The sequence below is a fragment of the Oryzihumus sp. JJN4-3R genome, from assembly GCF_057747915.1.
Window position 1 is genome coordinate 1755662 of sequence record NZ_CM173229.1, and the last position, 57671, is coordinate 1813332.

Below are 57671 nucleotides of genomic sequence, written 5' to 3' on the forward strand. Positions count from 1 at the left end.
GTCGATGGCCAGGCACAGGCGGCGCGGCAACGGATCGAGGAAGCCCTCGCCGGGGCCGGGGCCATGGACAAACATCAGCACCGACGCTTCGCACGGAAGTGCGGCCGGATAGAGGACAAGCGCGCCGGATAGCGGACGTATGTCACCGGCCAGGAACGAATGTCCGTAACCGCTTACAGAGGCGCCCGCTTGACCGATTTCGCCCCTGTGACGAGACGCGAGGCGCCGGAGGCTCAAGGGCACGAGTCGTGCCGTGACGTCATGGAGGATCTGATGGTGGTGATGAGCAGGCGAGACATGTCCGGGGCGTATTTGCAGGTGTTAACCCCGCCCGAGGTGCGGCAACTGGCTCGGGTCACCCGAGCCTGTTCATTGGCCTGCTGCTGAAGGCCAGCTTCGTCTGGACGCCACCGGCTGGGCCAGCGCCTCAATCTGACCGGTGTGCTCCGCCTCAGGTGCGGTCGTAGGCCAAGGCCTGACCCGCCTCCCATGGGCAGAGAAACGGCAGGGATGTTCAGGGATCCGTCAGGCGCCGCCGGCCCCACGGGGTGATCATCAGCCTGTGAAGGTTGAACTGCTGATCGTGCGTGAATGCGCTCATGCCGAAGCGGCCGGAGTGGTCTTGGCGCACGCGCTCGCGGCGGAAGGGCTGCCTCCTCACTTCGACGTCGTCCTTGTGGATACACCCGAGGACGCACGGGCTCGGGGCTTTCTGGGGTCTCCAGCGTTTCTGGTCGACGGCCGCGATCTGTTCGCTACCGAAGACGCGGCTCCGGGGCTGGCGTGCCGGATCTACACGACCGAGCGCGGGTCATCGGGTGTTCCGGATGAGCTGGAACTGCGGCGTCTGTTGAGGTCGATGACGAGATAGACCGAACCCCGGCCGCAGACATCGGCATAAACCCCGTCGTCAGATTTTCCACAGGGATCTCCGCTTCGATGGCGGCATGACGACCACACAAGTAACTGGCCGCCAACAAATTCCTGCACAGATGCTCAACAAGGTTCCAGAGGTAACGGTGTACTTCTGGATCATCAAGATCCTGTGCACCACAGTGGGGGAAAGCTTCGCGGACTACATCAACGAGACGCTTGGATTCGGCCTGACCAATACGACTCTGGTCTTCTCGGCGGCGCTCGTCTTGGCACTGCTCGCGCAGTTCCGCATGCGCCGTTACGTGCCCGCCATCTACTGGCTCGTTGTTGTCCTGATCAGCGTGGTCGGCACCCTGTTGACGGACAACCTCACCGACGGTCAGCATGTCCCGCTGTGGCTGAGCACTGGGGCCTTCACCGTGCTTCTGACCGTCGTATTCGGCGTCTGGTATGCACGAGAGCGGACCCTTTCGATCCACACGATCGTCACCACCCCGCGCGAGGCCTTCTACTGGGTGACGGTTCTGGTGACCTTTGCGCTTGGCACCGCAGCCGGCGACTGGACTCTGGACCTGACAGGGTGGCCTCCCGCCACGTCGGTGTTGTTGCCGCTGGGCCTGATCTTGGCCGTCCTCGCCGCCTGGAGGCTCGGCGCAGGCCCGGTGCTGTGTTTCTGGCTCGCGTACATCCTCACCCGGCCTCTTGGCGCCAACCTGGGCGACCTCCTAGGCTCCGGCCCCGACGAGGGGGGTTTGGGCTTCGGGACCCTCGGCACCAGTGTTCTCTTCCTCGGGACCATCTTGGTCGTGGTGGTCTACCTCACGATGACGAAGAAGGACCGATCCGAACTGGAGCGCCACACGAGCGCCTGAGCGCGCCCACGAACAACCGCGGTCCTGCCCTCCTGACGGGGCGGGGCCGCGGTTGTTCAGCACACTGCGAGGCCTGATTGCAGTTTGCATCGAACGACACGTCCCCGCTCAACCAACAGGGGGGTTGTCGGGAGCGGGGCCGTGCTATTCAAACCCTAGGCTCCGTCGCGGGCCCCTCCAAGGGACATTGGTCCGTCGGGCCGCCCTTCGGCCAATCAGCATGATCAGAGGCTCCGTGTTCCGCCAAGACGCCCCTGCGTCCGTAGTTGCCGGAGCTCGGAGGCGCTCAGGACCGAGCCGGAGGGGGACCATGGGGGCCATGAGCGCACTAGAAGACGCACTCGACAGCAGAATCGCCGCTAACCCGTGCTGGTGCTGCGGCAACGACTTCCCCGAGCGCCAGTTGGTACGCCTCAGCGCCCATCCCGAGGCGGCCCTTTGCCTCCGATGTGCCCGGTTCCTACTACGTCTGGCGAGAACGCGTGCTGACGAAGACGACCCGGTGGCAGGAGCACGGTTGCGCAGCGCCGTGCGCTCAATCCGCAAAGTGATTGTCGGACGCCGGTGGCACGAGCGACCGGTCGTGGGTCCGGTACTTAGATGGATCGACAAGCATTTGCCCTAGGGCTGGCTCGGTTCCGGATTACGACGCAGGACTTCGGCTCACCCGCAGCAACACGATCGGATCGTGAGGCTGCCATCAGGCGGTTCGGATGATGGATCAACCGAGCAGCTGCTGGCACGATGCGACAGCCAGAGCCTTGAGACACGTTCAGGAGGTCCTCATGCTTCACGCGCAACGGTCGGTCGTCATCGACCGTCCGATCAATGACGTGTTCGCTTTCTTCACCGACCCCGCAAACGACCTGAGGTGGCGTCCCAGCGTCAAGCACATCGATGCCCAGGAGCCAGTCGGTGTGGGTTCTCGTATCCACCAAGTCGTTGCCGGTCCGGGTGGGCGGCAGATCCCAGCCGACATCGAGGTCACGGCATACGAACCGGACAGTCTCTACGCGTTCAAGGTGACCACCGGACCGGTACGTCCCTCTGGCGAATACCGCTTCGCGCCGCTCGACACGGGTACCGAGGTGACGTTCTCCCTCGTCGCTGATCTGGGAGGCCTCAAGCGGCTCATTATGTCTGGTGCCGTCCAGAAGTCGATGGACAGCGAGATGAAGGCCCTCGACACCGCCAAGCGACTCCTTCAGATTGCCTAACCTTCCCCAGTCCTGTGAACAATCTGAATCGAGCTCAGGGGGAGATGTCTCGGCCGTATCCTCGCCCCCTGGAGCGGCCCGTGCAGTGGATGACCTCGGACGAGCTTCGGCTTGAACTCCTCAAAACTCAGGCGGCCTGGGATCACACGTGCGCAACGTCGACGCACTCCTGGAGACTGGCGTGTCCCCACCGGAGCCGGAAGGTGCCCGCCGCCATCGGATGGCGGCTGCTGAGTTGGCGCGCCGCGCAACCACGCGGGGATAGCTGCGCTTCCGTGGCCCCGTCCAGGTCGAGCTGGTTTTCAGGGCCCTGCATCGCCCCGGACGGAGATCGCGACTTTGGGCACAAGTGCACGCATGACGGCATGCACTCTCAGTCAGTGGTGGAGCCCGTCGCGGGAATCTCGATCGGCGCCTGTTGAGACCACCTCCGGGCCTCACGGAACAGCGCGGACACATCCGTGACGTTGCACCGGTCCGCCCCCTCTGCCAGAGCGAGCAACAGAGTGCTTAGCCCTCGAACGGACGCTGTCCACTTGAGCCATACTCCTGCGGGCAGGCACTCCCGCATCACGCGAACCTGGCGCAACGGCAGTCGATCGCCGTCCAGCCAGGTGCCTCCTTGAATCATGCCGGCTCCAGCCTCGACGCAGCGGCGGCAAATCTCTGCCAGCCCCTCGTCATCGAGATTCGCTGTGCTGACGAGTACCCGAGCCAATCCACCCACTGACTGCGTGGCGGTCTGAAGCACCCCGATGCGCTGGTCCCATGCCGAGTCCCCGTTCTGCCTACTCTCACCTGAGATCACCAAACCGAGGTCTGTGGCCCCCAGATCCACCAAACGCTGCGCCTCCTCCCGGAAGGCATCAAGTGAACCGGTAAGCGCCGAGTCGTGAAAGTTCACGGCCGTCCCAATAGGCACTCCTGAACCGCGAAGCGCCTCAGCAACGTCGGCCACCTGATCGGGCGAGCACAAGGCCGCGGCGCATCCCCAAGCGCCGGCTACCTCGCATCGCGCCCGCACCTGCTCTTGCGTTAGGCCGGGAGCATGCAAGCTGACTTCGACATGCCGTGCAAGGTCAAGCAGGCTGAGCGTCCGTCCCACCGTTCCCTCCCTCACCACCTTGGCGCATCCGATCCTCCCGCAGGCCTAAATCGATTGCCTCGCGGGGAGAACCCTGGACCGGAAATCCTCCCACCCTATGCGAAACCGAGTCGCGGATTTGCCTGATATGGGTTGTTTTGTCATCGACCTTTCGGACAGTTTCAAGTCTTGAGAATCTTGAGACGATACGGGATGCGTAACCCCCATATCTTGGCCGCGTTACTCGACTATCGGAGCGACCACGGGGCGCGCCACAGATCGTTTGGGGAGCTGGCTATGCATCGCGTTCGCATCTCGAGGCCTAAGCACGACCAACTAGTGCGTCGTGCCGCCCATGGGCTGCTCGATGAGACCCTTCGCCTCAGTGACATCGACGGGCGAACCGACCGCGAGGTCGACCGCCTGCTGCGTCGTACCGGCACAGTCGCCGACACTTGCGCCCCCTCCTCCCCTGCGCCGGTATGACCACGCCTGCGGATGCGTTTTCCGTGCGGACGCGCATCGCCAACGCCATTCGGACCGGCCGTGCAGATGAGTTGCGGCTCCTCAGGCCACTCATCCACGCCATCGCCCAGGAGCAGATCCGGCCGGCCCAACTGGACGGGATGACCCTCGAACAGGCGCTTGACGCAGTGCGGGGGATGAAGCTCCGCTGAGAACCGGCCTGACGGGTGCGTCCCTGGCCATCAGCCACAACCCAGCTCAACCGTCGTGGGACCGCGGCCACAGAGAACGCAGGCTCCCGCACGCAGCAGTTCCCCAATGCCTCACGTCCCGAGGGTGGTCCACGTGCCAACCATGCTCACCGCTGACCCCCGTGCCACACAGCAGCGTCCGAAAGTGCGGCGGTTACCTCAGGATCCTTGCTGAGCATCTGCCGTCGGTGCGTTCTGCCGTCATGCCCGCAACCCTGCTCGACTCACCCTTGATCAAACCTGAACGCGCTGCGACGCCGTGCTCGTCTGGTAGCCAACGGCGTTGGTGCTGAAGCAATCGAGAACAGACCGAGCCCGAACACGATCCCTTGGTGTGTCGCATCGAGAACTACTCGGGCCGTACGTCTTCCCGCACGTCGCGATGGGTCCTCGCCGCGGCCCGCAACTCATCGTCCGGTGCCGCCTCGAGCGTGATCATCGATTTGTCCGCCCCTGGCAATGACCGAAGGATCTCGTCGAGCTTTCGCTGAGTCGCGGCCTGCTCGCGAGACTGGGTGTGCTGGATGACGAACACCATCGCCAACGTCACGGCCGCCACCATCGTCTGGAACACCGACTCCAACCGGGTCGGGAACTCGAAGCGAGCGGAGAAGGCAACCCAGACCAGATCCAGGGCCACCACCGTCACTGCTATCGAAGGACGGGCAGCCATCCAGTCCATCGCATGAAGGACCCTCGAAGCGGGGTGTCGCGACCATCGAGGACGGAATCTCACGAATGACCACATGCCAGCCATGCTCGCCGACGACCCTGTGCCAACACATCGTCAGCCGAAAAGTGGCCACCACACGCCCACGTGACGGCGCCGGCGTCCCAGGACGGCCCACGAGAACTGACGGTCCGAGCTGGAGGCGTCCAAGACCGCGGTTATCCCCCGGGTCGCCATCGTCAGCCGAATCCCGTGAGCACTCCTGGACCACGAGCCGGGCAAGCCCAACCACAAGATGGGGCCATGAGACGCCCAAACGCCCCGCCGCCGGGAGGGCGAGCGGGGCGCTTGTGTCGGGCGCTTGAGACGATCCCCGACACAGGGAGTGTCTCCGACGGTTCCCGGACTCAACCCAAGTCCGGGTGTCCACGGACCGACTCAGGAGTGACGAATCCGTTCACGGGCCCGACGAGCAGGTGGGCGCATGACCATCTGGACCGGGCATCGGGCAGCCTGCCTCTGCGCTCGAGGAACTCACGCAGAGGGAGGCGGGTCCTGGCGGACCCGCCTCCCTGCGTTCGACCAGGCGGCCTGACCGAAAGGGTCCGGCCAGCCCGCGTGGAGTCGCTATCTGCCGGTCAGGATCACTGACCGTCTGAGCTGGGGATGTAGCCGCCGGGAACCTGCGACGGGGTGTAGATCTTCGGGTCTCCCGGGTACGGGGTGGCCCAGTTGTGTGCCTGATACCAGGTAAACCGGTTCATCAGCTCCGGACTCGAGCTGTCGGGCGTGGGGTTGTGGCTGGCGAAGCCCTGCTTGACGCGCCAGGCCTCCCACTGCGCCGCCACGGCCTTCTCGGACGCCGGGACGTTGCTCGACGTCGTCGGCGCCGCGCTGGTGCTGGCTGCGGTGTCAGGACCGCAGGAGGGGGCCGGGTTCACCTGCTCGGTGAGCGGGATCTGGTTCGGCACGGCCTTGAACGGGGTCAGGTCCGGCGTGGCGCGGAACGCGTCGTACATCGGCGTGGCCGCGGCGACCTTTTGGTTGAGCGGCTGCGCGCCGAGGATCTGCTCGATCGTGCGGACCATGTTGATCTGCGAGTAGTACCGGTCGACGACCTTGCCGTGGACGGCCCAGGGGCTGATCACCTGGATCGGGGCGCGGTGGCCGTCGACGTGGTCGGCGCCGTCCTGGCTGTCGTCCTCGACCACGAAGATGGCCGAGTCCTTCCAGTACTTGCTGTGCGAGATCTCGTCGACCACCTGGCCGACGGCGAGGTCACCGTCAGCGACCTGAGCCCGCGCATCGGGTGCACCACCGGTGTGGTCGCTGGAGAGCCAGAGCATGTTGAAGTTCGCCGGGCCCTCCTTCTCGAAGTGCTGCTTCCAGAGCTGGTATCGGTAGATGTCGGGGACGTTGACGTCGAACTTCGGGTAGTCGTGCGCCGTGATCGCGTTGAGTGACGGGATCGGCGACTCGGTGTCGGACTTGACCGAAGGGTCGGTCAGCGCACTCGGGTCACCCCCAGCTGCCACCTGCTTGGCCGTGCAGTAGTACTTCTGCCACGTGGCGCCCGCAGGCTTGGTGAGGAACTGCGTGAACTCGCCGTAGTTGCGGGCGCTCTTCCCAGCTGCCTGGACGGCGGTCCAGATGAACCCCGAGCGCTGGTGCCCAAGGGCGTCGTCCTCGGTGTCGTAGCTGCGGACGTACTCACCGGCGGAGGACTCGGTGTACTCCGGGTTGTCGCCCTGCATGAGCCAGTTGTGGCCTTCGGCCGAGTTCGTGCCGATGTCGTACGTGTTGTCGTACAGGCCGAACTGCTTGGCCAGCGCGTGCTGATTCGGCGTGACCTGCTTGCCGAACTGCACGAGCGAGGGGTCGCCGTTGCCGCGCGCGTCATCGCCATACACCTGGTCGTAGGTGCGGTTCTCCTTGACGATCATGAAGACGTGCTTGATCGTCGACGGGTCGCCGACGCGGGTCGGCACGGCCACCGGGGCCGCCTTGCTGCCCTCGGCCTGCTCGACGTCATGGTGACCCCAGGCGTTCTGCGCGAAGACCGTCGCGGTGTAGCGCGCGGTCTCCTTGTCGCTGGGGAGCGCGAAGCTGGTGAGCGACGCCGTCGTGCTGTGGGTGTCGTGCCCGCTGACGACTGGGACGCCATACCCCTTGTTGGTCGTGATGGCCGGCCCCCGCGCGTCGATGCCGCGGGTGTTGGTGACAACCACCCGCGAGCCGACGGTCGCGACCGCGGCCGGGTAGTAGTCGGTCGGCAACAACCCGACGTAGCTGACGGGCGCCTGCGGGGTCCCGCCGTACTTGTAGACGGCGACCGCGTTCGCACGGCCGAGCGAGACGAGGAGGTGCCCGTCCTTGCTCAGCGCGATCCCGGTCGGCGCGTAGCCCACGCGGGACCCGGGCGACGGCTGCGTCGCGATCGTCTGGACGACGGCATCCTTGGTCGTGTCGACAACGGACACGGTGTCGCTGTTGGTGTTCGCGACGAACAGGGCCTTCCCTGCGGCGTACATCGCGGTGGGGTGCAGGCCGACGGGGATCGAGGTCACGGCAGCGGAGGGGGACGCGGTGTCGATGACGCTCAGCGTGCCCGTCGTCGTGGCTGCGTGAGCCGGGTCGGCCGGGACGTTCGTGCCGTACGAGTTGATCGTGGGCTCGCCCGGCTTGGCCTGCCGGCCGCCCTCGTTGCTCACGTAGAGCTTGCTGCCGACGAAGGTGAGGTGCCGCGGCGCGATACCGACGGCCCAGGTGCTCTTGACCGCGCCGGTCGCCGGGTCCAGCGCTGCCACGGCGTTCTGGCCGTTGAGCGCGACGTAGAGAGTGGAGCCGTCGGGCGAGTAGGCCGTCGCACCGGGCAGCGACGAGGCGGTCCCGACCTTGGCGAGCGGGATGCGCGTGGCGGTGCCGAGCGTGCCATCCGGGTTGACCGGGAAGCGCGTGAGCGCGTCCTGCTGGGACAGCCACAGGAACTTGCCGTCGGGCGAGTAGGTCGGGCCCTCCTGTCCGACGGTGCCGTCGGAGAGAGTCTGGTCGACGCCGGTCGCCTTGCCGACGCGGTAGATCAGCTTGTTCGACGCGAGGTCGAAGACCTGCAGGGCCACGCCCTTGTCGGCGCTGCTCGCGGCGAGGAAGCGGCCGTCGGCGCTGACCGTCGACCCCATGAACTTGCCGTACTCGGTCATGACCCGGCTGCCGAGGGGCTTGATGACCTGGTTGTCAGAGACCTGGAGCCCGTTGGCGTACTCGGTGCCGACGGTGTGGTTGCCGAAGACGTCGGTCGCGGCAGAGGCGATGCCGCCGCAGGCGATGGTGAGGACCGCGGTGCCGGCCAGGGCGATGCGGAGCCGACGGTTGGTGCGGCCTTGCTCAGGACCGGCTCCCGAGCTGTGTCGTCGTTGACGAGCGACCTGCATGATCATCCTTTCGAGGAACTGCGGGAGGACAGGTCGAGAAGTCCGTCGACCTGCCACAGGGGGTTCGGTGCGTCGCCGTTCGGGGTCCGCACCGGGAAGTAGCCGTTCACCTCCTTGGGCCCGTCACCATCGGCGACGTAGCGACCGTCGGCCGCGACGTCGACCTGGTAGAGGGCCGTGCCCACCGCGACGGCTCCGGGGATGTGCCACGTCACGGCACAGCGCCAGTCATTGCCCGGTCCCGTGTCGTCGCCGGCCGATCCGGCGCGGTAGCAGGAGGCAGCAGTGCGCAGTTGCCCCTCGGTCACGTCCGGGCGCTGCAGCTCACGGGACTGCAGGCGGTAGAGATGGGCGAAAGAGGTCGCCAGTGACCGCTCGACCTTGGGCTTGTCGATCCCGGACCCGCTCCCGGGGAACGACAGCGACACCAGGGCCATGCTCACCCCTGCCAGGGCCGCCACCGGCAGGGCGCCTACGAGCAGCACCCGTCGTCCGGAGCCGTCGTGGGCGAGGTCGGTGAAGTCGCGTCGGACGAAGAGCACGTATGCCAGGGCAGTGGCCACCGCGACCCAGGCGAGGCTGACCACCAGGCCGAGGAGCAACGGCCAGGTCTGTGCCGGGCCGGTGAACAGGCCCCGCCAGGCGACGAAGCCCTGGCTCGGGAGGGCGAGCCGTGCCGCCGCAGGCATCGGCAGCAGCTGCGCCGCCTGGAGGATGAAGGCCAGCAGGGCGGGCATCAGCAGGCCCATCGGCGACCGGCCCATGGCCACGGAACCGAGAAGACCGACGGCCGCGAACGCGAGCGAGGTGAACGCGACGCAGGCCCAGCTGAGGAGCACGAGTCGCGCGCTCTGCCCCGCGCCGATGAGGTGGCCGTCGAGTCCCACGAGCCCGCGGTCGCCAGCGACGGCGATGCCCCCGCCGACGCTCGACGCGGCCAGGCCCACCTCCATCCCGAGGATCACGATGGTGCTGGCCAGCGCCTTGGCGACGAAGATGCGTCGCGGGGAGCGCACCGTCATGACGAGGTGCCGCCACGTCCCCAGGCGGTCCTCTGCGGCGAAGACGTCTCCGGCCACCATGGAGGTGAGCAGCGGGAGCACCCATGAGCAGGCAAAGCCGAGCACCACCAGCGAGCCGGCCCAGCCCGTGGCGAAGATCCAGCGTCCGAACACCGTGTCACTGGGCAGCGCGCTCTGCTGGCTGGCGGCGGCGATGAAGGCGGCTGGCACAAGCCAGCAGGCAGCCAGGACGACACGGACCCGCCACTGGGCGAGCAGCTTGACCAGCTCGAAGCGCAGGCTCACCCACAGGCCCGCCGGCCGAGTCGCGAACGAGGCGGCGGGGCGGGCGTCGTCAGGGGCGGGAGCGGCGCGCCGCTCGGTCACCGGGCTCACCGGCCATCCTCCTGCGGTGCAAGGGTCCCGGCTCCGGTGAGCGCGAGGAACGCGGCCTCCAGGGGCGGGACCACCGGGCCCAGCTCGCGGACCGCGACGCCGGCACGGACGAGACGGGCCACGAGGTCGTCGACCGCGCAGATCGGGCCACGCGCCACCACGGCGTGCTGCTCGGGCCTCGGCGGGTGGTGGTCCGGCACCAGTTCGAGGCCGGGAGTCTCAGCCACGACGCGCCTGGCGATGGCCGGGTCGGACGTGAGGACCCGGTAGTCGAGCCGCCCACTCTCGGCGGCGAGCTTGTCGACCGATCCGGAGAAGACCACCCGCCCGCGGGTCAGAAGGGTGACCTCAGAGCACAGCATGGCGAGGTCGTCCATCTGATGGCTCGAGATCACCACGGCGGTGCCCTCGACGGCCAGGTCGCCGAGCACTCGGTGGACGTGTCGCTTGGCGGCCGGGTCAAGGCCGTTGGACGGCTCGTCGAGGACGAGCAGCTGTGGCTTGGTGAGCAGGGCCGCCGCCAGGCCGAGTCGCTGGCGCATGCCCAGGGAGAAGCCACGCGCGCGGTCGTCGGCGACGTCAATGAGACCGACTTGGTCGAGTGCGTGGTCGACGAGGCCTCCTCGCGCCGGCCCGTAGCCGCGGAGCGCAGCGAGGGCGAGGAGGTTCTGCCGGGCAGTCAGCGAGGGGTACAGCCCTGGCCCGTCGACGAATCCAGCCACCCCGTACGGCACCCCGAGTACCCGGTGGACCCGGGCACCCAGGACGTCGAGGGTGCCCTGGTCCGCGACCGAGAGCCCGAGCAGTAGCCCGAGCAGCGTGGTCTTCCCCGCGCCGTTCGGCCCCACGAGACCGTGGACCTGACCTCGTGGGATGTCGAGATCCACGCCGTCGAGAGCGACCACGTCTCCGAAATACTTGGTAATGCCTCGAGACCGAACTGCCGATGCACTCTCCATGAGGGCCCTTCCTCGCGACCGCTAGAGAGGCTAGGAAGGCAAAGTGGTCCATTGGCGGCAGGAATCTGAACCCGGAGCGAACGTCAAGGACCAGCCTGACTCCAGGGCGGCTGCCCCCCGACGACCGGGAAGGGATCACCGACTACAGCTCGGCCACCATCTCCTCCGGCGACGCGCATCTCGTTCTCGGTCGGAGGCTGATCGGAAGTTGCCGTCGGAAGAGAGCCAGCACTACGTGTCGACGCTGAGCTAGCGGATGGACGGCCCCACAATGTGGCTGCAAGCCAGGAGAACGCCTTAACGTTCGAAGCAGGAGGTCAGGTCGCCGATGCAGGCGCGCCGATCCCGAGGAGGTGCGGGCGGTCCGGCGGGCTTGCCATCGGCCGCGTCGTTGTTGGTCGTGGGCGTGGCGTGGTCGAACCGGTGGTTGATCGACGCAAGAGTGGGCAGCTCGAACTGGGTCTGGATGAACTTCAGGATCGAGGTGTGCTCGAACAGCTCACCGCTGATGTGCCGGGGCCTGGCGTGCGGGGAGATGATCCACATGGGAACTCGCGGGCCGAGGCCGTACGCATCATGAACTGAAGGTGGCGACACGGCACGGTGCTGTTCGTCCGGACTTCGAGCACGGTTCACGGTCTGCCGACGCGTCATGCTCCCCCCGGTGAAGGGCACGCCGAGAGGCCACGCCCTCCGTGCTGGGTGAGCGTTCAACCACTGCCCCAACGGTTCAGGGCCACGTCGAAGGTCGAACCTTCGACAGTCGGCGTTCAGCCAGCGATGAGTCAGCCGAGGCTACTTGTTCCAGCCGCTGTTGTAGACGTCCAGACCGAACCGGTTGAGTCCCGAGGAACCGGCGTATCCCAGGTACGGGAGCTTGAAGACGTCCTCGACGGAGGCCAGTAGGGAGTAGTGGTTGTAGCTGGTCGTGGACCAGGTGCCCCCCTTGACGTAGCGGGAGAGCACGAGTGCCCCGATGCGGCCACCACCAGGTCCGGTGATGCCCGGCTGGGCGGCGTTCGGGCCAGGTCCCTCGCCGCAGCAGGCGGTGGCGTCGGACTGAGGACCGTCGGACTCGTCGGCGGTGATGACGAGCATCCCGTCGTTCTTGTAGGCCGGGCTGTTGAGGATCTTGGGCACCCAGGTCTTCAACCACGTGTTGACGCTGGCGAGGCCCCCGGGCTGTCCGTCCACACACGGGGCGTCATGACCGTCGTGGCACAGGTTGGGGGTGATGTAGGACAGGTTCGGCGTCGTCGTGGCCGAGGCCAGGTCTGTGGACAGCTGCTTCAGGTCCACGACGTGCTGAGCGCAGTCCGGGGAGCTGGTGATGGAGGAGAAGTACATGAACGGGTTGTGCCGCACGGCGTACTGATCGCCAACCCGGGCCTTCTGGGTGTCGTCGGCGCTGTTCAGGGCGGGATGGCGACACGGCGTGCCCATGTCCTCCATGTAGCCCTTCCAGGCCAGCCCCTTGGACTTCAGCTGGTCGGTCAGGTTGGGCACCGAGGCCGGGAAGACGCACCCGTTGCCGACAGCCTGCCCCGGAGCGGCGGTCCCGGTCTGCGCGAACTGCGAGTAGATCTGGCAGTCGCCCTGCATCTGGGCATTGGGGCCCTGCCCGGAGATCTGCGCGACGTAGTTGGGCTGCGAGTTGTGCGCGGTGCCGTAGTAGGTGTTCAGCAGCACGCCTTGGGAGCGCAAGGTCTGGGCCAGGTAGGGCGCGGCCGAGCCGGCGCCCCAGGTGGTGTCGTAGCCCTTGTTCTCGATGTTGATGACAAAGACATGCTTCACCGGCGGGACGTACGTCGAGGCAGTTGCCGCGGCCGTGGTGGCGGCGGGCGAGGCGGCCGCGGTGGTGACGGCCGCGCTCGAGGTGGCCGCGGAGGCGAGCGGCGCGCTCGAGGTGGCGGGGGTCGACGTGACCGCCGTCGTGCTGGGCGCCGAGGTGGCCGCGGTCGACGCCGCACCACCGGTGGAAGCCTGGGCCAAGCCGACGCCAAGGACGGCGGCGGTGCCGGCGAGGAGCCCCGCGATGACGCACTTGCCCTTGGTGGACATCCGGATCACAACAGGCTCCATCCGTTGGCTGCGGCTTTGGTCTTCAGGTCGCCCCACTCGGACTGCTCCGGCCCGGTCGCCGGGGCAGGCGAGCAGACGGTGGCGGTGAACGGCGGCACCACGAACTTCGGCGCGCTGAGGTTGGGGGCGCTGGAGAAGTCGAGGACCTCGGCGAGGTTGCGCGCGCCAGAGTCCCGCGGGGTCAAGGCGGGCAGACCCCAGCGCCACTCGATCGCCTTCAGGACCGAGGTGTGGTCGTAGGTGTTGTGCGCGACGTAGCCACGCCGGGCCCGCGGCGAGACAACCAGGGCCGGCACGCGGAAACCGCGCAGCGCCGTGGCCGAGCTGACGTCGGGAGCGGTGGAGGGTGCGACGTGGTCGTAGAAGCCACCCCACTCGTCGAAGTTGACCACCAGCAGGGTCCGTGACCAGTTCGGGCTGGCGGTGACCGCCGCATACACCTGGTTGAGGAACTGCTCCCCGGCCCGGATGTCGGCGTGCGGGTGGTCATCGGAGGAGGACCCGGAGGCCTCGTCCTCGAAGCGGGGGTCGATGAAGCTGACCTCCGGAAGGGTCCCGGCGCCGGCGTCGGACAGGAACGTCGCGAACGGGTGCGCGATCGGGAGGTACTTGGTGCCCCACAGCGCCAGGAACGGCACGTCGGAGTAGTAGTACTTCCCGCTCAGCCCGGCCGCGGACAGGCGGTCCCAGATGGTCGGCATGGTCGCCGTGGCGGTGGAGTTGTGGAGCCGATCCGTCTGCGCGGCGTGCATGTAGAACCGGTTGGGGTAGGTCTCGGCCATCACGGCCGAGAAGTACCGGTCGCACATCGTCCACGCGGGAGCCGCCTTTCCCAGGAAGCCCAGGTCGGCCTGCTGGTAGTAGCCGATCGGCAGCAGGTCGTCCTCACCCGCTCGCAGCCAACCGTCGCAGGCGCCGCCGTCGAGCTGGATCCGGCCACCTTCGTAGGAGTGGTCCGGGTCCTGGTGCCCACAGCTGGCCGGCTGGGTCAGGTGGTACGTCGAGTGGGCGGCGCCGTACCGGTCAATGAAGCTCAACCCGGCCTGCTTGCCGTCGGCGCCGGGCAGCCATCCCATGAAGTGGTCGAAGGACCGGTTCTCCATCATCACGACCACGATGTGGTCGATCCCCGACGCTCCCGGCGCGGGCAGCCCCGTTGCTGCGGACGCCGTCTCTGGCCTGGTCAGGAAGGACCCTCCGGTCAGCGCGGCGGCGCCCCCCACCACAGCCGCGGATCCAAGGAACTGTCTCCGCGTCACATTCACGAAGCAAGACGGTAGAGGGGTCGCAAGCGACATTGCGAACTTCAGGGACAAAGTTCACTCTTCGTTCACGATTTGGGCAGCCGGCTCGCAACGGTGGAGCGCTCGCTCAGCCGATGGCGAGCGTGGCCTCGTCGGCGTCCCCGATGTATCCGTGGGTGCCGTTGGGCTTGGCACCGATGGTTAAGGCGACGCTGTTGGCGATCGAGTCACCCTGCCAGGAGACGGTCTTCCCGGAGTGGCCGTCTAGCTCAACCCAGGCCTGCGTGGCGGTGAGGTGGCAGGTGATGACATGCCATTTCCCGTCGAGGATGCTGGCGGGGGCGAACGCCTTGGTGTGGCTGCCAGCGGCCCCGTTGAAGGCGCAGTCGGGGAAACCGAACTTGGGTCCGGTGTGGGTGGCGTTGATCTCGAGCTTGAAGGCGCCGCCGGTCGCGGTCGCTGTGCCCTTCTCCACGACGTTGTAGTCCCCGGCAGGGACGTTCGCCGCCATGCGCAGGTGAATGCTGATGGTCAGCGCGCTCGTGCCGGGGTTAAGAGTGCCGTCGCTGGGGACCCGGACGACTCCGCCGGGCTGGGTGAATGTGTAGCCGGTGGTGCCGTCATCGGACGGGGTGCCGGTGGTGACGCCCGAGCTCATGGTTCCGTTGTGGCCCAGGCCGGAGGAGTCCACCATCGTGCCCGCCCCGGGCGCCTCGTCCATGTGCCAGAGCCCCACCACGGTCCCGGTCGCAGCTCCGGAGGCCGCGTCCGCCGGGGCTGCGACCGCGAGGGGGCCTGTGCTGAGCAGTCCCGTGGCCACGGCTGAGAGCCAGGTGCCTGCTCGGGTCCCGCGAGGCCTCCCGGCGGAGTGGCGTTCGCAGGACCGCAGGCAGTGTGTCATCAGAACCCGAAGTCGCCGCGCATGCTGCTGGCAGAGGTCGCGTTGCCCAGCCGGGGAAGGCCGAGCATGTCCTCGGTCGTGGCCAGCTGGCTGTAGTGGGAGAAGAAGGTGCCCGAAGTCGTCCCGGGAACGATGCTCGGCGCCATGACGATGGTGGCGACGTGGCACGACGGGTCGGTCGCGGCGTTGGTGGGGTCAAGGCAGTTCTCGCCCTGGTAGTTCAACGTGGTGGTCTTCGGGCCGTTGCCCTCATCCCAGGTGAGGAAGATTGCGGTGCGGCCCTCCGTGTAGGTCGGACTGCTGACAATCTTGGAGATCTCGGCGCTGAGCCACGCGTCCCCGTTGGTCACGGCGGAGGCGACAGGATTGTTGTGCATGTTGTGGGCGTTGTCGGCGGCGATGAAGGCGAATGTCGGCAACGCGTTGTTGCTGAGGTCGGTGTCAAGCTGGGTCTCCGGGACGTCCCAGGCCGGACAGTCGGCCTTGGTGTCGGTGAACCACACCGGCGGGTTGTGCACCTTGGAGTAGTTGCCGACGTTGCTGCGGTAGCAGTTCGCCGGCATGGACTGCATGTAGGCCCGCCAGGTCTTACCGCGTGCCCGAAGCTGGCCGAAGATGGTGGGTGGGGTGCCCTTGACCAGACCGCCCGAGCTCATCGCGATGTAGTCCCCGAGTGAGTTGTGGGTCTCGGGGTGGAAGTTCGTCGCGAGCCCGCAGCCAGGGATCAGCGTCTTGTTGATGAAGGGGGCGTACTTCGACCCGACGACGGTGCTGTAGTTCTTGTCCTCGTCGACGATCCAGACCACGTGGTCGTACACGGCCGGAGCCGTCGCCACTGTCCCGCAGGGCTGCGGCGTAGCCGCCTCGGCGGGGGCGACAGTTGCTGCCGCGGCGCCGAGTCCGAGCAGTAAGGCGAGCAGTGGCGCGGCGGATGAACGCAGCATGGACGACCCCCGATGAGAGAAGGGCAGGACACGTCGGCAGCCGCCTGACCCGCCCGCCCAGGTTTGCGATGTCCTAGGCTCGGCACGAGATTAGGACCAACGTCGCCGACCACGCCTGCGGCCAAAGGCGCGCATCACGCTACGTCTCCTGAGGGTCGACAGGCCCGCGCGTTCCGACGTGGGTGCCCCAACGGGGCCATGCCCGGGTCTTCAGCTGTCCGGCTGAGGATCCAGAGCAGGGTCAGCTTCGCCGTGCGGGCTCCGCTTCTCAGCGGTGCAGATTCCTGATGAAGTCGGCGGCCGCGATGCCCCCACGCTCCTGCGCCCTGGCGGCGACGAGCCACATTGCCTGGCCATTGACCTGTCCGCATCTCAGGTCCTTAACGAAACCGGGAGGCGGCTGTCGGGCGGCAGCACGTTCGTGAGCACAATGACTCGCACCCGGCCCCTACTTGGCTCCGATAGCCGAAGTGAGGGTCAGGCGCCTGGGCGTCTCCCTTGACCTTGACCGGTCGCGTCCGGGCGCCGCGGGTGCTCCCTGACAGCAGCGCCGGAACGTAGTGAACCCCGAGGATCCCCGGGCGCGGCTGTGGCTCCAGGTTTTACATGGAACACATCCCTGGTTCACACGCCGGAGGCAGGCTCGGGTGATGACTCGCCAGCTCGGGCCCCTCATCGCAACTACGCCATGCGACCGCTCGGTGCACCTTGCCTCCGAGCGGGACATCCCCGCCATCGAGGTCCTGCACGAGCGGTGTTCCCCGGAGGCTCTGAACGGCCGGTACCTCGGGTTCCCGCCGCCACGCGCGATCGAAACGTTACTCAGCAAGACAGAGACGTACGTCGTCCCTGGTCAAGACGGGATCCTGGCCATGGGCAACCTTGCCCTGCGCCACGACGATGGCGCGAGATGGGCCGAGGTCGCCGTTCTCGTTCGAGACGACCACCAACGCCATGGCCACGGTACGGATCTCATCCGGGCCATGGCTGGGACCGCGAAAGGGCTCGGAGCTCGCGACCTGGCAACGATCACGGGCCCCGGCCATGCCTTCGCTGCTCGTGTGATGAGCCGGTCCCTTGGCCCCGTGTCCGTCAAGGTCGAAGACGGCCTGACGACCGTCACCTGCAGCCTCTAAGGAACGCACCCCTTGACGGCGATTGAGGCTTCCTGGGGGCAGGCCTTCAGAGCTGAGTAGCGTCCACGGAAGCACTGACTGCAGCGTGGCGCGGTGCTGGGAGCTCCAGATGAGCTGCCTCGTCACCGCAGGTTTGTCGCCGCTGGTCCGATTCGAGCATGTGGCCCATCGGGGAACGTGAGCTGGTGACTCCGGTCAAGGACACGTGCAGGTGCCTCTCGTCGGCATGCCTTCGAGCGATGGCCACGCCCATTTGCTCGATGAGCAGGTTCACGGCCGCCTGCTGCGGCGCGACATGAGGCCACATTGCCGTAGCCGAGCCCTCCCGTGCCCAGATGCCTCCGGCGATCAGAGCTCGGTTGATGCGGATCTGAACGCCGCCTTCGATAGGTGCCCCAAGCCAGGATTCCAGGTAGATCCGTTCAGATCATCGACGTGCGCGTCGGGTGAGCAGACGCCGAGTTTGGTGCGGAAGAGGGTGTACGGCTGGTCGATCAGGGTTGCATCGTTCATCGGAGGGGACGGTAGAGGTGGGGCGTTAACAGGAGGTGGCCCGGCCGAGCACTGACGCCGGTCCGCCGCAGAGCCGCCTGGATTCACGACACGGCCATGGCGTGGAGTGGCGGACCTGCGGTGAAGGTTCGCGTTGGTCAGACCCGTCGTTCACGTCGGCGTCGCCCGGCGATCACGGTGGGGGTCGAGGGTGAGGCGCCCGCTCAGAGATCACGTGTTGGAGGCTGGGATGAGCATGGAGCTGGACCCGGTGGTATCGATGGACCTGCCGACCCGGCTTCGTCGGGCGCTCGCCCACAACGATGCCCGGGAGCTGGAGATCCTCAACCCGATCATCCGCGGGCTCGCGCAGGGGCAGGTCCGATTGAGCGAGATCGAGGCCTTGAACGCAGAGGTGGCCACTCGGCTGGTCTTCGCGCGGGAGAAGGCCCGCGCCGCCCGCCAGCTCTATCGGGCCACGCCCCGGGCCTGCTGAGGACCTGCCCTTCCGGACGGGTGGTGTTGCACCTACCGTCAGGGGGATGGAGCCGGACTGCAGGCAGTTCGAGTTTGACCCGTCAGCGGGAATCCCGCTCGAGACGTGGATGGCCAACTTGCGCGTCCAGGGCTGGCGTCCTCTGTTTGGGGCCCGGACGATCGTTCGAACACCGACCGGGCTGCGGCTGTGCCTCCTGATGCGCAGACAGCAAGTGGCCTAGGGGTTGAACTCGACGCGTGTCCACCCCACGGACTCGAGCCACTCAGGCCGGTCCAGGGCCCAGCCGGCTACGAGGTGATGCGCCGACTCGACGTCGCCGACGGCTGTATGGAAGTGTCGATCGGGGCTCCCCGCGCGGTGCTCGACCACCCAGCCCGGATCGGCCTCGGTGCGCAGCACCTGCACATACGTCTGACCCGAGGCGTCATCCAGGCGTTCAACGATCAGGCAGCTTCCCTCGCCCTCGTCAAGGTCCTCCAGCAGCCCGAGCATCTCGGCGTCCGAGGGGTTGTCCAGTGCCACCCCACCATCGGTGGTGGCCCGCAGGCGCGCTCGCGACGACCGGGATGAGTGCGGGGCGGGCGGACCGGCGCCCTCCACGGCCGTGGTCATCCCGCCGACGAGGCTCGCGAGATGGCGTCTCCGACCTTCGCCAGGCCCGGCGCGGCCGCGTGCCCTCCACCTGCGAGGGACCGGAGGTCGCTCCTGGCGTAACGGTGAACCAGCAGCGGTAGGAACGTGCGCACGCGGGCCTCGGCGAAGATCGCGGCCACCTCGTCGAGGACCCGATCCACCACATCTGATCCGGTGAGCAGGTCGAAGTCCCGGTGGAGCTGCGTAGCGACCTCGCGGAAATCGGGGTGCAGCCCGTGCCGGACCCTGTGGCTGAGAGGGGTCGGGTCCTGATCCATGCCTGATGGTCACGCGCGTTCTCGCACCGCTGCAATCCGCCAAACGTCCCGGGTGGGCAACTGCGAACGCACCCGGGCCGGGTTGCCCACGCGGTGGGTAGACCCACGGGCATGGCTACCCGCGAGGATGGGCGGACGAGATACCGGCGGCGCACGGACCCGCCTGCGCGCCGGACGACGCAGCCAAAGGTGTCCAGGTTGGGTCGTATGCGTGGATGCGCAGCGCTCTTCGTCGCCATGTTCCCGGCGTTCATCCAACCGATGGGGAGCGCACGACCGGTCATTGCATCGTGGGGATGTCGACGAGGGATGACCCGAGGGAGTACCCAGATGAGCATCACCACCGTTGCCGATGCAACCGAAGTCACCATCGCCCCTGACCTGCCCAGTCGGATACGCCGCGCCATCGCCCACCAGGACCGGGCCGAGTTGAACCTGCTCCAGCCGCTGATCCGCGCGCTTGCCTACCGCGAGGTCACCGTGGGCGAGGTCAAGGCACTCGACGCCCAGCAGGCGCTGTGGCTGGTGGCGGAACGTGAGAAGCAGGGCGGCGGTACCGGTCGTGTGCGCACCTGACGCGCGCTCCCGCACCAGCCTCTGCCTCAGGCGACAGGGCGCTGCCATCCGGGCCGGACGATGACCGCATCGCCGAACCGGGCAACCATGGTCCTCGCAGGGCGACTGCACAGCTTGGAGAAACCCCGTGCCACAGGCTCAACGCGCGGTCCTCATCGGCCGTCCGGTTGAGGACGTCTTCGCGTTCTTCACCGACCCGGCCAACGACCACCGGTGGCGGCCCCAGGTCATCCGGACCGCAAGCGAGGGACCCCCAGTTGTCGGGGAGAGGATCCACGTGGTCGTAACCAGCCACGGAGGCCGCGGAGTCCCGGCAGACATCGAGGTGACGGCGTACGAACCGGAGAGCCGCTACGCGTTCCGCGCCACTGAGGGGCCGGTGCGTCCGCGGGGCGAGTACCGCTTCGCCCCGTACGGCGATGGCACCGAAGTCACCTTCATCCTCGACGCCGAGATCCCCGGTCTCCGGAGGCTCTTCCTGAGCGCCCGTGTCCAGAAGTCCATGGACGCTGAGATGAAGGCCCTTGACGCAGCCAAGAGGCTGCTCGAGCTGGGCTGATCAGCCGGCGTCATGCGGGGGATCGAGCGGCGTGCCGTCGAGGGGTTCCCCGTCCGCACGCCGCTGGAGCTCGCTGCGCACGTCGAAGTACCGCGACAGGTCCTCGTCCATCTCGCCCATCGCGGGACTCCCCGCCGTGTCGGGAGCCTGGGCGAGACGGGCCTCGTACAGCCGCTGAAGAGACTTCGCCTCGGCGACCAGCTCCTCGTGCGTCATCAGCTCGACCGGCCGCATGGCCCAACCATAGGTGGCACGCACCGCAAGTGGGAGCCCTCCCCGTGATGGCGGGCGAGGCCGACCGGCAGGCCCTGCCCCCGGGCCGACAAGTCCATGATCACGCTGGAGTCAGCCAGCGACGGCGAGCTGGCCGCCGCCGCCCGGGCTCACCGAGAAGCCCGTCACGAGGCCGTTCCGACCTGACTCCCTCGTCTGGACGGCCACTCGGAGCGCCGTCCTGGACGCCGCCGCAAGCCGGCACAGTTACGTGGCAGAGGTGGAGGACGTCCTCGACGGGCAGGTCCAGTGGCACGTCGACGGGCGATCAGGTCGTGGTGCGACGCGGCCCCGGCTTGTCCGGCGCTGGGGCCTGCTCGGCGCGGTGTCCGGTGGGCATCGGCCCGTCGATGAGGAAGATGGGGTTGGTCAGGGCTTCCATGTCGCCCTCGCTGGCGGCCGGGTTGCCCGGCACGGGGCGGGGTAGGCCGCGGACCTCTGCGCGGACGTAACCGCCGCCATGCGGCACGGGAATGGTGACCTCGATGGTCTGGTCGTCGGAGGCCACGGGCACGACATCGACCGGGGAGCCGTCGGCGACAAGCACCAGGCGCATCCCACCCGCTCGACGCAGCCGGACCCGGACGGTGACGGGGTCGCCGCCGGCGCCGTACACCGAGCCACCCACGTACGTTTCCTGCCCGGGGGCGGTGGCGGTCAGGTAGACCTCGACGCCGAGGGGGTCCCGGGTGATGAAGCACCGCCCGGCCTTGAGGGCCGTGATGATGTCGCGCTTGGCGAGGCGGGCGGCATATACGACGGTCGTGGGCTTGCCGACCGCGAAACCGCCGTCGTTGTGGACGCCGTGCAGGTCGCTGCCGCCGTTGGCGACGGTGCGCCAACCCCGATTCAGCATGGTGTCCCAAGCGGCGAGGGAGGCCTCGTCGTCGGCCTGCCAGGGCCCGGTCCACACCTCGAAACCATGGGTGCGCGAGCGCGGATCCGCTTCGGCGTCGGCCATGAACTGCCAGCTCAGGTGTGCCCCCAGTGGATGTGCAGCGGCCACGTAGGCGCCCATGGACTCAGCCACCGAGATGAACTCCCGGATCCTTGCGCCGCCTGTGGGCAACGGTGCACCCAGCGGGCTCTGCCGGAAGTCCAGCCATTGGCCGACGTCGAGGCCGGAGACGGTGGCGTGGCCGTGGAACCAGTTGGTCATCTCCTCCCCGGGCATCAGCAGCATGTCGGCGCCGGCGTCGCGGGCCAGGAAGTAGTTCTGGCTGATGACGTTGTGGTCCGTCATGGCGACGTAGTCCAGGCCGGCCGCCCGGCATGCCATGGCCCACTCCGCCGGGGTCATCGCCGACCCGGAGGCCCACGCGTCGGAGCTCGCGGTGGTGTGACAGTGCAGGTCGCCCCGGTACCAGCCGGGGGCGTCGAGCACCACGCCCGGCTCGGGACCGGGGCGGAACGGGGCGCCCTGAGGGTCGAAAGACAGGTCCACGGTGACCGTAACCGTGGTCGGCAGCGGGGCCTTGAAGACGGGCACCAGAACGGTCCAGGTGCCGGGCGGCATCGGGCCGGGAATGAACGCCTGAGAGGCGTCGGCGGTCGAGACGTGGAACGCGGCGCGTTCCTCACCGTAGATGCCGCGGAAGCCGGCGGACTGGTAGCCCGGCCCATGGGCGTCGAACAGGCCCAGCCCAAGGGAGGCTTGGCTGTTGCTCTTGGTCATCGCCACGTCGATGCGTTGCACCCCTCGAGGCACCGGGAAGGGCAGCTGCGCGTACGAGCCGGTCCCGACCACCGTGGTGGTCAGGGTCAGTCGCTGCCCCGGCCGGGTTCGGGTGGCGGTACGCGCGGTCGCTGGGGTGCCCGAGGCGGCCGCGCCGCCCAGCGCTGCGGCGCCGGCTGCCGCGCCGCGCAGCAGGTTGCGTCGGCTGAAGGCATCCACGTCAGTCCCCCTCGCCCGGGGCGACGGCCAGGCCCGGCTCCAGCGGGCTGCACCGGCACGTCCGCCCGTGCGCCCAGGCGTTCAGGGCCTGTTGGCGGATGCCACCCCGGTTCGCCAGCTCCTCCAGCAGGGCTGGTGGCATCGGCGCCCCCAGGCGCGTGGCCTCCCAGATCTGCGCCTCCAGCACCGGGCCGGCGACGTCGGCGACGCGCAGGTCGAGCGGGACCGAGGATGCGGTGCCGGGAGTGGTCGAGGGGTTCTTGGCGTCCATCGGGTAGGTGGGAGTGACCGCGGTGTAGGGGGTCGGGTCCGGATTGCTGGTGAACATGTCATAGGGGACGGCGGCGTACTGCGTGTAGGAGGACAACGGCGCGATACCGAGGATGAGCTCGATGGTGTGCAGCACCGAGGCCTGGGAGACGTGCAGCGAGGACAGGGCACCCGGGCGGATCCACGGGGAGGCGGCCAGGAAGATGTTGCGGTGTCCGTCTCGGTGGTCGAGCCCGTCCTGGCTGTCGTCCTCGACGACGAAGACGGCAGTGTCCTTCCACTGCGGGGTGTGGGACAAGTAGTCGATGAGCTTGCCGACGGCCAGGTCGTTGGTTGCCACGTGCGCCTGGGGCGTCTTCTTGCCGGGCTCAGTGCCGTCGGTGTGGTCGTTGCCCAGCACGGCATACATGAACTGCGGCAACTGGTCCGCGGCCACGAGCGGCGCGAGCTCCTTCTCGATGTCCTGCTCCTTGGCGGTGTCCGGCACCGAGGTGAGCGACAGGTTGGCGCCTAGGGTGTTGGAGAAGCTCGCCGCGGACTGCCCGTCGTGGGCCCCGCCGGGAGTGGCGCAGCGGGCGCCGGGCGCGGCCCGCACTGTCGGTGGCTGGGACGTGGCGAGCCCGACCAGCTCGCCGAAGTTGTGGAAGCTCTTGCCCTGGGCAGCCAACTGCTGGAACACCGACCCACACCGGGGGTAGACGATGGGGGCGGTCGGGTCATACGGGTGGTTGCGGCTCGAGTAGTAGTGCAGGTAGCTCTTCTCGGTGTAGTCGCTGGAGACCCCCTCGGCGGTCCAGTGGTGACCTTGAATACTGGCCTCGCCGTCGCTGTAGAAGTTCTGCGACAGCCCGAACCGGTCCGCTAGTCGGTGGATGTTCGGGGTGAGGGTGCGTCCCTGGGCGTCCTTGGCGCCGAACTCGGTGTAGGCGGGCTGGACATCCGCGCCGGGGCGGTGCAGGTCACCGAAGACCTGGTCGAAGGTGCGGTTCTCCCGGACCACCAGCATCACGTGCTTGATCGGGCTGCGGCCGGCGTGCGCGGCGTCCGGGATCGGGGAGTCCGCCGGACGCAGTGCGTTGGCTCGGGTGGGGTACAGCAGGTCGGCACGCGCCCGCGCGGTCCAGTCCGCCAGCTGACGGTCACTCGGACGGGGCACAGCCGAGAGCAGCCCCTGCCTCTTGTTGACGATGTACTGCTGCTTGTCGGTGATCGGAGCCCCGCCCAGCCCCTTGGCAGCGGCGGTGAGCACTTGTCCTTCGGGGAGCACGGAGACGGCGGTCGGGTAAGCGCCGGTGGGGATCGCGCCGCGGGGCACCAGCCGGGCCGGGTCCGGGGACGAGTGGGGGTGCGTGGGGTCCTCCAGGACCGCGGTGGCGTTGTCCCCGGCCAGTCCGACGTAGACCCGGCCGGAGCGATCATCGACCGTCACCGCGTCCGGGGTCGAACCGTTCGCCTCACCGGGCACAAGGTGGGTGGACAGTTGCCGTTCGGGGCGCGGAACCGTGGCGGTGGTGTCCAGCACCGAGAGTGAGTCGTCGTTGGCGTTGGCGACGTACAGGTGCCGGCCTGCTGCATCCAGGGCCAGCGCCACGGGGTGGTCGCCGACCGGGGCGAGCCCGCGCACCGCCCCGGTGCGGGTGTCCACCGTCGCGACGGCGTTGAGGCCCTGCGCAGCGACGTACGCCGTCGCGCCAGTGGGGCTGACGACAACCGCCTCCGGGTAGGCGCCGCCAGGCTGGCCCGGCCCGGCCAGCGCGGCCTCCCACTTCAGCGCGCCGTCTGCGGTCGACACGGCGGCGAGGGTGGAGCCCTGCTCGTTGGTCACCAGCACGGTGGATCCGTCGGGCAGGATGGTCAGCCCCCGACTGTATGCCGCGGCGTCGCCCACCACAGGGGCACTGCCCGGGATGCCGCCGGTGCGGGTCCCGCCCACCGTCGGCGCGCCGGTCCGCGCCGAGGACGCCCACCGGTGCACGAGGTGCAGACGGTCCCCGGCGACCGCGTAGTCGTAGACCTGGTCGTTTCCCCCACCCGTGGCGTACAGATGCCGCCCGTCGCGACTGAAGGCCACCCCGGACTCGTAGAACGTCGGCTTGCCCGATTCGTGGTCCCGCACCGTCTGCACCACCTCGCCCGTGCGGGTGTCGACCACCTGGAGCGCCTCATCACCCTGCTCCGGTGCCCCTTCGCCCTGACCACTGTCGGCCACGACGACGACCCGGCCGTCCGGGGAGACCGCCGAAGCGACCGGGAAGTCCGCCAGCGTGGTGCGCCGACCCACCGGCTGCACCAGCCGACCACTGACCAGGGAGGTCCCCTCGGCGTACTGCCCCGTCGGACTGAACGTGCTCACATGTGGCAACCCACCCCCGGCCGCCCGGGCCTGCATCGCAGCGAGTCCCCCGCCCCCGACTGCCAGCACGATTGCCGCGGCCGCTGCACGCCCCATCGTCCGTCGCCCCATCGTCACACCCTCCGGAGATCAGTGTCCGATTTGCCGGACTCGGCTCACAAGGATGGCGGTGCCCGATGAACGCCGAATGACGGAAGGGCCGACATTTCGGCTCGGCGAACTTGGTTTCGCTCACACGGCCCACACGAGACCGGGCAGGCGCGGCGATCTCTCGGAGTCGCCACGTTCGGGCCGTGGATGCCCGGGTGGCCGCCGCGCAGTCCTCCGGCGAAGGCAGACCTGGGCTATGCCTCAAGCACCGCCTTCAGTTGCAGGAAGCGGGGCTCATGTGTTCTGGCTGTCACCCGGTCAAGTGATCCACGCGGTCCGCACACCATCAAACCGGGCGCACCACGCCTGACCGAAGCCGAGCCTCACGCTCAGGCGGCCGTCCTAGCCCGCGCCCCGGCCCGTCGCGACCACCGCCACAGGGCGAGGTCGTAGCCACCCTTGACGGTGCCAGCCACCAGCAGTGGCAGACCAAGCGCCACCTGCTGCAGCAGGCCGGCAACCAGCGGCCCGAACGGCCGCACCGTGTACCGCGCGGCGTTGGTGAGCGCAGCCGCCGCGGTCCGTTCGCCCGGCTGAACGGTCTGCATCACCAGAGCTTGTCGGGTGGGCACGTCCATCTGGGACAGGCTGGTCCGGGCCAGCAGCAGGACCACCGCGACCGGGAAGGTCGGTGCGAACGCGACCAACGCCAGGAGCACGTTGCTGGGCAGGTGGGTGCCGACCATCGTAGGCACCAGGCCGATTCGGTCCGCCAGCCTTGGCGCGACCCACACCGATCCGGCCTGCAGTACCGACGTGGTGAAGAACAGGACACCCAGCGCCCCCACCGTGGCGCCGTAGCGCTCAGTCAGGTAGTAGGCCAGGAAGCTCGCGGTGACCAACCCACCACCGGCGGCGTCCACCGCGAAGAGGCCGGCAAGCCTTCGCACCTGGCCCCGGGAGCCGCCCAGCCTCCCCAACGCGCCTCGCGCGCCCTCCCTGTCACTGGGGTCGGTTTCCACCCTTTCGGAAAGGTGCCGCCCGAGCCACGCCCCGGCTAGCCCGACCGGCACGAGGACCAGGAATGGCCACGCCGACCCCGTCCAGCCCCGCACGCCGGGCACGGCCGCCAGCAGTGCACCTGCCGCGCCAGCCAGCGACGCCACCGCGTTGTACCACCCGTACACACGGGCCCCGGCCGCGCCCGCGGTGGTGGAGTCCTCCCCCGCGAGCATGGCCTGCTCCAGCGTGGTGGCCGGACCGTTGTCGACCACGTCGGTGGACAGGAGGCCGCTCAGCGCAACCACCAGGAGCAGCCAGAACGGGGCCCCGGTGAATGCCAGGACGGCCCCCACGGCCGCTAGTCCAAGAAAAAGGGCGCCGTAGCAGTGGCGTCGGCCCCAGCGGTCGGCGACGGCGCCGATCACCAGCGAGGCCACGGCTGTGCCTGCCACCGTAAAGCCCAGGACGAGTCCGGCTCGCAGGGAGGAGTAGTGCCGGGCCGCGAGCATCGCGCCCAGCATCACTGCGCTGAACCCGTAGCCGAATGCCCGCATTGCCTGGGCGCCGACGATGCGGCGGGCGTCCAGACTCAGCTGACCGGTCACGACGCCAGTGTGCGCCGTGCAGACGACGCTTCAACTCCACCACGAGTGCCCCCGGCATCGACGGTCAGCCGGACGGGCGCACAACGAACTAGGGACGCCCTCCGAGATCGGGCGGCGTCGAGGCCGCGTATAGGCCGCGGACAGCCATCGTCAGCCGGGTCCCGCCGGGCACATCCGGACAGAAAAGAGATCGGCCCCCGTGCTGAGCTCGTGCTCAGCCGGGGGCCGTTCTGCACTGTGTGGCAGGTGAAGGATTCGAACCTTCGTAGCTTTCGCGACGGATTTACAGTCCGCTTCCATTGGCCGCTCGGACAACCTGCCGTGTGCGGTGTGAAGGATAGCAACGACACCACACCCCGAGTCCAATCGGGGCGACGTGGCAGGCTTGGGCCGAGCCCGAAACCCTGGAGCGCCACGCGCTCGAGCCCACCTGAAGGAGCAGCCATGGCCGACTCATCGTTCGACGTCGTCAGCAAGGTCGACAAGCAGGAGGTCAGCAACGCGCTGAACCAGGCCGAGAAGGAGATCGCCACGCGCTACGACTTCAAGGGCGTGGGCGCCTCGATCGAGTGGTCCGGCGAGAAGATCCTGATGAAGGCCAACTCCGAGGAGCGCGTGCGCGCGGTGCTTGACGTCTTCCAGACCAAGCTGATCAAGCGCAACGTCTCGCTCAAGGCGCTCGACCTCGGCGACGGCGACCCCAAGCCCTCCGGCAAGGAGTACCGCCTCGAGGCCTCCCTCAAGGACGGCATCAGCCAGGAGGACGCCAAGAAGATCTCCAAGCTGATCCGCGAGCAGGGGCCCAAGAACGTCAAGCCGCTGATCCAGGGCGACGAGCTGCGCGTGACGGGCAAGTCCCGCGACGACCTGCAGGCCGTGCAGCAGCTGCTCAAGGGCGCCGACCTCGACGTGGCGCTGCAGTTCGTCAACTACCGCTGAGCTGAACGCCAGAAGGGCCCCGCACCGGATCGGTGCGGGGCCCTTCGCTGCGTATGCCGGGTGGCTGGGACCCAGCCACCCGGCATACCGGGGTGCGCGGTCAGGCCGCGGACTCCTCCAGCGTGGGGTAGTCGACGTAGCCCTTGGCGCCACCGGCGTAGAAGGTGTCCATGTCCGGGTCGGCCAGCGGGGCGTCGGCTTTCAGGCGCTCGACCAGGTCGGGGTTGGAGATGAACGCCCGGCCGATCGAGAACAGCTCGCCGCGGTCGTGCGTCAGGGCCTCCTGCGCGGTGGCCAGGTCGCTGGAGCCGCCGAAGCCGGTGTTGACGATGACGGTGCCCTCGAAGCCCTCGCGCAGCGCGGCCGCGACCTCGCCGGACTCGTCGTCGATGACGTGCAGGTAGGCCAGGCCCAGCGGCTTGATGCCGGCGAGCAGCTCGGCGTAGGTCTGCGCCGCCTCGGTCTCGGCGATGTCGTTGAACGTCCCGCTCGGGGACACGCGGATGCCCACGCGCTCGGCGCCGATCGCCGCGGCGACCGCCTGGGCGACCTCGATGACGAAGCGGGCGCGGTTCTCCGGCGAGCCACCGTAGGAGTCGGTGCGCTGGTTGGTGTTGTCGGAGAGGAACTGCTGGAGCAGGTAGCCGTTGGCGGCGTGCAGCTCCACACCGTCCAGGCCGGCGGCGACCGCACGCTGGGCGGCGTCGACGAACTCGGCGACGATCCCCGGCAGCTCGGCGGTCTCCAGCGCGCGCGGCGTCTCGAACGGCTTCAGGCCCTCGGGGGTGTAGACCTCACCGGCGGGCTGCACCGCGGACGGGGCCACCGGCTGGGTGCCGATCAGCGCGGGGTGGGAGATGCGGCCGGCGTGCATGATCTGGGCGAAGACGACGCCGCCCTCGGCGTGCACCGCGTCGGCGACCTTGCGCCAGCCCTCGACCTGCTCGTCGGTGTGCAGGCCCGGGGTGTGCGGGTAGCCCTGGCCGAGGGCGGAGGGCTGCACGCCCTCGGTGACGATGAGGCCGGCCCCGGCGCGCTGGCCGTAGTAGGTGGCCATGAGGTCGGTCGGGACACCGTTGGCGTCGGCGCGGTTGCGCGTCATCGGCGCCATCACGATGCGGTTGCTCAGCGCGTGGGGGCCGAGGGAGAACGGGGCGAACACGTCGCTCACGGGGAAGCTCACCATCCTGGGGGGTCGGATTTGTCCTTCCCTCGTGCCAAGGACGTTGAACGGTGAACGATTCCGGCCCCCGGGCGTGAGCAGTCTCACGCCCGGGGGGCGGCAGGGGTATGGCGGGTGGTCACCCGCCGGGTCGGGTCACCGCTCAGGCGCCCCAGGTGGCGCGGGAGGCCACGGCCTCGCGCAGCTGGGAGCCGACGTCGACCATGGCCCGGCGCACGGCGGGGCTGAGCGTGCCCTCGGCAAGCGTCCGCTCGAGCAGCTCGAGGGTGGACTGCTCGACGACCACCGCCGGGAAGGCCGGCTTGGCGAGGTTGTTGAGCGCGTCCTCGCCGACGCGGCCGGCCATCGCCGGGACGTCGGTGAAGTAGCGCTCGGCGTAGGGCCGGACCAGCTCGAGCTGGCCGGCCTGCCAGAAGCCCTGGGCGAGCCAGATCATCTCGTAGTTGGACCGGCCGTGGTCGCCGGTGATCTGCTCCCACGCCCACGCCTTGGCCTCCGCCGAGGGCCGGGCGGCCTTGGCGTAGAGCGCCTGGAGCCCGCCCTGCATGGTGTTGTCGCGCTCCAGGGCGGCGTCGATCTCGGCCTCGCCGATGACCCCGCGGGCGGCGAGGTTGCGCAGCACCAGCCAGCGCAGGTCGTTGTCGCCCACGAGCGCGCCCGGCAGGCCCTCGCCGGCCCTCCACTGCTGGAGCAGGGCGACGTCGTCGGTGCTCCGGGCGAGGTAGCGCGCGGCCAGCAGGGCGGTGGTCGAGCCGGGCTCGGCCCGCTCGAGCAGCGTGGCCGCCGCCCGGGCCACGACCCGGGTGGCATCCTCCTGCTCCGCCGCGGGCAGGAACTGCGGGATGATCCGGCCGACCATCTGGATGGCCATGCGGGACAGGATCGACTCGTGCGTCTCCTGCGCCCAGGCGCCCTCGAACACCCGCAGCATCTGGCGCGGGTCGACCGTGCCCATGCAGACGCCGTCGACCAGCGCCGTCCACACCACGGCCCGGGCCTGGCCGTCCGGGATGAGGGCGAGCTCCTCGGGCAGGGCCGCCACGGTCGCGGGGTCGAGCCGGACCGTCGCCCAGGTCAGGTCGCCGGCGTTGGGCACGACCACGCGCGCCGCCGGACGGCCGACCAGGGCGGGCAACGCCATCTCGTCGCGGTCGAGGACGGCCTCCACCCGGAAGACCTCCTCACCGCCGGTCCAGCCCGCCACGTCGAGGCTGTGCGGCCGGTCGGCCGGGTGGTCCTTGGGCCGGGTGCGGCGCAGGCTCGCCCCCGTGATGACACCCTCGCCCGACTCGAGGTCGAGCTCGAGCGCGTCGAGGTCCGCGGTGCGCAGCCACGCCTCGGCCCACGCGCCCAGGTCCTTGCCGCTGGCCCGCTCCATCGCGCCGAGGAAGTCGGCCAGGTCGGCGTTGCCGTAGGAGTGGCTGGTCAGGTGGTCGCGCACACCGGCCAGGAACGCCTCGTCGCCGATGTAGGCGATCAGCTGGCGCAGGGTCGCCGCACCCTTGGCGTAGGAGATCCCGTCGAAGTTCTGCAGGGCCGTGTCACCGTCGGGCGCCGGGGACCCGGCCACCGGATGCGTCGAGGGCATCCGCTCGGCGGCGTAGCCCCAGGCCTTGCGGGCCACCGAGGAGTCGATCCATGCGTCGTCGAAGCCGCAGCCCTCGAACGTCGTGCGGTGGGCCATGTACTCGGCGAAGGACTCGTTGAGCCACAGGTCGTCCCACCACTGCATCGTCACCAGGTCGCCGAACCACATGTGCGCGCACTCGTGAGCGATCGTGTTGGTGCGGGTCAGCACCTCCTCGTGGGTGGCGCCGTCGCGGAACAGGTAGGGGTCGCGCAGCGTCACGCAGCCGGGGTTCTCCATCGCGCCGGCATTGAACTCCGGGACGAACACCTGGTGGTACTCCCCGAACGGGTACCGGATGCCGAACAGCGAGTGGTAGTAGTCCAGCGACTGCTTCGTGACCGTCAGCATCTGCTCGGCGTCGCGCTCGAGCGGCTCGCGCAGCGAGGCGCGGGCGTGGATCCCCAGCGGGATGCCGTCGTGCTCGGCCTTGACCGAGACGTAGGGCCCGGCGCAGACGGTGACGAAGTAGGTCGCGAGCGCCGGCGTCGTGGCCAGCGTCCACTGCCCCTCGGAGGTCTGGGTGGCCGCGCCGTTGCCGACGACCAGCCAGTCCGAGGGCGCCTGGACGCGCACGTCGTAGGGGGCCTTGAGGTCGGGCTGGTCGAAGCAGGCGAACACCCTCGGTGCCGCGTCGAGGAAGAGGTGGCCGTAGACGTAGTGCCGCCCGTCCGCGGTGTCGACCGCGCGGTGCAGGCCCTGGCCGTCCTTGCTGTAGGCCATCGTCGCCTCGACGGTGACCTCGTTGTCGGCCCGCAGGTCCTCCAGGACGACGCGCTGGTCGCGCACCGCCGAGGGGTCGATCTCCTTGCCGTTGAAGGTGATCGAGTGCACCTCCACCGCCTTGACGTCCAGGAACGTCGATGCCCCCGGCTCCCGGGAGGTGAACCGCACCGTCGAGGTCGACCCGAAGGTCTTCTCCCCCGTGTCCAGGTTCAGGGAGACGTCGTATGCCGTGACGTCGATGAGCGCCGAACGCGCCTCTGCTTCAACTCGTGTCAAGCTCGCCATGGGCTCACCTAACCAGACCCGGAGGCGGTCCCGCGCCGGGTCCGGACACGTCACGGCCGTGGCCGTGGTCCCGCGGGGACAGAGGGCGACCGTGGGGCCCGATCGCGTCGGGCCCCACGGTCGCGAGGTGCAGGGGTGGGGGTCGGTCAGCTGCCGCGGTAGCCCGTCGCCATGGCCTCGAGCCGGGCGATCCGCTCGGGCATCGGCGGGTGCGTGGAGAACAGGCGCGACACGTCCTGGGCCCGGAACGGGTTGGCGATCATCATGTGGCTGGCGTTGACCAGAGCCGGCTGCGGCGCCAGCGGCCGCTGCGAGGTGCCGATCTCCAGCTTGCGCAGCGCCGAGGCGAGGGCGAGCGGGTCGCCGGTCAGCGTGGCGCCGTCCTCGTCCGCGTCGTACTCGCGGGTGCGGCTGATCGCCATCTGGATCATCCCGGCGGCCAGCGGCGCCAGCAGGGCCATGGCCAGCATCGCGATCGGGTTGCCGCCCTCCTCGTTGTCCCGGCCGCCGCCGCCGAACATGCCGAAGAACATGAAGAACTGGGCGATGCTCGTGATCACGCCGGCAATCGCCGCGGCCACTGAGGCCGTGAGGATGTCGCGGTTGTAGACGTGCATCAGCTCGTGGCCGAGGACGCCGCGCAGCTCACGCTCGTCGAGCATCTGGAGGATGCCCTCGGTGCAGCAGACCGCGGCATTCTGCGGGTTGCGGCCGGTGGCGAACGCGTTGGGCGCCTCGGTCGGCGAGATGTACAGGCGCGGCATGGGCTTGCCCGCGCGCGTCGACAGCTCCCGCACGACCCGGTACATCACCGGTGCCTGCGCCTCGCTGACCGGGTAGGCGTGCATCGCCCGGATCGCGAGCTTGTCGCTGTTCCAGTAACCGTACGCGGTCGTCCCGACGCCGATCAGCGCGAACACCCAGATGAACCGACCGCCGGCCACGAGCGAGCCGATCGCGAGCAAGAGAGCCCAGATGCTGCCGAACAGCAGGGCGGTCTTGAGCCCGTTGTAGTGCTTGTGCATGCCCTGTCCAACGTCGATGGACACGTGCGCGTTCCGTCCAGCGGGCACCCAGTCCGCGTCCAGCCACCGCCCAGTCCGCGGCGCGCCCGGCGGGGCAGCCGGGGGTCAGCCGCCGCCGAGCAGGCGCAGCAGCAGCTGGGGACCGACGCTGGTCACGACGAGCACCCCGGCCCCCAGCCCGACGGCCGTCAGGACGCTGGGGTGCACGCGCCTGGGCGCCGCCGGCGCCGCGGGGCGCGCCTCGGCCGGCTCGAGCAGCACCTTGAGCCAGCGCAGGTAGACGGCGACGCCGAGCACGGCGTTGGCCGCGGCGACCACGGCCAGCAGCCAGAGCCCGCCGGCCACCACCGGGCGCAGCGCGACGACCTTGGCGACGAGCCCGAGGACGCCCGGCGGCAGGCCGGCCAGCGAGAGCAGGCCCAGTCCCAGCGCGACGCCGAGTCCCGGCCGCTCCCGCAACAGCCCCCGGTATGCCGGGAGCGTGCGTGCCGCACCCGGCCCGCGCAGGTGGGTCAGCGCCGCCACGACGGCAAACACGGTCAGCGTCGCCACGACGTAGGCCAGCAGGTAGGCGCTGGCGGCCGCGAGCGCCCCGGCGGACACGGTGGCCAGCGGCAGCACCACCCAGCCGGCCTGGGAGACGGTGGACCAGGCCAGCAGCCGCAGCACGTTGTCCTGGCGCAGCGCCATGACGTTGCCCAGGGTCATCGAGAGGGCGGAGACCACGGCGATCGAGGTGAGCACCGGGGCGCCGAGCGGCGCGATGGCCCCGATGACCACGAGCAGGGCCGCCAGGGCCGCGACCTTGGAGGCGCCGGCGAGGAATGCGGCCGCGGGGAGGGCGGCACCGTCGTAGGCCTCCGGGGTCCACGCGTGGAACGGCACCAGGGACAGCTTGAAGCCGACGCCGCCGAGGAAGAGCACGACCGACAGCACCAGGATCGTGCGCCGGGCCGGGTCGCCGGCCGCCGCCAGGGCCGCGTCCGGGGCAAGCAGCGCGCTGCCGGTGGCGGTGTACCAGCAGGCGGCGCCGAGGGCGAGCAGGGAGAACGAGACCAGTGAGGTGGTCAGCAGCGCCACAGCACCGGAGATCGCGGACCGGGCCGCGCGCAGGGCGACGAGGCCGACCGTCGGCAGGGTGGCCAGCTCCAGGGCGACCAGCCAGGAACCCAGGTCACGCGCTGCCGCGACGGCGGTCGCGCCGGTGGTGGCGGCGAGCACCAGGCTGACCCAGACGGCCGAGCGGCCCCGCGGGGCCCGGCTCTCCGCGGGCCAGGCGAGCAGGACCGTCACGACCGCACCGACGAGCGCCGCCAGCTGCAGCGCCGAGGCGGCGGCGCCGGCGGCGTAGAGGCACAGGTCCGGCTCCGCGGGCAGGCACAGCGTGCGCTGGGCGTCCCCCGGGGCGGATCCGAGCCCGGCGACGGTGCCGGCCACGCCGACCGCGAGCGCCACGAGGGCCAGCACGAGGTGGGAGCGGCCCAGGCGCGGGGCGATGGCGTCGGCGACGAGCACCACGGCCGCACCCGCCGCCGGCGCGAGGACCGGGGCCAGGGCCAGCAGGTCGACGGAGACGACGGCTGCGGCGGCGGCGGGGGTCATCGCACGGCCTCCGTGGTGATGCGGGCGACGTCAGGGGCGGTGCTGCGCAGGACCGGTCCGGGCAGGACGCCGAGCGTGACCACGGCGACCACGAGCACCGAGAGGATCGCGAGCTCGGGGCCGCGGGCGTCCTCCAGCGCCGGGGCCGTGCGCTCCCCCGCCCAGACCAGGCGCAGCACCCGCAGCGAGTAGGCCGCCGCGAGCGCGGTGCCCACCACCGCGACGGCAGCGAGCACGCGGAAGAACGTGACCGGGAGGCCGACGGCCGGTGACCACGCGGCATACAGGGCCAGGAACTCGCCCCAGAAGCCGACGAGGCCGGGCAGGCCGAGGGAGGCGGCGAAGCCGACGACGAGGGTGAACCCGAGGCGCGGGGAGACCTCGCGCAGCGCGGCGCGGGCCACCCGCAGGTCGGCCGACCCCCAGCGGGACTTCAGGCCGCCGACGAGGAAGAACAGCAGCGCCGAGACGATGCCGTGGGCCACGTTGGCGAAGAGCGCGGCCTGAAGGCCGGTCGCGGTGCCGCTGGCCAGGCCCAGGGCCACGAAGCCCATGTGCGCGACCGAGGAGTAGGCGATGAGCCGCTTGAGGTCGTTCTCCACCAGGCAGGCCAGGCCTCCCCAGAGGATGCCGACGACGCCCAGCGCCCCGAGAACGGGCGCCACCGCGGCGAACCCGGCGGGCAGCGGCGCGACGGCGAGCCGCACGATGCCGTAGGTGCCCATCTTGAGCAGCACCGCGGCGAGCAGCACCGAGCCGGCCGTCGGGGCCACCGTGTGGGCCGGCGGCAGCCAGGTGTGCACGGGGAAGAGCGGCACCTTGATGCCGAGCCCCACTAGCAGCAGCACGGCGACGAGCGCCTGGGTGCCCTTGTCGATCCCGGCTCCGCGCATCGCGGCCAGGGCGGTCAGGTCGGCGGTGCCGGCGGCGTGCACCAGCGCCAGGATGCCGATGAGCATCAACGTCGAGCCCAGCACCGTGTAGAGGACGAACCGGCCGGAGGCATCGGCCCGGGCTCCGGGGTCGTGCCGGTCGCCGTAGCGGCTGATCAGCACCCACATGGGCACGAGGACCGTCTCGAACGCGATGAAGAACAGGACGGCGTCGCGGACGAGGAAGGTAGCGAGGGCGCCGAGCTCGACGATGAGCAGGCAGCCGTAGAACGTGGTCGCCGAGCCGCCCTCGGGGCCGTAGCGGCGACCGTGGAGCACGACGGCGACGCCCAGCACCGCAGTCAGCAGCAGCAGCGGTGCGCTGATGCCGTCGACGCCCAGGTGGAGCCGCAGCCCGAGCGAGGGCACCCATGGCCGGTCGAGCCCGGGTCGGGCGAGGACGGTGGCCACCACGAGGACCAGGGTCAGCACGGAGGCGCCGAGGGCGAAGGCGTTGGCCCGCAACGGGTCCACGGCCCGGGCCGCCCGGCCGGCGAGGACCAGGCCGGTGCCGGCCACCGCGGGCACGACGAGGGCGGCGAGCAGGACGGCTACCACAGGCCCACCCCAACGAGCGCGACCGCGAGCATGCCGAGCAGCACCCACACCAGGTAGGCCGAGGGCCGGTGGGTGTGGGCCCGGTCGGCGCCCCGCCCGGCCCAGCGGGTGGCGACGGCGGTGCCGCGGACGTAGGCGTCGATGACGTCACGGTCGGCGGCGACGACGACCCGGGCCAGCGCGGTGACCGGCTCGGCCACCGCCCGGACGTAGAGGGTGTCGACGCCGAACCCGTTGCCCAGCAGGGCGGTCCAGCGCGGGCCGAGCCGCTCGGCGGCGTCGCCGCCGGCCGTGGCGGTGGCGCCGCGCCGGACCCCGAGGAAGGCCCCGGCGACCAGCAGCAGGGACAGCACTGCGGTGAACCAGCCGATGCTGCCCACGTCACCGGCGAGGGGGGTCAGCACGAGGATGCCTCCGAGGACGGTGAGCACGCCGAGCGACTGCACGCTCAGGGTCGCAGGGGTGTCGATGGGCGCGTGGCCGTGGCCGGCCGTGCCTGCCTCGGGCACGGGCGGCTGCGCGCGGTCGGCCCGCTCGTGGATGAGCACCAGCCAGGCGCGGGTGCAGTAGGCGGCGGTGAGGAGCACCGTGACGAGCAGCGCGACCAGCACCAGCCACGCGCCCAGGACCGGGCCGTGCCGGGTGCCCTCCTCGGCCGCGCCGATGACGAGCTCCTTGGACACGAAGCCGACCAGCGGCGGCACGCCGGCCAGCGAGAGCAGGCCCACCCCGACCAGGGCGCGCAGCATCGGGTGCGCCCGCAGGCCACCGGTCATGGCCACCGCGGTGGTGCCCCCGGTCAGCACGCTCAGCCAGCCGATCGCGAGGAACAGCAGTGCCTTGAACATGGCATGGGCGAGCAGGTGGGTGACCCCCGGCCACGGGGACGTGGGGGCGACGGCCAGGCCCGAGAGCATGATCGCCACCTGGCTGACCGTCGACCAGGCCAGCAGGCGCTTGAGGTCGGACTGGCCGAACGCCAGGACGGCCGAGCCGACCATGGTCACCGCGGTGAGGACGGCGAGGACAAGCCGCGCGGTGTCCGAGGCGAGGTAGAGCGGGAACAGCCGGGCGACGACATAGGTCCCGGCGGCCACCATGGTCGCGGCGTGGATCAGGGCCGAGGCGGGCGTGGGGCCTTCCATCGCGTCGGGCAGCCAGTCCTGGAAGGGGAACTGGGCCGACTTGCCGGCGATGCCGGACAGCAGGCACACGAGCGCGGCCGTGAGGAGGGCGCCCGGGTCGGCGCGCCAGTGGGCGATGACCGTCGGGATGGCCGTGGAGCGGGCGCCGGCGGCCAGGATGACGAGGCCGATGACGAGGGCGAGGTCGGCGGCCCGGGTGACCAGGAAGGCCTTGAGCGCCGCGCGCCGCGCCGACTCACGCTGGCTGTCGTGGCCGATGAGCAGGTAGGAGCACCAGCCCATGACCTCCCACCCGACCAAGGTGAGGACCAGGTCGCCGGACTGGACCACGAGCAGCATCCCGGCGAGGAAGAGCGAGACCGTGGCAGCGAAGACCGGGTAGCGCTCGTCCTGCGAGAGGTACCAGCGGGCGAACGCCTGCACGGCGGCCCCGACGACGGTGACCGCGACGGCGACGACGGCAGTGAGCGGGTCGGCCAGCAGCCGCAGCGGCACGACCAGCTGGCCCAGCGGGAGGGGGCCGACGGTGCCGATGGCCTCGGTCGCTCCCCCGGCGTGGACGGCGACGAGCTCGAGGACGGCCACGACGATCCCGGCCAGCGCCGCCCCGATGGCCACCAGGCCGGCACCGGCCCGGGAGCGCCGCGCCAGCAGCAGCCCGGTCAGGGCCGCGAGCGTCGGCAGCAGGACGACGAGGCGGCTCGTCGTGGTCGCGAGGCCGGTCATGCCCCGGGCTCGCTCAGGTCCACGTGCCCCCGGTCGCGGAACAGCGCCAGGACGACGGCGAGCGCCACGCCGATCTCGGCGGCGGCGATGGTGATGACGAACAGCGCCAGCACATGGCCGGAGCGCAGCGGGTCGGGCAGGACCGAGCCCATGGTCACCAGCAGCAGGTTGGCCGCGTTGAGGATGAGCTCGACCCCGATGAGGACGAGCACCGCGTTGCGCCGCGCGATGACGCCGTAGGTGCCGGCCCCGGCGAGGACCGCGACGAGCGCGAGCGGCAGGCCCAGGTGGATCACGACACCTCCACCGGGGTCTCGGCCGCGGCCCGCTCGGGCGCGGCGGCCTCGGGGACCTGGCCGGACGGCATACGGGAGACGGCGAACGCGGCGATCAGCGCCACGAGCAGCAGCAGGGACAGCAGCTCGAACGGCCACACCCACGTGCCGAAGAGCTGCTCGGCCACGCCGTGCGTGCGCCCGTCCCGGGTGCGCACCAGCGAGCCGCCGAAGGCCGAGAGCAGGACCCCCCCGAGCAGCCCGGCGACCCCGGCGCCCGCCACGGCCGCGGCCACGCGCTGGACCGGGCCGGAGGTGTGCTCAGGGCTCGGACCGATCGGAGCCCGGGTGAGCATCAGCGCGAAGAGCACGAGGACGACGACCGCCCCGACGTAGACCAGCAGCTGCACGAGGGCGACCAGCTCGGCGCCGAGGACGAGGTAGCACCCGGCGAGCGTGCCCAGGGTGACGACCAGCCAGAGCGCGGCGTGGACGAGGTGGCGGGTGGTGACGGCGAGGACTGCGCTGGCGGCGGTGATCAGCCCGACCGCCGTGAACAGCACGTCGAGGGTCGTCACGCGTCCCCCTCCGCCGCCGGCGGCTGGGACCGGACGGTCGTGGCCGGGCGCACCGGGCGTGCGGCGCGCGGCGGCTTGTTGGCGGCCGCGACCTCGGCAGGGTCGGCCGAGGCGGCGTCGAGCGCCGGGGGCGGCGGCACGGTGGGCATCCACTGCCCGAGCCGCTCCTTCTCGTGCAACAGGTCGCGGATGTCGAGCTCGGAGTACTCGAACTCCGGGCTCCAGTGCAGCGCGTCGAACGGGCACACCTCGATGCAGATCCCGCAGTACATGCACAGGGAGAAGTCGATGGCGAACCGGTCGAGGACGTTGCGCTGCCGCTCGCGGCCGCCGGGCGTCGGCGCCGGGATCGTCTCCTTGTGGGAGTCGATGTAGATGCACCAGTCCGGGCACTCGCGCGCGCAGAGCATGCAGGAGGTGCAGTTCTCCTCCAGCAGCGCGATGACGCCACGGGTGCGCGGGGGCAGGTGCGGCTGCGCGTCGGGGTACTCGGCGGTGTGGCTCGGCCTCGCGAGGGTGCGCGCCGTGGTCGCCAGCCCCTTGAGCAGACCCGGTATGACGCCTCTCTCCCGGGGTGCCTGGGCTGCGGAAGGGTTCTGGTTGCTGGACATCAGGAGGTCACCACCACGAGGACACCGGTCAGGGCGAGCTGGGCGATCGCCAGCGGCACGAGGACCAGCCAGGCGAGGCGCTGGAGCTGGTCCTCGCGCAGCCGCGGCCACGCCACCCGCAGCCAGATCACGACGACCGCGACGAGGGCGGCCTTGAGCAGGGTCCACGCCCAGCCGAGGGTTTCGGCGAACGGGCCGTGCCAGCCGCCGAGGAAGAGCACGGCGAAGAGCAGGGACATCACGACGATCCCGGCGTACTCCGAGAGCAGGAAGAACGCGAAGCGCAGCCCGGTGTACTCGGTGTAGGGGCCGAAGACGATCTCGGAGTCGGCGACCGGCATGTCGAACGGCGGGCGCTGCAGCTCGGCGACGGCGGCGACGAGGAAGCACAGGGCGCCCGGTGCCTGCCAGAGCAGCCAGAGCGGGTGCCACGCCGCGACGATGCCGGTGAGCGAGACGGTCCCGGCGGCCAGGGCGACCGAGGCGGTGGCCAGGACGATGGGCAGCTCGTAGCTGAGCAGCTGGGCGGCCGCGCGCATCCCGCCGAGCAGGGCGTACTTGTTGGCGCTGGACCACCCCGCCATCAGGGTCCCGAGGATGCCGACCGCGGTGACCGCGAGGACGAACAGGACGCTGGCGTCGACGTCGGCGGCCACGACCGACGGCGACAGCGGGATCACCGCGAGGGCGACGAGGTAGGGCACGAGCGCGACCGCCGGCGCCAGCTTGAAGACGGGGCGGTCGGCCTCGCGCGGGGTGATGTCCTCCTTCTGGACGAACTTCACCCCGTCGGCGACGAGCTGCGCCCAGCCGTGGAAGCCCCCGGCATACATCGGTCCGAGCCGGCCCTGCATGTGCGCCATGACTTTGTGCTCGGTCTGCCCGACCAGCAGCGGCAGCACGAGGAACGCGGCCAGCACGCTGACCGCGCGGACGACCAGCTCGACGACGTCGCTCACCGTGGCCCCCAGGTGGAGTCCGGGACGCCCGGCGGCAGCAGCTTGCGGCGGCTCGGGGAGGACCCGGCCTCGGACTCCCCCGGCTCCTTGGCGCCGGGCCAGGCCTTGCTGGCACGGGCGGCGAGGACGAAGGACTTGCGCAGCGGGGTCCCTTCGAAGCCGTCGGGCAGCAGCAGCGGCCGAAGACCCTGCCCGGTGCCGTCGTCGAAGCCGTCGAAGTCGACGCCGAACATCTCGTGCGTCTCGCGCTCGTGCCAGGCCGCACCGCGCCAGACCGCCGTGGCACTGGCGACGGGCCGGTCGAGCGGCACCCGGGTGCGCAGCAGCAGCCGCTCGAGCGCGCCGGGGCCGCCGTGCCGCATCACGTGGCAGACCAGGTCGAAGCCGGGAGTCTCCTCGGCGTCGGTCTGGTCGACCGCCGTGAGCCAGTCGAAGAAGCTGAACCCCTCCTCGCGCGCCGCAGTCAGCGCCGCCACCCACTCCTCGACGGCCACGTCGCGGCAGGGCGTCTCGAGCCCGGTCATGCCTGCGGCTCCGGGGCCGGCCGCGCGGGCTTGTGCAGCAGGGGGCGCGTCACGGCACCGGCCTGCGAGCGCCGCGACCCGGCATACTTGGCGCGAATTCCCTTGGTGGACAACGTCTCCGCGGCGATCTTCTCCTGGAGGCGCATGATCCCCTGGAGCAGCGCCTCGGGCCGGGGCGGGCAGCCGGGGACGTAGACGTCGACCGGGATGATCTGGTCCACGCCCTTGGTGACGCAGTAGGAGTCCCAGTAGGGCCCGCCGCTGTTGGAGCAGGCGCCGAAGGAGATGACGTACTTCGGCTCGGGCATCTGGTCGTAGAGGCGGCGCACGGCCGGGGCCATCTTGTCCGTGACCGTGCCGGAGACGACCATCAGGTCGGCCTGCCGCGGCCCGGGGGCGAACGGGATCACGCCCAGGCGGATGAAGTCGTGGCGGGCCATCGACGCCGCGATGAACTCGATGGCGCAGCAGGCCAGCCCGAAGTTGAACACCCACAGGCTGTAGCGCCTGCCCCAGTTGAGGACGAGCTTGATCGGGGTCGGCGCGTGCTCGGTCGCCGGGCCGACCCGGGGCATGGGCAGCGGGGTGCTCACCGGGTCACCACCAGCGCAGCAGGCCGCGGCGCGCGGCGTGGGCCAGGCCGATCAGCAGGACGGCGACGAAGACGCCCATCTCCACCAGGCTCGCGGCGCCGAGGTCGCTCTGACGGATGACCGTCGCCCAGGGGAAGAGGTAGACGGCGTCGACGGCGAAGATGACGTACAGGAACGCGTAGACGAAGTAGCGCACGTTGGTCTGCGCCCACCCCTCGCCGACCGGGTCCACCCCGCACTCGTAGGTGGCCAGCTTGGCCGGCGTCGCCGCGCGGGGGGCGAGCAGCCGGCGGGCACCCATGGCCGCGACGAACAGCAGCACACCGGCGACCACGACGGCGGCGACAACGGCATAGGGCGGCACGTCCGCCAGCCTAGTGCGCCACCGGTATGCCGTCCGGTCCGGACCGCGGGACGGGTCATCCGTTCGGCTGGTCGGGACCGGGACAAACGTCCCAAACGCCGGACTCGGGGCGTCCAGCATCTGGGCCAGACTTACGATGGAGGTGGCGTCCTGACGCCACCGAACGACGTCGGGGGATGCAAGGGAAGCTTGGTGGAGAAGCGGTCATGAGTAGCAAGCCAGTTCAGCGGCTCGAGCGTGTCGTCATCCGGTTCGCCGGCGACTCCGGCGACGGCATGCAGCTCACCGGTGACCGGTTCACGTCCGAGACCGCGATCCTGGGCAACGACCTGTCGACGCTGCCCAACTTCCCGGCCGAGATCCGGGCGCCCCAGGGCACCCTTCCGGGCGTGTCCAGCTTCCAGCTGCACTTCGCCGACCACGACGTGCTCACCCCCGGCGACGCCCCGGACGTCCTCGTGGCGATGAACCCGGCGGCGCTCAAGGCCAACCTGCGCGACGTGCCCCGCGGGGCGACGATCATCGTCAACACCGACGAGTTCACCAAGCGCAACCTGGCCAAGGTCGGCTACGCCGAGAGCCCGGTCGAGGACGGCTCGCTGGACAGCTACCACGTGCACCCGGTGGCGCTGACCTCGATCACCGTCGAGGCGCTGGCCGACTTCGACCTGTCCCGCAAGGACAAGGAACGCGCCAAGAACATGTTCGCCCTCGGGCTGCTGTCCTGGCTCTACACGCGTCCGACCGAGGGCACCGAGCGGTTCCTCAGGTCCAAGTTCGGCACCCGACCGGAGATCCTCGAGGCCAACCTGGCGGCGCTGCACGCCGGCTTCCACTACGGCGAGACGACCGAGGACTTCGCGGTCGCCTACGAGGTCGCCCCGGCGAAGATGCCGGCGGGCACCTACCGCAACATCACGGGCAACACCGCCCTGGCCTACGGCCTGGTCGCGGCGGCCCATCGCGCCGGGCTGCAGATGGTGCTCGGGGCCTACCCGATCACCCCCGCCTCGGACATCCTGCACACGCTCTCGACGCTCAAGCGCTACGGCGTGACGACGATGCAGGCCGAGGACGAGATCGCCGGCATCGGCGCGGCCCTCGGCGCCTCGTTCGGTGGTGCGCTCGGCGTCACCACCACCTCCGGCCCCGGCATCGCCCTCAAGGCGGAGACGATCGGCCTGGCGGTCTCCCTCGAGCTGCCGCTGGTCATCGTCGACGTCCAGCGCGGCGGGCCCTCGACCGGCCTGCCCACCAAGACCGAGCAGGCCGACCTGCTCCAGGCGATGTTCGGCCGCAACGGCGAGGCGCCCGTGCCCGTCGTGGCGCCGCAGTCCCCCGGTGACTGCTTCGACGCCGCCCTGGAGGCCGTGCGCATCGCCACGACCTACCGCACCCCGGTGTTCCTGCTCTCCGACGGCTACCTCGCCAACGGCTCCGAGCCGTGGCGCATCCCGCAGGTGGGCGACCTGCCCGACCTCACGGTGGAGTTCGCCGCCGAGCCCAACGCGGTCGACGGCAAGGGCAACCCGGTGTTCCACCCCTACCTGCGCGACCCCGAGACGCTGGCCCGTCCGTGGGCCGTTCCGGGCACCGCCGGCCTCGAGCACCGCATCGGCGGCATCGAGAAGAAGGACGGCACCGGCGAGATCTCCTACGACCCCGACAACCACGACCTCATGGTCCGGTTGCGGCAGGCCAAGGTCGACGGCATCGCCGGCAGCATCCCGCCGCTGGAGGTCGACGACCCCACCGGCGACGCCGAGGTGCTCGTCCTGGGCTGGGGCTCGACCTACGGCCCGATCGCGGCGGCCACCCGCCTGCTGCGCAACGCCGGCGCCAGCATCGCCCGCGCCCACCTGCGCCACGTCAACCCGTTCCCGGCCAACACCGGTGACGTGCTCCGCGCATACAAGCGGGTCATCGTGCCGGAGATGAACCTCGGCCAGCTCGCCCTGCTGCTGCGGGCCAAGTACCTCGTCGACGTGCAGTCCCACACGCAGGTGCGCGGGTTGCCTTTCACCGCAACGGATCTGGCCGACGTGCTCAACAAGGCCGTCAGCGAGATCGAGGAGGGATCCCACCGATGACCGCCATCGAGCTCGGTATGCCCGGCACGGGCACCCACGGGGTGCCGCACCTTCCCGAGGGCTCGCCCGCGCAGACCAAGAAGGAGTTCACCTCCGACCAGGAGGTGCGCTGGTGCCCCGGCTGCGGTGACTACGCGATCCTCGCGGCGGTCCAGGGCTTCCTGCCCGACCTCGGCCTCAAGCGCGAGAACATCGTCTTCGTCTCCGGCATCGGCTGCTCCTCGCGCTTCCCCTACTACCTCGACACGTTCGGGATGCACTCGATCCACGGCCGCGCGCCGGCGATCGCGACCGGGCTGGCGACGGCCCGCGGCGACCTGTCCGTCTGGGTGGTCACCGGTGACGGCGACGCGCTCTCGATCGGTGGCAACCACCTCATCCACGCACTGCGCCGCAACGTCAACCTCAAGATCCTGCTGTTCAACAACAGGATCTACGGCCTGACCAAGGGTCAGTACTCCCCGACCTCCGAGATCGGCAAGGTCACCAAGTCCACGCCGGTCGGCTCGGTCGACAACCCGTTCAACCCGGTGTCGCTGGCGCTCGGGGCCGAGGCGACCTTCGTCGCCCGCACCATGGACTCCGACCGCAAGCACCTCACCGAGACGCTGCGAGCGGCTGCCGAGCACCGCGGGTCGGCGCTGGTCGAGATCTACCAGAACTGCCCGATCTTCAACGACGGCGCGTTCGACGTCCTCAAGGACCGCACCTCGGCCGAGGCCCGGATCGTGCACCTCGTCGACGGCGAGCCGGTCCGCTCCGGCGCCGACCACGTCGTCGTGCGCGGGGCCGAGGGGGAGCTGCGCGTCGTGCCTGCGGTCGACGCCGACCCCACCCGCGTGGTCACCCACCGCGCGGGCGCCGAGGACCCCTCCGCCGCGTTCGCGATCTCGCGGCTGGACGACCCCGAGATGGTGCACGTGCCGATGGGCATCTTCCGCAACGTGCAGCGCCCGACCTACGACGACCTCGTGCGCGCCCAGGTCGAGGGTGCGGTCGCCTCCGGCGGCGGCCCGGCCAGCGACGAGGACCTCGGCGCCCTGCTCCACGGCAAGGACACCTGGACCGTGGGCGCGTGAGCGCCCCGCTCTCCACGGCTGACCACGAGACCCGGCGGGGCACGGCATACGGCGCGGGCGCCTATGCGCTCTGGGGCCTGTTCCCCCTGTACTTCCACGCGCTGGCCCCGGCGGGGGCGTGGGAGATCCTGGCTCACCGCATCGTGTGGACGCTGCTGTTCTGCCTGGTGCTGCTGGGAATCCGGCGCGACGTCGGCTGGCTGCGCCCGACCCTGGGCCGGCCGCGGACCCTGGGCGCCATCACCATCGCCGGGCTGCTCATCGCGGCCAACTGGGTGATCTACGTGGCCGCGGTGGTCTCCCACCACGTCACCGAGGCCTCGCTGGGCTACTTCCTCAACCCGATCGTCACGGTGGCGCTCGGGGTCGTCGTGCTGCGTGAGCGGCTGCGGCCGCTGCAGTGGCTCGCGGTCGGGATCGGCCTGGCGGCGGGGGTCTACCTGACCGTCGACTCCGGCCGCCCGCCGTGGATCGCCCTCAGCCTCGCCATGACGTTCGCGCTCTACGGCCTGATGAAGAAGCGGATCGGAGCCTCGCTCGGAGCGCTGCAGAGCCTGACCTCGGAGACGATCGTCCTCGCGCCGGTCGCCTTCGGGGTGCTCGTCTGGCTCGGCGTCTCCGGCGGCACGACGTTCACCTCCGACGCCCCGGTGCACCCCACCCTCCTGGCGGTCAGCGGCGTCGTCACCGCGGTGCCGCTGCTGCTCTTCGCTGCGGCGGCGCGGCGGGTCCCACTGGTCACGATCGGGCTGCTGCAGTTCGTCACGCCGGTGCTGCAGCTGCTCTGCGGCGTGCTGCTCCTCGGCGAGTCGATGAGCCCGGCGCGGTGGCTCGGCTTCGCGATCGTGTGGGCCGCCCTCGCCCTGCTGACGGTCGACTCGGTGCGCTCGGCGCGCGGCCGGGTCCGGCTCAGCCGCGCGGCGGAGTCCGCCGCGGTCTGAGCCTCACGACCCGAGGACCCGGTTCAGGTAGTCGTTGCCGAACGTGCGGCCGGGGTCGACCTCCTGGCGCACCGCGAGGAACTCGTCGAAGCGCGGGTAGAGCCCCCGCAGCCGGTCGGCGCCCAGGTTGTGCAGCTTGCCCCAGTGCGGCCGCCCGGCGTGCTCGCCGACGATCGCCTCGAAGGCCGCGACGTAGCGCTCGTGCGGCAGCCGGTGGTACTGGTGCACCGCGACGTAGGCGTTGTCGCGCTCGTAGCCGGTCGAGAGCCAGACGTCGTCCGCCGCGGCGAAGCGCACCTCGACCGGGAACGGCAGCCGCTCCTCGTGGCTGTCGACCCACTCGCGCAGGCTGGTCAGCACGTCCCGCAGCGCCTCGCGGGGCACGGCGTACTCGCTCTCCCGGAAGACCACGCGCCGGGGGCTGACAAAGACCTTGTATGCCGCGTCGGTGAACTCCCGGGCGCTCAGGCCCCGCGACGTGATCGCGTTGAGGCGCGGGACGATCGACGGGCGCGCGGTCGAGAGCCGGTTGACCCACTCGAACACCGTGTTGGCCAGCAGCTCGTCGTCGACCCGGGCCCGCAGCGCGGCAGCGGCTCCAGCGGGGTGCCCTGCGGCACGCGGTTGTTGCGCTTGGTCAGGGTCCGGTCCGTGTGGGGGAACCAGAAGAACTCGTAGTGGTCGTTGGTGTCCGCGTCGTGCTCGAGGGACTCCAGGACGGCGCCGAACCGCTCCGGGCGCTCCTGCGCATGGAGCGCGAAGGCCGGGACGCACTGCATCGTGACGCCGGTGATGACCCCGAGGGCACCGAGCCCTACCCGCGCTGCCTCGAACAGCCGGGGACGCTCCTGCGGGGAGCAGGTCACGACGCTGGCGTCGGCGAGCACGACCTCAAGGGCACGCACCTGGGTGGCCAGGCCGCCGATGCGCGCACCGGTGCCGTGCGTCCCCGTGGCCAGCGCCCCGGTGATGCTCTGCTGGTCGATGTCGCCCAGGTTGGGCAGGGCGAGCCCGTGCTGCCAGAGGGTCTCGTTGAGCCGGTGCAGCCGCGTGCCACCCCGCACCGTCACCAGTCCGCTCTCCTGGTCGACCGCGTCGAGGCCGCTCAGGCCGGTCAGGTCGAGCAGCAGCCCATCGGTGACCGCCGCCCCGGTGAAGGAGTGGCCGGCACCGACCGGCTTCACCCGCAGGCCGTCGGCCACCGCGGCGGTCACCGCCGTGGCGACCGCTGCGGTGTCAGCGGGGGTCGCCGTCCTGGCAGGGTCGGCGTGCTCGGTGCCCGCCCAGTTCGTCCAGCGACTCATCCGAACGCCTTCCCCTCACCGCGGTAGGTCGGGACCTGGTCGACGACCCTGTCCTCCTCGACCAGGTGCAGCACGTCGACCCGCTCGCACAGCTCGCCCGCCTTGGCGTGCCGCCACCAGACGCGGTCCCCGACCTGCAGCTGTCCGGCCGTGGGCCCGACGAGCGGCGTCTGCACCTCCCCGGCACCCTCGGTGTGGGTCAGCCGCAGGCCGCGGGGGCGCCACGGGGACGGGAGGCGGGAGCGCCCGGCCGGGCCGGACGCGGGCCAGCCCCCGCCGGCGACCGTCGCCGTCGAGCTGGAGGGACGGCGGACGACCGGCGTTGTGTAGAAGGCAGCCGGCCGGGGCCGGAACGCGTCGTAGCCGTCGAACAGCGTGGGGCCGAACAGGCCCGAGCCGGCCGCGAGCTCGGTCAGCGCGTCGTCGTGGGCCGCCAGGTGCAGGCTTCCGGTGCCGCCACCGTTGACGAAGCGCAGGGGTGCCAGTGCCGTGACGGCCGCGACCACGGCGCGACGCCGGTCGGCGAGCTCGGCGACCGAACGCCGCTTGACCCAGCGCACCGCCGGCGAGCTGTCCGGGAGCCCGGCCACCTGCGCCTCGTAGAACATCAGGCCGACGAGGCTCACGTCCGCCCGAGCCACCGCCTCGGCGGCCAGCCGGCGGACCTGCTCCGCCGTGTGGAGCGGCGACCGGCGGACCCCGAGGTGCACCGGACCGATCCTCAGGGACGCATCGACGTCGAGGCAGACCTTCACCGGTGCCGGGGTGCCGCCCCGGCCGCGCTGGTGGCGCAGGAGGTCGAGGTGGGCGACGTCGTCGACCATGAGCGTGATCGCCTCGAGCGCAACGGGATCCGCGCAGAGCTGGCGCAGGGCCTCACGGTCGACGCTGGGGTAGGCGACGAGGATGTCGCCGACACCATGACCGGAGAGCCAGAGCGCTTCTCGCAGGCTCCAGGCCATCAACCCCCGAAAGCCGGGGGTGCGCAGGGCTTCGGCGACCAGGGCCCGGCAGCGCACGGACTTCGTGGCGACCCGGATGGGCTTTGCGGCGGCACGGCGGGCCAGGTCTGCGGCGTTGGCCCGGAACGCGTCGAGGTCGACGACGGCGAACGGGGCGTCCAGGGTGCAGGTCGCCCGCTCCAACTGGTCATACCGCGACACCGGGGCGGCCATGGTCCGGACCCTAATAGGGTCCCGGGAAATGCGAAAGGCCCCACCAGTGGTGGGGCCTTTCGTTCAATGTTTGTCCGGCGGCGTCCTACTCTCCCACACCGTCACCAGTGCAGTACCATCGGCGCTGAAGGGCTTAGCTTCCGGGTTCGGAATGGGACCGGGCGTTTCCCCTTCGCTATGGCCGCCGTAACCCTGTCGAGCGTTACGGCTGCTCACAACAACGAAGCGTGTTGTGCAGTATGTAGTTGTGGTCCCGGCCGTTGCTCGGGAGCCACACAGTGGACGCGTAGCATCTTTGTATCAAGTTATCGGCTTATTAGTACCGGTCAGCTCCACACATTACTGTGCTTCCACATCCGGCCTATCAACCCAGTAGTCTAGCTGGGAGCCTCTCACCCTTACGGGCCTGGAAACCTCATCTTGAAGCGTGCTTCCCGCTTAGATGCTTTCAGCGGTTATCACTTCCGAACGTAGCTAATCAGCGGTGCCCTTGGCAGGACAACTGACACACCAGAGGTTCGTCCATCCCGGTCCTCTCGTACTAGGGACAGCTCTTCTCAAGTTTCCTACGCGCACAGCGGATAGGGACCGAACTGTCTCACGACGTTCTAAACCCAGCTCGCGTACCGCTTTAATGGGCGAACAGCCCAACCCTTGGGACCTACTCCAGCCCCAGGATGCGACGAGCCGACATCGAGGTGCCAAACCATGCCGTCGATATGGACTCTTGGGCAAGATCAGCCTGTTATCCCCGGGGTACCTTTTATCCGTTGAGCGACGGCGCTTCCACAAGCCACCGCCGGATCACTAGTCCCGACTTTCGTCCCTGCTCGACATGTCTGTCTCGCAGTCAAGCTCCCTTGTGCACTTACACTCAAAACCTGATTGCCAACCAGGCTGAGGGAACCTTTGGGCGCCTCCGTTACCTTTTAGGAGGCAACCGCCCCAGTTAAACTACCCACCAGGCACTGTCCCTGATCCGGATCACGGACCGAGGTTAGATATCCAGAACGACCAGAGTGGTATTTCAACGTTGACTCCACACACACTGGCGTGCATGCTTCACAGTCTCCCACCTATCCTACACAAGCCGTACCGAACACCAATACCAAGCTGTAGTAAAGGTCCCGGGGTCTTTCCGTCCTGCTGCGCGTAACGAGCATCTTTACTCGTAGTGCAATTTCGCCGAGTTCGTGGTTGAGACAGTGGAGAAGTCGTTACGCCATTCGTGCAGGTCGGAACTTACCCGACAAGGAATTTCGCTACCTTAGGATGGTTATAGTTACCACCGCCGTTTACTGGCGCTTAAGTTCTCAGCTTCGCCGTGAGGCTAACCGGTCCCCTTAACGTTCCAGCACCGGGCAGGCGTCAGTCCGTATACATCGTCTTGCGACTTCGCACGGACCTGTGTTTTTAGTAAACAGTCGCTTCTCCCTGGTCTCTGCGGCCGTTCACGCTCACCCAGCAAGTGGGGTCACGATCCGGGCCCCCCTTCTCCCGAAGTTACGGGGGCATTTTGCCGAGTTCCTTAACCACGATTCACTCGATCGCCTTGGTATTCTCTACCTAACCACCTGAGTCGGTTTGGGGTACGGGCGGCTCGAACCTCGCTAGAAGTTTTTCTTGGCAGCATAGGATCACCCTCTTCCCGCTAACGCGGTCACTATGGGGTCTCAGGCTATGTGAGAGGCGGATTTGCCTACCTCTCGCCCTACACCTTTAGACGTGGACAACCATCGCCACGCGGAGGCTACCTTCCTGCGTCACTCCATCGCTTACCTACTACATGCTCGGGTCACGGCCGCCACAACCAGACTCCACCCGAAGGCTTCACCTGGTGCTTTGGGCGTTTAGCATCACATGGTTCGATATGGGCGGTTCTTCGCCGGTTCGGGAATATCAACCCGATGTCCATCGACTACGCCTGTCGGCCTCGCCTTAGGTCCCGACTTACCCAGGGCAGATTAGCTTGACCCTGGAACCCTTGGTTATTCGGCGGACGGGTTTCTCGCCCGTCATTCGCTACTCATGCCTGCATTCTCACTCGTGTAGCGTCCACGGCTGGATCACTCCGCCGCTTCACCCGCCACACGACGCTCCCCTACCCATCAACACGCTTGGACCCACAAGGGGCCGGGCAAAGTGTCAATGCCACAGCTTCGGTGGTGTGCTTGAGCCCCGCTACATTGTCGGCGCGGAATCACTTGACCAGTGAGCTATTACGCACTCTTTAAAGGGTGGCTGCTTCTAAGCCAACCTCCTGGTTGTCACAGCAACTCCACATCCTTTCCCACTTAGCACACGCTTAGGGACCTTAGCTGGTGGTCTGGGCTGTTTCCCTCTCGACTACGGAGCTTATCCCCCGCAGTCTCACTGCCACGCTCTCACTTACCGGCATTCGGAGTTTGGCTGACGTCAGTAACCTGGTGAGGCCCATCAGCCATCCAGTAGCTCTACCTCCGGCAAGAAACACGTGACGCTGCACCTAAATGCATTTCGGGGAGAACCAGCTATCACGAAGTTTGATTGGCCTTTCACCCCTACCCACAGCTCATCCCCTCAGTTTTCAACCTAAGTGGGTTCGGTCCTCCACGCGGTCTTACCCGCGCTTCAACCTGGCCATGGGTAGATCACTTCGCTTCGGGTCTAGACCCCGCGACTAAAAACGCCCTATTCGGACTCGCTTTCGCTACGGCTTCCCCACACGGGTTAACCTCGCCACGGAGCACTAACTCGCAGGCTCATTCTTCAAAAGGCACGCCGTCACCCCACAAGGAGGCTCCGACGGATTGTAGGCACACGGTTTCAGGATCTATTTCACTCCCCTCCCGGGGTACTTTTCACCTTTCCCTCACGGTACTTGTCCGCTATCGGTCACCAGGGAATATTTAGGCTTAGCGGGTGGTCCCGCCAGATTCACACGGGATTTCTCGGGCCCCGTGCTACTTGGGATACTTCCCAGGAGTCCACACCATTTCGTCTACGGGGGTCGCACCCTCTGTGCCGGGCCATTCAAGACCCTTCGACTATGACGCAGATTTCTCACTCCTTGAGAGGTTGGTAGACCTCTCGGGAAAGTCCCACGACCCCGGACATGCAACGCCTACCAGCTATCACACACGCCCGGTTTAGCCTCATCCGCTTTCGCTCGCCACTACTCACGGAATCGCGGTTGCTTTCTCTTCCTGTGGGTACTGAGATGTTTCACTTCCCCACGTTCCCTCCACGCACCCTATGTGTTCAGATGCGGGTGACTGGACTTGCCTCCAGCCGGGTTTCCCCATTCGGAAATCCTCGGATCACAGTCTGGTTATCGACTCCCCGAGGCTTATCGCAGATTCCTACGTCCTTCTTCGGTTCCTGGTGCCAAGGCATCCACCGTGTGCCCTTAAAAACTTGGCCACAAAGATGCTCGCGTCCACTGTGTAGTTCTCAACCAACGATCGGTCCCCGCCCCCACCGGCCGCCTACCAGCTCAACAACGCGAGCCGGCGGTTCGTGCCAGGGACAGGTCCAACCAGACCACCCCACCAACCCCACCCAACGGGTGGATCGGTGACGGGTACTGATCCGAGGAGCACGGCAGGAGGTTCACCCTCCACGGCCGATCCCTCAGGACCCAACAACGTGCCAAGCACCACCCGAACCGTGAAGCACTTTCCACTCCCCCCACTCCCGAAGAAGCGGTGGGCTGTACTCGTGCGGCCACGACCCGGCTGGCGCCAACTAATCGATGTTCCACCCTTGAGCAACCCCCTCGACGCGTTCGGTCGAGGCGGGCCACCTGGACACCATGACCACCGGCCCACGAGGTGGGCGGCGGGGTGCCAGTGCTCCTTAGAAAGGAGGTGATCCAGCCGCACCTTCCGGTACGGCTACCTTGTTACGACTTAGTCCCAATCGCCAGTCCCACCTTCGACAGCTCCCTCCCACAAGGGGTTGGGCCACCGGCTTCGGGTGTTACCGACTTTCGTGACTTGACGGGCGGTGTGTACAAGGCCCGGGAACGTATTCACCGCAGCGTTGCTGATCTGCGATTACTAGCGACTCCGACTTCATGGGGTCGAGTTGCAGACCCCAATCCGAACTGAGACCAGTTTTTTGGGATTCGCTCCACCTCGCGGTATCGCAGCCCTTTGTACTGGCCATTGTAGCATGCGTGAAGCCCAAGACATAAGGGGCATGATGATTTGACGTCATCCCCACCTTCCTCCGAGTTGACCCCGGCAGTCTCCTATGAGTCCCCACCATCACGTGCTGGCAACATAGAACGAGGGTTGCGCTCGTTGCGGGACTTAACCCAACATCTCACGACACGAGCTGACGACAACCATGCACCACCTGTGTACCGACCTTGCGGGGCGCACATCTCTGCACGTTTCCGGTACATGTCAAGCCTTGGTAAGGTTCTTCGCGTTGCATCGAATTAATCCGCATGCTCCGCCGCTTGTGCGGGCCCCCGTCAATTCCTTTGAGTTTTAGCCTTGCGGCCGTACTCCCCAGGCGGGGAACTTAATGCGTTAGCTGCGGCACGGATCTCGTGGAATGAGACCCACACCTAGTTCCCAACGTTTACGGCATGGACTACCAGGGTATCTAATCCTGTTCGCTCCCCATGCTTTCGCTTCTCAGCGTCAGTTATGGCCCAGAGACCTGCCTTCGCCATCGGTGTTCCTCCTGATATCTGCGCATTTCACCGCTACACCAGGAATTCCAGTCTCCCCTACCACACTCTAGTCTGCCCGTACCCACTGCAAGTTCGGGGTTAAGCCCCGAAATTTCACAGCAGACGCGACAAACCGCCTACAAGCTCTTTACGCCCAATAATTCCGGACAACGCTCGCACCCTACGTATTACCGCGGCTGCTGGCACGTAGTTAGCCGGTGCTTCTTCTGCAGGTACCGTCACTTGCGCTTCTTCCCTGCTGAAAGAGGTTTACAACCCGAAGGCCGTCATCCCTCACGCGGCGTCGCTGCATCAGGCTTTCGCCCATTGTGCAATATTCCCCACTGCTGCCTCCCGTAGGAGTCTGGGCCGTGTCTCAGTCCCAGTGTGGCCGGTCGCCCTCTCAGGCCGGCTACCCGTCGTCGCCTTGGTGAGCCACTACCTCACCAACAAGCTGATAGGCCGCGAGCCCATCCCCCACCGAAAAACTTTCCACACGATACCCATGCGGGTCCGTGTCGTATCCGGTATTAGCCCCGGTTTCCCGGAGTTATCCCAGAGTGAGGGGCAGGTTGCTCACGTGTTACTCACCCGTTCGCCACTGATCAGGAAGGAGCAAGCTCCCTCCGTCACCGTTCGACTTGCATGTGTTAAGCACGCCGCCAGCGTTCGTCCTGAGCCAGGATCAAACTCTCCGTTGATGTTTGCACCCCAAACCCGAAGGCTTGGGAAAACAGACCCCGAAGGGTTAAAAATCCGGCTGAAACAGAACCAAGCCCGCTGGACTTGAATTCAATAATCAACCAAAGGAAATTCGTCCGACATCACCAAGGACGCCGGGACGAGGTAATTGGCATCGATTTTTGGCACGCTGTTGAGTTCTCAAGGAGCGGACGCGCACCACCACCAGACACTCACGCCTGGATCCGGGGCTACCGTTCGTGTTTGTGACTTGCTGACCACCACCCGAACCCGAGTGACTCGCGCTGTCCGCGCCGGCCGCTTGTCGTGATCCACTGTAGCAGGCTCAGCGCCCGCTCCCGACCACCCTCACAGGCGCCAGGCATCCGCCGGAACCCGGCAGGCTTGCGGTAGATCATCAACCCCGGGACCGGCCTACTTCGCGCTGCGCTCTCACGCTGCCGCGGTGGCGTCCGTTCCTCCCTGTCGGGCTGACGAAGAGAACTTTACGCACGCCCTCGCCAGAACTCCAAATCGGCCCAAAAGGCCCAGTTCGCGCCCCCTTTCGGGCCCCGGAGGTGACGGGCACGGCATACCTGCGGAGGCGCGATCCGGCACGGAACACGGCGGTGCCGGGAACGACGAAGGGCGTGGGTGGCCCCGAGGACCACCCACGCCCTTCGCGTGGTCGGCAGGCGTCAGCCGGCGCGGTGGACGATGCCCAGCGCGAGGGCACGCAGCGCCTCCTGCACCGGCCCGTCGCCCAGCGGCTCGAGCAGCTGCTGGGCCTCCTCCGCGAAGGCCAGGGTCCGCTCACGCGCCTGGTCCACGGCGGGGTGGGCACGCAGCAGGTCCAGGGCCTCGGCGTGCAGCGCGTCGTCGCGCAGGTCGGCGGCGAGCAGCTCGCGCAGTCGCGCGTCGTCAGGATCGGTCGAGGCCAGGGCGTAGAGCACCGGCAGGGTCGCCACGCCCTCGCGCAGGTCCGTGCCCGGGGTCTTGCCCGACTCCCCGGTCTCGGAGCTGACGTCGATCAGGTCGTCGACGAGCTGGAAGACCACCCCGAGCCGCTCGCCGTACTGGCGCAGGATCTCGATGGTCTCCGGGGAGCAGCCACCGAACATCGCGCCGTAACGCGCGGCTGTCGCGATGAGGACGCCGGTCTTGTCCGCCAGCACGCCCAGGTAGTAGTCCACCGGGTCCGCCCCGGGGGGCGGCGAGTGGTCATCACGGATCTGGCCGGCGCACAGCCGAACGAACGTCTGCGCCTGGATCTTGACGGCCTCGGGACCGAGGCCCGCGACGATCTCGGACGCCTTGCCGAACAGCAGGTCACCGACGAGGATCGCCGTCGAGTTGCCGTAGCGGGCGTTGGCGCTCACCACGCCGCGCCGCACGTCCGCCTCGTCCATCACGTCGTCGTGGTAGAGCGAGGCCAGGTGGGTCAGCTCCACCCCGGCGGCAGCCGCGACCACCTCCTGGCTGATCCCCGAGCCGAGCTCCGCGGCCAGCAGCGTCAGCAGGGGGCGGAACCGCTTGCCCCCGGCCGTCAGGAGGTGACCGGAGGCCTCCGCGATGAACGGGTCGTCGTGGTCGACAGCTGCGCGCAGCGCCTCGTCCACGGCTGCGAGGCCGTCCTGCAGCCTCGCCGCCAGCTCCGGCGAGCTGGTCGGCAGCCCGAGCGTTGGTGACGCCGTGGTCATCGGATGAACAGCGCCGAGGTGGACGCCAGGTCGAGCACGGACGAGGGCAGGACGCCGAGGACCAGCGTCGCGAGGGTGCCGATCGCCACCGCGAGGGTGGTGACGACGGACGGGGAGACGACGGTCGTGGTGTCACCGACCGGCTCGGAGAAGTACATGAGCACGATGAGTCGAATGTAGACGAAGGCCGTCACGGCGCTGGCGAGCACCCCGACGACCGCCAGGACCGTGCCGCCGTGGCCGACCGCCGCGGAGAACACCGCGAACTTGGCGGTGAAGCCCGACGTGAGCGGGATGCCGGCGAACGCCAGGAGCAGGAAGGCGAAGACGCCCGCCACCAGCCTGTTGCGCTGGGCGAGGCCGGCCCACTGCGACAGGTGCGTGGCCTCGGAGCCGCCGGACCGGACCAGCGAGACCACCGCGAACGCCGCGATGGTGATGAACCCGTAGGCGACGAGGTAGAACAGCGTCGCCGAGACGCCGACCTGGTCGAAGGCGAGGACGCCGGTGAGGATGAAGCCGGCGTGGGCGATCGAGGAGTAGGCCAGCAGGCGCTTGACGTCGGTCTGGGTGACCGAGAGCACCGCTCCCACGACCATGGTCAGGATGGCCACGCCCCACAGGACCGGCTCCCAGTCCCAGCGGCTGCCGGCCACGCCGACGTAGAACAGCCGCAGCAGGGCACCGAAGGCCGCGACCTTGGTGCAGGCGGCCATGAACCCCGTCACCGGGGTCGGGGCGCCCTGGTAGACGTCCGGGGTCCACATGTGGAACGGCACGGCGCCCACCTTGAACAGCAGGCCGACGGCCACCAGCAGGACGCCGGGCACGAGCAGGCCGTCCATGCCGCCCTGGGTGGTGATCGCCTGCGCGATGACCTTGAGGTCCATCGAGCCGGAGAACCCGAACAGCAGCGCGGAACCGAAGAGGAAGAAGCCGGAGGAGAACGCGCCGAGCAGGAAGTACTTCAGCGCGGCCTCCTGCGAGAGCAGGCGCCGGCGACGGGCCAGGCCGGTGAGGATGTACAGCGGCAGCGAGAGGACCTCCAGCGCCACGAACATCGTCAGCAGGTCGGCCGAGGCCGGGAAGAGCAGCATGCCGCCGACCGCCAGCATCGTCAGCGGGAAGACCTCGGTGCCCGTGGCACCCGCCCGCAGGGCCGCCGCCTCGTAGGCCGAGCCGGGGACCGCCGAGCCCATCGGCGTGAACGCGTCCGCGCTGTGCCCGTCGAAGCGCTCGGCCATCGTGAGCACGCCCAGGATCGAGAGCACGATCAGGGTGGCCTGCAGGAAGAGCGCCGGCCCGTCGATGGAGACGGCCCCGGAGTCCGCCGCGCCGACCGTGCGACCCATGTTGTGCAGCGCCCCGAAGTACAGGGCCGCCAGCGCCCCGAGGAGTCCGGCGAGGGAGAGGGTGACCTGCGCGGCATACCGGCTGCGGCGGGGGGCGAACGCCTCCACGAGGACGCCCACCATGGCGACCCCGAAGACGACCAGCATCGGCGACAGCGCCGCGTAGTTGACCTTCGCGACGACGAAGTCCTCCGTCGCGAGGGACGGCATGGCGGCGATCACTTCGCACTCCCATCAGCTGCGGTGCCGTGCGTCGGGGCAGGGTCGGTCATGCCGATCTGCTGCATCGTCCGGGTCACGGCGGGGTTGATGACGTCGAGCACCGGCTTCGGGTAGAAGCCCAGCACGATGAACGCGGCGATCAGCGGGGCGACGACCCACTTCTCGCGGCCGGTCAGGTCCGGCGTCCCGGCGGCGATCTCCGGCTTGGGGCCGGTCATCATGCGCTGGTACATCAGCAGCACGTAGAGCGCGGCCAGCACGATGCCGAGCGTCGCGACGATCGAGGCCGCGCGGTAGCGCTGGAACGTGCCGACCAGCACGAGGAACTCCGAGACGAAGGTCGACAGGCCCGGCAGCGACAGGGCGGACAGCCCGGCGATGAGGAACACCCCGGCCAACGCCGGCGTCACGCGCTGCCACCCCCCGAAGTCGGGGATGCGGCGGCTGCCGCGGCGGCTGGCCAGCATCGCCCCGACGAGGAACAGCGCCGCCGTCGAGAAGCCGTGGTTGACCATGTACAGCGTCGAGCCGGACTGGCCCGCGGACGTCATCGCGAAGATGCCCAGGATGATGAAGCCGAAGTGGCTCAGCGAGGTGAACGCGATCAGCCGCATGATGTCGGTCTGCCCGATGGCCAGCAGCGCGCCGTAGAGGATCGAGATCACGGCCAGCACGATGATCACCGGGGTCGCCCACTTGCTGGCCTCGGGGAACAGCGGCAGGCAGAACCGGATCATGCCGAAGGTGCCGACCTTG

47 protein-coding genes, 1 tRNA gene, 3 rRNA genes and 1 pseudogene (2 of these 52 running past the window's edge) are annotated in these 57671 nt (G+C 69.1%); 13 read left to right on the top strand and 39 right to left on the bottom strand.

All coding sequences use genetic code 11. The annotated features are described in order from the left end of the window. The 4 genes from AC3ANM_RS08095 to AC3ANM_RS08110 form a co-directional block, all read left to right on the top strand. A protein-coding gene (locus tag AC3ANM_RS08095) for a tyrosine-type recombinase/integrase (protein ID WP_488287620.1) crosses the window boundary here: on the top strand, nt 1-132 show its end. 1341 nt of this gene lie to the left of the window's left edge; 132 of the gene's 1473 nt are visible here — the last part of the coding sequence; the start codon falls outside the window, past its left edge; its stop codon occupies nt 130-132. Between the two features lie 430 nt (nt 133-562). After that, complete coding sequence (locus tag AC3ANM_RS08100; RefSeq protein WP_488287621.1) at nt 563-871, top strand: hypothetical protein; 309 nt, start codon at nt 563-565, stop codon at nt 869-871. 76 nt (nt 872-947) lie between these two features. Continuing rightward, a complete protein-coding gene (locus tag AC3ANM_RS08105) occupies nt 948-1748 on the top strand; it encodes a COG4705 family protein (protein WP_488287622.1) in 801 nt (266 codons plus the stop codon). A 785-nt stretch (nt 1749-2533) separates the two neighbouring features. Continuing rightward, a complete protein-coding gene (locus AC3ANM_RS08110) occupies nt 2534-2965 on the top strand; it encodes an SRPBCC family protein (protein WP_488287623.1) in 432 nt (143 codons plus the stop codon). A gap of 373 nt (nt 2966-3338) precedes the next feature. Here AC3ANM_RS08110 and AC3ANM_RS08115 read toward each other — a convergent pair whose 3' ends face one another. After that, the gene (locus AC3ANM_RS08115; RefSeq protein WP_488287624.1) at nt 3339-3869 is read right to left on the bottom strand and encodes a beta/alpha barrel domain-containing protein; all 531 of its coding nucleotides are present in this window, start codon (nt 3867-3869) and stop codon (nt 3339-3341) included. 662 nt (nt 3870-4531) lie between these two features. On the opposite strand from AC3ANM_RS08115, the gene AC3ANM_RS08120 reads away from it, so the two are divergent. After that, the gene (locus AC3ANM_RS08120) at nt 4532-4726 is read left to right on the top strand and encodes a hypothetical protein (protein WP_488287625.1); all 195 of its coding nucleotides are present in this window, start codon (nt 4532-4534) and stop codon (nt 4724-4726) included. A 388-nt stretch (nt 4727-5114) separates the two neighbouring features. Here the strand turns inward: AC3ANM_RS08120 and AC3ANM_RS08125 are convergent, their stop codons facing one another. The 9 genes from AC3ANM_RS08125 to AC3ANM_RS08165 form a co-directional block, all read right to left on the bottom strand. Then, entirely contained in the window at nt 5115-5522 is a 408-nt protein-coding gene (locus AC3ANM_RS08125; RefSeq protein WP_488287626.1) for a low affinity iron permease family protein, read from the bottom strand. Between the two features lie 557 nt (nt 5523-6079). Beyond that, nucleotides 6080-8866, bottom strand: a complete 2787-nt coding sequence (locus AC3ANM_RS08130) for an alkaline phosphatase family protein (RefSeq protein WP_488287627.1) — start codon at nt 8864-8866, stop codon at nt 6080-6082. A 2-nt stretch (nt 8867-8868) separates the two neighbouring features. Continuing rightward, nucleotides 8869-10263, bottom strand: a complete 1395-nt coding sequence (locus tag AC3ANM_RS08135; protein WP_488287628.1) for an ABC transporter permease — start codon at nt 10261-10263, stop codon at nt 8869-8871. Beyond that, nucleotides 10260-11168: an ABC transporter ATP-binding protein gene (locus AC3ANM_RS08140; protein WP_488287629.1), complete on the bottom strand. Its 909-nt coding sequence runs from the start codon at nt 11166-11168 to the stop codon at nt 10260-10262. The genes AC3ANM_RS08135 and AC3ANM_RS08140 overlap by 4 nt, the downstream gene beginning before the upstream one ends. Before the next feature lie 351 nt (nt 11169-11519). Further along, complete coding sequence (locus tag AC3ANM_RS08145) at nt 11520-11876, bottom strand: alkaline phosphatase family protein (RefSeq protein ID WP_488287630.1); 357 nt, start codon at nt 11874-11876, stop codon at nt 11520-11522. Nucleotides 11877-12017: 141 nt separating this feature from the next. Beyond that, nucleotides 12018-13283 (bottom strand): alkaline phosphatase family protein, encoded by a 1266-nt coding sequence (locus AC3ANM_RS08150; protein WP_488287925.1) that lies wholly within the window; start codon nt 13281-13283, stop codon nt 12018-12020. A 5-nt stretch (nt 13284-13288) separates the two neighbouring features. Beyond that, on the bottom strand, nt 13289-14530 hold the full coding sequence (locus AC3ANM_RS08155; RefSeq protein ID WP_488287631.1) for an alkaline phosphatase family protein: 1242 nt from the start codon (nt 14528-14530) through the stop codon (nt 13289-13291). 145 nt (nt 14531-14675) lie between these two features. Next, the gene (locus AC3ANM_RS08160; RefSeq protein ID WP_488287632.1) at nt 14676-15269 is read right to left on the bottom strand and encodes a hypothetical protein; all 594 of its coding nucleotides are present in this window, start codon (nt 15267-15269) and stop codon (nt 14676-14678) included. Nucleotides 15270-15448: 179 nt separating this feature from the next. Continuing rightward, nucleotides 15449-16393, bottom strand: coding sequence for an alkaline phosphatase family protein (locus AC3ANM_RS08165; RefSeq protein WP_488287633.1), 945 nt, complete (start codon nt 16391-16393; stop codon nt 15449-15451). A gap of 650 nt (nt 16394-17043) precedes the next feature. On the opposite strand from AC3ANM_RS08165, the gene AC3ANM_RS08170 reads away from it, so the two are divergent. Beyond that, on the top strand, nt 17044-17529 hold the full coding sequence (locus tag AC3ANM_RS08170; protein WP_488287634.1) for a GNAT family N-acetyltransferase: 486 nt from the start codon (nt 17044-17046) through the stop codon (nt 17527-17529). A 348-nt stretch (nt 17530-17877) separates the two neighbouring features. Here AC3ANM_RS08170 and AC3ANM_RS08175 read toward each other — a convergent pair whose 3' ends face one another. Further along, complete coding sequence (locus tag AC3ANM_RS08175; protein ID WP_488287635.1) at nt 17878-18042, bottom strand: hypothetical protein; 165 nt, start codon at nt 18040-18042, stop codon at nt 17878-17880. A 229-nt stretch (nt 18043-18271) separates the two neighbouring features. On the opposite strand from AC3ANM_RS08175, the gene AC3ANM_RS08180 reads away from it, so the two are divergent. After that, nucleotides 18272-18517, top strand: a complete 246-nt coding sequence (locus tag AC3ANM_RS08180) for a hypothetical protein (protein WP_488287636.1) — start codon at nt 18272-18274, stop codon at nt 18515-18517. A gap of 219 nt (nt 18518-18736) precedes the next feature. Here AC3ANM_RS08180 and AC3ANM_RS08185 read toward each other — a convergent pair whose 3' ends face one another. Next, entirely contained in the window at nt 18737-19042 is a 306-nt protein-coding gene (locus AC3ANM_RS08185) for a hypothetical protein (protein WP_488287637.1), read from the bottom strand. An 86-nt stretch (nt 19043-19128) separates the two neighbouring features. Continuing rightward, the gene (locus AC3ANM_RS08190; RefSeq protein WP_488287638.1) at nt 19129-19431 is read right to left on the bottom strand and encodes a three-helix bundle dimerization domain-containing protein; all 303 of its coding nucleotides are present in this window, start codon (nt 19429-19431) and stop codon (nt 19129-19131) included. Between the two features lie 330 nt (nt 19432-19761). Here AC3ANM_RS08190 and AC3ANM_RS08195 point away from each other — a divergent pair, with 330 nt between their 5' ends. Together AC3ANM_RS08195 and AC3ANM_RS08200 are read left to right on the top strand one after the other, a co-directional pair. Then, nucleotides 19762-20007, top strand: a complete 246-nt coding sequence (locus AC3ANM_RS08195; protein ID WP_488287639.1) for a hypothetical protein — start codon at nt 19762-19764, stop codon at nt 20005-20007. Between the two features lie 127 nt (nt 20008-20134). Continuing rightward, nucleotides 20135-20566 (top strand): SRPBCC family protein, encoded by a 432-nt coding sequence (locus tag AC3ANM_RS08200; RefSeq protein ID WP_488287640.1) that lies wholly within the window; start codon nt 20135-20137, stop codon nt 20564-20566. On the opposite strand, the gene AC3ANM_RS08205 is transcribed toward AC3ANM_RS08200, so the two are convergent. The 5 genes from AC3ANM_RS08205 to AC3ANM_RS08225 form a co-directional block, all read right to left on the bottom strand. Next, nucleotides 20567-20800 (bottom strand): hypothetical protein, encoded by a 234-nt coding sequence (locus AC3ANM_RS08205; protein ID WP_488287641.1) that lies wholly within the window; start codon nt 20798-20800, stop codon nt 20567-20569. A gap of 307 nt (nt 20801-21107) precedes the next feature. Continuing rightward, nucleotides 21108-22733, bottom strand: a complete 1626-nt coding sequence (locus AC3ANM_RS08210) for a CehA/McbA family metallohydrolase (protein ID WP_488287642.1) — start codon at nt 22731-22733, stop codon at nt 21108-21110. 1 nt (nt 22734) lies between these two features. Next, a complete protein-coding gene (locus AC3ANM_RS08215; RefSeq protein ID WP_488287643.1) occupies nt 22735-25356 on the bottom strand; it encodes a beta-propeller fold lactonase family protein in 2622 nt (873 codons plus the stop codon). Between the two features lie 479 nt (nt 25357-25835). After that, nucleotides 25836-27053 carry an MFS transporter gene (locus AC3ANM_RS08220; RefSeq protein WP_488287644.1) on the bottom strand — a complete coding sequence of 406 codons (1218 nt, stop codon included), beginning with the start codon at nt 27051-27053 and terminating at the stop codon, nt 25836-25838. A 240-nt stretch (nt 27054-27293) separates the two neighbouring features. Then, nucleotides 27294-27374 (bottom strand) — tRNA-Tyr (locus AC3ANM_RS08225). Between the two features lie 123 nt (nt 27375-27497). On the opposite strand from AC3ANM_RS08225, the gene AC3ANM_RS08230 reads away from it, so the two are divergent. Further along, a complete protein-coding gene (locus AC3ANM_RS08230; RefSeq protein ID WP_488287645.1) occupies nt 27498-27992 on the top strand; it encodes a YajQ family cyclic di-GMP-binding protein in 495 nt (164 codons plus the stop codon). 100 nt (nt 27993-28092) lie between these two features. Here AC3ANM_RS08230 and AC3ANM_RS08235 read toward each other — a convergent pair whose 3' ends face one another. The 13 genes from AC3ANM_RS08235 to AC3ANM_RS08295 all read right to left on the bottom strand — a co-directional run bounded on the left by AC3ANM_RS08235 (nt 28093) and on the right by AC3ANM_RS08295 (nt 41705). Then, nucleotides 28093-29163 carry an alkene reductase gene (locus AC3ANM_RS08235; protein WP_488287646.1) on the bottom strand — a complete coding sequence of 357 codons (1071 nt, stop codon included), beginning with the start codon at nt 29161-29163 and terminating at the stop codon, nt 28093-28095. Nucleotides 29164-29317: 154 nt separating this feature from the next. Continuing rightward, on the bottom strand, nt 29318-31813 hold the full coding sequence (pepN, locus tag AC3ANM_RS08240; protein ID WP_488287647.1) for an aminopeptidase N: 2496 nt from the start codon (nt 31811-31813) through the stop codon (nt 29318-29320). Nucleotides 31814-31959: 146 nt separating this feature from the next. Continuing rightward, nucleotides 31960-32838: a zinc metalloprotease HtpX gene (htpX, locus tag AC3ANM_RS08245; protein ID WP_488287926.1), complete on the bottom strand. Its 879-nt coding sequence runs from the start codon at nt 32836-32838 to the stop codon at nt 31960-31962. Between the two features lie 105 nt (nt 32839-32943). Next, a complete protein-coding gene (locus AC3ANM_RS08250) occupies nt 32944-34440 on the bottom strand; it encodes a proton-conducting transporter transmembrane domain-containing protein (protein WP_488287648.1) in 1497 nt (498 codons plus the stop codon). Further along, entirely contained in the window at nt 34437-35930 is a 1494-nt protein-coding gene (locus AC3ANM_RS08255; protein WP_488287649.1) for a complex I subunit 4 family protein, read from the bottom strand. Before AC3ANM_RS08255 ends, AC3ANM_RS08250 begins: the two co-directional genes overlap by 4 nt. Next, nucleotides 35924-37801, bottom strand: coding sequence for an NADH-quinone oxidoreductase subunit 5 family protein (locus tag AC3ANM_RS08260; protein ID WP_488287650.1), 1878 nt, complete (start codon nt 37799-37801; stop codon nt 35924-35926). The genes AC3ANM_RS08255 and AC3ANM_RS08260 overlap by 7 nt, the downstream gene beginning before the upstream one ends. Further along, a complete protein-coding gene (nuoK, locus tag AC3ANM_RS08265; protein ID WP_488287651.1) occupies nt 37798-38097 on the bottom strand; it encodes an NADH-quinone oxidoreductase subunit NuoK in 300 nt (99 codons plus the stop codon). Before nuoK ends, AC3ANM_RS08260 begins: the two co-directional genes overlap by 4 nt. Beyond that, entirely contained in the window at nt 38094-38654 is a 561-nt protein-coding gene (locus tag AC3ANM_RS08270; protein WP_488287652.1) for an NADH-quinone oxidoreductase subunit J family protein, read from the bottom strand. Before AC3ANM_RS08270 ends, nuoK begins: the two co-directional genes overlap by 4 nt. Further along, nucleotides 38651-39265, bottom strand: coding sequence for a NuoI/complex I 23 kDa subunit family protein (locus AC3ANM_RS08275; protein WP_488287653.1), 615 nt, complete (start codon nt 39263-39265; stop codon nt 38651-38653). Before AC3ANM_RS08275 ends, AC3ANM_RS08270 begins: the two co-directional genes overlap by 4 nt. After that, a complete protein-coding gene (gene nuoH, locus AC3ANM_RS08280) occupies nt 39265-40224 on the bottom strand; it encodes an NADH-quinone oxidoreductase subunit NuoH (RefSeq protein WP_488287654.1) in 960 nt (319 codons plus the stop codon). The genes AC3ANM_RS08275 and nuoH overlap by 1 nt, the downstream gene beginning before the upstream one ends. Next, the gene (locus AC3ANM_RS08285) at nt 40221-40748 is read right to left on the bottom strand and encodes an NADH-quinone oxidoreductase subunit C (protein ID WP_488287655.1); all 528 of its coding nucleotides are present in this window, start codon (nt 40746-40748) and stop codon (nt 40221-40223) included. The genes nuoH and AC3ANM_RS08285 overlap by 4 nt, the downstream gene beginning before the upstream one ends. Next, nucleotides 40745-41323, bottom strand: coding sequence for an NADH-quinone oxidoreductase subunit B (locus AC3ANM_RS08290; protein WP_488287927.1), 579 nt, complete (start codon nt 41321-41323; stop codon nt 40745-40747). Before AC3ANM_RS08290 ends, AC3ANM_RS08285 begins: the two co-directional genes overlap by 4 nt. Nucleotides 41324-41345: 22 nt before the next feature. Further along, nucleotides 41346-41705 carry an NADH-quinone oxidoreductase subunit A gene (locus AC3ANM_RS08295; RefSeq protein WP_488287656.1) on the bottom strand — a complete coding sequence of 120 codons (360 nt, stop codon included), beginning with the start codon at nt 41703-41705 and terminating at the stop codon, nt 41346-41348. Between the two features lie 206 nt (nt 41706-41911). On the opposite strand from AC3ANM_RS08295, the gene AC3ANM_RS08300 reads away from it, so the two are divergent. From AC3ANM_RS08300 to rarD, 3 genes are read left to right on the top strand one after another with little or no spacing between them, the layout of a single operon-like run. Beyond that, nucleotides 41912-43795 (top strand): 2-oxoacid:acceptor oxidoreductase subunit alpha, encoded by a 1884-nt coding sequence (locus AC3ANM_RS08300; protein ID WP_488287657.1) that lies wholly within the window; start codon nt 41912-41914, stop codon nt 43793-43795. Continuing rightward, on the top strand, nt 43792-44874 hold the full coding sequence (locus AC3ANM_RS08305) for a 2-oxoacid:ferredoxin oxidoreductase subunit beta (protein ID WP_488287658.1): 1083 nt from the start codon (nt 43792-43794) through the stop codon (nt 44872-44874). The genes AC3ANM_RS08300 and AC3ANM_RS08305 overlap by 4 nt, the downstream gene beginning before the upstream one ends. After that, a complete protein-coding gene (gene rarD / locus AC3ANM_RS08310) occupies nt 44871-45815 on the top strand; it encodes an EamA family transporter RarD (protein WP_488287659.1) in 945 nt (314 codons plus the stop codon). The genes AC3ANM_RS08305 and rarD overlap by 4 nt, the downstream gene beginning before the upstream one ends. Nucleotides 45816-45818: 3 nt before the next feature. Here the strand turns inward: rarD and AC3ANM_RS08315 are convergent. From AC3ANM_RS08315 to AC3ANM_RS08350, 8 genes and pseudogenes are all read right to left on the bottom strand, one after another. Continuing rightward, a pseudogene (locus tag AC3ANM_RS08315) lies at nt 45819-47119 on the bottom strand (D-arabinono-1,4-lactone oxidase). After that, nucleotides 47116-48294, bottom strand: a complete 1179-nt coding sequence (locus AC3ANM_RS08320) for an alanine racemase (protein WP_488287660.1) — start codon at nt 48292-48294, stop codon at nt 47116-47118. Before AC3ANM_RS08320 ends, AC3ANM_RS08315 begins: the two are co-directional and overlap by 4 nt. A 72-nt stretch (nt 48295-48366) precedes the next feature. Further along, nucleotides 48367-48483, bottom strand: a 5S ribosomal RNA gene (gene rrf / locus AC3ANM_RS08325). 107 nt (nt 48484-48590) lie between these two features. Next, nucleotides 48591-51696 (bottom strand): 23S ribosomal RNA (locus AC3ANM_RS08330). A gap of 439 nt (nt 51697-52135) precedes the next feature. Then, a 16S ribosomal RNA gene (locus AC3ANM_RS08335) occupies nt 52136-53661 on the bottom strand. Together the 16S, 23S and 5S rRNA genes form the textbook arrangement of a ribosomal RNA operon. Nucleotides 53662-54339: 678 nt before the next feature. Then, on the bottom strand, nt 54340-55341 hold the full coding sequence (locus AC3ANM_RS08340) for a polyprenyl synthetase family protein (RefSeq protein WP_488287661.1): 1002 nt from the start codon (nt 55339-55341) through the stop codon (nt 54340-54342). Continuing rightward, nucleotides 55338-56903: an NADH-quinone oxidoreductase subunit NuoN gene (gene nuoN / locus AC3ANM_RS08345; protein ID WP_488287928.1), complete on the bottom strand. Its 1566-nt coding sequence runs from the start codon at nt 56901-56903 to the stop codon at nt 55338-55340. Before nuoN ends, AC3ANM_RS08340 begins: the two co-directional genes overlap by 4 nt. A gap of 8 nt (nt 56904-56911) precedes the next feature. Continuing rightward, nucleotides 56912-57671 carry the 3' end of an NADH-quinone oxidoreductase subunit M gene (locus tag AC3ANM_RS08350; protein ID WP_488287662.1) on the bottom strand. It continues 776 nt past the right edge of the window, so 760 of the gene's 1536 nt are visible here — the last part of the coding sequence; its start codon lies off the right edge, out of view; it ends in the stop codon at nt 56912-56914.

Bases quoted from the DNA above. Each gene is read 5' to 3' on its own strand.
- AC3ANM_RS08105 (WP_488287622.1), top strand. From the start codon at position 948: ATGACGACCACACAAGTAACTGGCCGCCAACAAATTCCTGCACAGATG.
- AC3ANM_RS08110 (WP_488287623.1), top strand. From the start codon at position 2,534: ATGCTTCACGCGCAACGGTCGGTCGTCATCGACCGTCCGATCAATGAC.
- AC3ANM_RS08120 (WP_488287625.1), top strand. From the start codon at position 4,532: ATGACCACGCCTGCGGATGCGTTTTCCGTGCGGACGCGCATCGCCAAC.
- AC3ANM_RS08125 (WP_488287626.1), bottom strand. From the start codon at position 5,522: ATGGCTGGCATGTGGTCATTCGTGAGATTCCGTCCTCGATGGTCGCGA.
- AC3ANM_RS08130 (WP_488287627.1), bottom strand. From the start codon at position 8,866: ATGCAGGTCGCTCGTCAACGACGACACAGCTCGGGAGCCGGTCCTGAG.
- AC3ANM_RS08145 (WP_488287630.1), bottom strand. From the start codon at position 11,876: ATGACGCGTCGGCAGACCGTGAACCGTGCTCGAAGTCCGGACGAACAG.
- AC3ANM_RS08150 (WP_488287925.1), bottom strand. From the start codon at position 13,283: ATGTCCACCAAGGGCAAGTGCGTCATCGCGGGGCTCCTCGCCGGCACC.
- AC3ANM_RS08160 (WP_488287632.1), bottom strand. From the start codon at position 15,269: ATGGACGAGGCGCCCGGGGCGGGCACGATGGTGGACTCCTCCGGCCTG.
- AC3ANM_RS08165 (WP_488287633.1), bottom strand. From the start codon at position 16,393: ATGCTGCGTTCATCCGCCGCGCCACTGCTCGCCTTACTGCTCGGACTC.
- AC3ANM_RS08170 (WP_488287634.1), top strand. From the start codon at position 17,044: ATGACTCGCCAGCTCGGGCCCCTCATCGCAACTACGCCATGCGACCGC.
- AC3ANM_RS08175 (WP_488287635.1), bottom strand. From the start codon at position 18,042: ATGAACGATGCAACCCTGATCGACCAGCCGTACACCCTCTTCCGCACC.
- AC3ANM_RS08180 (WP_488287636.1), top strand. From the start codon at position 18,272: ATGAGCATGGAGCTGGACCCGGTGGTATCGATGGACCTGCCGACCCGG.
- AC3ANM_RS08190 (WP_488287638.1), bottom strand. From the start codon at position 19,431: ATGGATCAGGACCCGACCCCTCTCAGCCACAGGGTCCGGCACGGGCTG.
- AC3ANM_RS08195 (WP_488287639.1), top strand. From the start codon at position 19,762: ATGAGCATCACCACCGTTGCCGATGCAACCGAAGTCACCATCGCCCCT.
- AC3ANM_RS08205 (WP_488287641.1), bottom strand. From the start codon at position 20,800: ATGCGGCCGGTCGAGCTGATGACGCACGAGGAGCTGGTCGCCGAGGCG.
- AC3ANM_RS08230 (WP_488287645.1), top strand. From the start codon at position 27,498: ATGGCCGACTCATCGTTCGACGTCGTCAGCAAGGTCGACAAGCAGGAG.
- pepN (WP_488287647.1), bottom strand. From the start codon at position 31,813: ATGGCGAGCTTGACACGAGTTGAAGCAGAGGCGCGTTCGGCGCTCATC.
- htpX (WP_488287926.1), bottom strand. From the start codon at position 32,838: ATGCACAAGCACTACAACGGGCTCAAGACCGCCCTGCTGTTCGGCAGC.
- AC3ANM_RS08250 (WP_488287648.1), bottom strand. From the start codon at position 34,440: ATGACCCCCGCCGCCGCCGCAGCCGTCGTCTCCGTCGACCTGCTGGCC.
- AC3ANM_RS08260 (WP_488287650.1), bottom strand. From the start codon at position 37,801: ATGACCGGCCTCGCGACCACGACGAGCCGCCTCGTCGTCCTGCTGCCG.
- AC3ANM_RS08275 (WP_488287653.1), bottom strand. From the start codon at position 39,265: ATGTCCAGCAACCAGAACCCTTCCGCAGCCCAGGCACCCCGGGAGAGA.
- AC3ANM_RS08285 (WP_488287655.1), bottom strand. From the start codon at position 40,748: ATGACCGGGCTCGAGACGCCCTGCCGCGACGTGGCCGTCGAGGAGTGG.
- AC3ANM_RS08290 (WP_488287927.1), bottom strand. From the start codon at position 41,323: ATGCCCCGGGTCGGCCCGGCGACCGAGCACGCGCCGACCCCGATCAAG.
- AC3ANM_RS08300 (WP_488287657.1), top strand. From the start codon at position 41,912: ATGAGTAGCAAGCCAGTTCAGCGGCTCGAGCGTGTCGTCATCCGGTTC.
- AC3ANM_RS08305 (WP_488287658.1), top strand. From the start codon at position 43,792: ATGACCGCCATCGAGCTCGGTATGCCCGGCACGGGCACCCACGGGGTG.
- AC3ANM_RS08320 (WP_488287660.1), bottom strand. From the start codon at position 48,294: ATGGCCGCCCCGGTGTCGCGGTATGACCAGTTGGAGCGGGCGACCTGC.
- AC3ANM_RS08340 (WP_488287661.1), bottom strand. From the start codon at position 55,341: ATGACCACGGCGTCACCAACGCTCGGGCTGCCGACCAGCTCGCCGGAG.
- nuoN (WP_488287928.1), bottom strand. From the start codon at position 56,903: ATGCCGTCCCTCGCGACGGAGGACTTCGTCGTCGCGAAGGTCAACTAC.